Source organism: Calidifontibacter terrae, from assembly GCF_054778835.1.
Window position 1 is genome coordinate 517,202 of sequence record NZ_BAAGZF010000006.1, and the last position, 57,084, is coordinate 574,285.

Consider the following 57,084-nt stretch of genomic DNA (forward strand, 5'->3'; position numbering starts at 1 on the left):
ACCGGGGTCACCGCGCCGAACCGCACCGCGAACCGGCGTACGGCCGGCGTCGTGATGAAGGTGATGGCCGCGGCGACCACACAGACCAGAAGGTATTCGCGCATGCGTGTCCAGCGTTTTCCTCAGCGCGGGTAGGCGGGGAACCGGGTGACCAGTTCGGTGACGCCGGCGCGCACTTCCTGGGCGACCGGGTGCTCCGGGGTGCCGTCGGAAGCGGTGACCGCTTGGTGGATCAGCGAGGCGATCGTCTTCATCTCCTCGACACCCATGCCCTGAGTGGTGACCGAGGGGGTGCCGACCCGGATACCGGAGGCGACGTTCGGCTTCTGCGGGTCAAACGGAATCGCGTTCTTGTTCAATACAATTCCGGCTGCATCGGCGCGCTTCTCGGCGTCGGCACCCGTCACACCAACACCCTGCAGGTCGTGCAGCGAGAGGTGGGTGTCGGTTCCGCCGGTGGTTGGGCGGATGCCCAGCTCACCCAGGGAGGTGGCCAACTGCTGAGCGTTGGCGATGACCTGACGGGTGTACGCGGCGTATTCCGGGGTCGCACACTCCTTGAAGTTCACCGCCTTCGCGGCGATGGTGTGCATCTGGGGGCCGCCCTGCATCATCGGGAAGACGGCCTTGTCGATCTTGGCGGCGTGTTCTTCCTTGCAGACCAGCGCGCCCGAGCGCGGTCCGCGCAGCACCTTGTGGGTGGTGAAGCTGACGACATCGGCGTAGGGCACCGGGCTGGGGATCGCCTTGCCGGCAACCAGCCCGATGAAGTGAGCCGCGTCGACCCAGAAGATCGCGCCGATCTCGTCGGCCAGCTTGCGGAAGAACTCGAAGTCGATCAGCCGCGGGATCGCCGAGCCGCCGGCCAGGATCACCTTCGGCCGGTGTTCCTTGGCGAGGCGTTCCACTTCGGCGTAGTCGATGTTCTCGGTCTCTTTGTCGACGCCGTAGTGGACGGCGTTGAACCACTTGCCCGAGAAGCTGACCTTGGTGCCGTGGGTCAGGTGGCCGCCCATCGGCAGCGCCATCGCCAGGATGGTGTCGCCCGGCTGCATGAACGCGCCGTAGACCGCCTGGTTGGCGCTGGCTCCGGAGTGCGGCTGCACGTTCGCGTGGTCGGCGCCGAACAACTCCTTGGCGCGCTCGATCGCGATCGTCTCGGCCTTGTCGACTTCGGAGCAACCGCCGTAGTAACGGCGGCCCGGGTAGCCCTCGGCGTACTTGTTCGTCAGCGTCGAACCCAGCGCGGTGATGACAGCGGGGCTGGAGAGGTTCTCGCTGGCGATCAGTTGGAGACCGCTGCGAATTCGGTCGACCTCGGACAGCAGAACGCCGGCGATGTCGGGGTCGAACTGCTGCAGGGCGTCGAAGTCGGGGCCGTAGAAGGGTGTGGTCATCGGATCACCTTTGCTCGGGGTCGGCTGAGTCAGAGTCTGAATCGGTGGCTGGGACAGGATCGGCTGAATCGGCGTCAGCGGAATCGGCGGGCTCCAGCGCTGCACCGGAGTCGTCATGAGTGGCGGGCAGTTCACTCGGCTTGGTCAGGTCAACCGCAGCCGGACCGACATACGGATCAACCAACTCGACGTCGCCCAGCACCTCCCGCAGGCGGTCGGCGCTGATCGCGCCGTGGCGCAGCACGACCGGGTCGGCTTTGGTGCAGTCGAGCATGGTCGAGGGTTCACCGCCCTCGCGACCACCGGCATCCAGGTAGACCTCAACGGCCGGGCCGAAGGCGAAACCCGCCTCGGTAATGGTGGTGACCGGGGGCTGGCCGGTGCGATTGGCCGAGGTCACCGCCATCGGGCCGACCTCACGCAACAGTTCGAGGGTGAGTTCGTCGGACGGCTGCCGCAGCCCGACTGTGCCGTTGGTATCGCCGAGGTCCCAGGCCAGCGTCGGCTGGGACCGGAAGACCAGGGTCAGGCCACCCGGCCAGAACGCGTCCATCAACCTGCGGGCGTACGACGGCACCGCGGTCGCGAGACCGTCCACTGCCGCGCGGTCGGCGATCAAGACGGCGGACGGGCGCTCGCGTCCTCGGCCCTTGGCAGTCAGCATCGCCTCGACCCCGGAAACGCTGAACGCGTCGGTTCCGATGCCATAGACGGTGTCGGTCGGCATGATCACGCACTGCCCGGCTCGCGCGGCGGCGGCCGCGGCCGCGATGCCTTCTTGACGCCCCTGCTCGGTGGCGCAGTCGAAGACAGGACTCACGCGTCACTCCTCGGTTGGATGGATGTTCCGCAAGAGTCTCCCGCATTCGCACCGGCCGGCGCGAGGCGGTCGTCCCACTCACCGTGATCCCACGCCCGTTCCAGGAGCGGCCGGTAGCTGTCGGGGTCCATTCCGCTGTCGCGCAACCAGCCCCGGTCGTAGTAGGTCTGGGCGTAACGCTCACCCCCGTCGCAGAGCAGGGTCACGATGCTGCCGCGCTCCCCCGCCGCTCGCAGTTCGCAGGCAAGGCGCAGCACGCCATAAAGATTCGTACCGGTGGAGCCCCCGGCGAACAGGCCGGTGCGCTCACGCAGCAGGTGGACCGCGGCGATGGACGCCGCATCGGGCACCTTGATCATCCGGTCGACGACATCAGGGGCGAACGACGGTTCCGTACGGGGTCGGCCGATCCCTTCGATCCGTGATCCGCCGGTGATGGTGCGGGCGGGATCCCGGTCGACCCAGCCATCGAAGAAGGCCGACCGCTCCGGGTCGACAACACACAGGCGGGTGTCGTGGCCCTGATAGCGCAGGTAGCGGCCGATGGTGGCGGAGGTTCCACCGGTTCCCGCACCGACCACAACCCAGCGGGGGACGGGATGCGGTTCGTGGGACATCTGGCCGAAGATCGACTCGGCGATGTTGTTGTTCCCGCGCCAGTCGGTGGCCCGCTCGGCATAGGTGAACTGGTCCAGATAGTGACCACCGGACTTGTCGGCGATCTCCTGCGCGCGGGCGTAGACCAATGAGCCGTCATCGACGAAGTCGCACTCGCCGCCGTAGCGCTGAATGAGATCGACCTTCTGTCGACTGGTCGTCCGCGGCATGACCGCGATGAACTTCAGACCGAGCAACCGCGCGAAGTAGGCCTCGCTGACCGCGGTGGAGCCACTGCTGGCCTCGACGACCACGCTGTCGCGGCAGATCCGGCCGTTGCACAACGCGTACAGAAACAGGCTGCGGGCCAACCGGTGCTTCAGGCTGCCGGTCGGGTGGGTCGATTCGTCCTTGAGGTAGAGGTCGATACCCGCGGGGCCGTCGTGCAATGGCAGCAGGTGGGTGTCGGCGCTGCGATTCGCATCGGCGCCGACAGTTCGTACGGCCCAGGAGACCCAGGTTCGATCCTCGTCACAGCAGCGGGTCACATCGAGGTGGGGCATGGGCTCGATCGTAGGTGTTGGGGCTGGTGCCGCCGCGGCGGTTGCCGACCCGCGAGTATGACGCCATGGAGATCACTGGTCAGACCCTTGATCGCGCCGTCCTGGAAGAGGCCTTGCGCGGGGCAACCACCGCGGTCACCTTGCTGCGCTGCGACCTGCGCGATGCGAACCTGCGCGACCTTGATCTGACGGAGGTCAGCTTCGAGGAATGCGCCCTGGATGGCGCGGTCCTCGACGGCGCCCTGCTCGGCGACGCGGTGTTCACCGGTTGCCGGATGACCGGCGTGTCCATGCAACGGACCCGTGGCCTCGGTTTCGCGATGCGACGCTCGAATCTGTTCGCGGCGAACCTCATCGGGGCGGCGCTGGCGAATGTCGACCTCACCGGTTGCCGGTTCACCGAGGCAACCCTGCGCGCGGTCGACTTCCACGGGTCCATTTTCGACGAGTGCGACCTGACTGAGGCCGACCTGTTCGACGCGAACCTGAAGGACGCCGACCTGCGCGGCGCTCGGCTCGGGCCATGCGATCTCGATCGGCTGCGCGCGTTCAAGGGCGCGATCCTCAGCCCTCAGCAAGCGACCGACATCGTCGTCGACCTGACCGGCTGCAGCGTGATCCCGATCGAGCATTAGCCGATCGACTCAGGGCTTTCGGCCCACCACAAACCGCGGCCGGCCGGCGAGGTCGGACTCGTCGTGAACCTCGGTCCAGCCACGGCGACGCAGCGCCGCGGGCAGCGACTCCCCCTGGGTCTCTGCGTGTTCCATCACCAGCAAGCCGCCCGGCTTGAGCAAAACGAGCGCCCGATCGGCGACCGCAACTGGAATCAGCAGACCATCGGGACTGCCGCCGTACAACGCAATGTCGGGGTCGTGATCGCGCACCTCCGGGTCGACCGGCACCATCCCGACCGGGATGTAGGGCGGGTTGCTGACCACGACATCGACCTCGCCTTCCAACTCCGGGAAGGCATTAGTCGCGTCGCCAAGTTTCAAGGTCACGTCAAGGTCGAGGCGCTGCCGGTTGCCCACTGCCCAGGCATAGGCATGCGGATCCAGCTCGACGGCGTGGACGGCGGCGTCCGGCCGTTCATCCTTGAGCGACAACGGGATACAGCCCGACCCAGAGCAGAGGTCAACCACGGTTCCGCCCATCGGCAGCGCGTTCAGGGCGAGATCGACGATCGATTCGGTTTCCGGCCGGGGAACGAAAACACCCGGTCCGACGTGGAGCTCCAACCGGCGAAAGGGCGCTCGCCCGGTGAGGTGTTGCAGCGGAATGCGGCGGGCGCGTTCGTCGACGAGGTCCTGGAACCGGCTCAGCTCCGGCGTCGTGAGGTCCGGGCCGAGAATGATTCTCCGGTCGAGATCAGCCGCATCAATGCGCAGCACCGACTCGAGCAGGCGACGAGCATCGACCGCACCGCCCGGGATGCCAGCGGCAACCAACCGAGCGGCGGCGGCCCGAAGGGCTGCCCTCGGGTTCACTCGCCGCCGGCGGCCACAGCCGCCATCCTCGCGGCTTCGTCGGCCTGCAGCGCGGAATCGATCACCGGAGCAAGGTCACCATCGAGCACGGCGTCGAGGTTGTGGGCCTTGTAGCCGGTGCGGTGGTCGGCGATCCGGTTCTCCGGGTAGTTGTAGGTCCGGATGCGCTCGGACCGGTCCATCGACCGAACCTGCGATCGGCGAGCGGCCGATGCCTCGGCGTCACGCTTCTCCTGCTCGATCTGTCGCAGCCGCGCCTTGAGCACTCGCAACGCCGACTCCTTGTTCTGCAGCTGCGACTTCTCGTTCTGACAGGAGACGACTGTGCCGGTCGGGAGGTGAGTGATACGCACCGCGGAGTCGGTGGTGTTGACCGACTGCCCACCCGGCCCGGAGCTGCGGTAGACGTCGATCTTGAGGTCGTTGGGCCCGAAAGTGATCTCGGCGTCGTCGCCGTCGTCCAGGTCGGGCATCACCAGCACGCCGACTGCGGAGGTGTGGATTCGTCCTTGCGACTCGGTGACCGGGACCCGCTGCACGCGGTGCACCCCGCCTTCGTACTTCAGCCGAGCCCAGGGCGCGGCGCCCGGTTCGGGGGTGCCCTTGGCAACGATCTGCAGGCGTACGTCGGTGTAGCCACCAAGGTCGGACTCGGTGGCGTCGGTGATCTGGGCCCGCCAACCGGCACGCTCGGCGAAACGCAGATACATCCGCACCAGGTCTCCGGCGAACAGCGCGGCTTCTTCGCCGCCAGCCCCCGCCTTGACCTCGAGAATCACGTCACGGTCGTCATCTTCGTCGCGCGGCAGCAGCAGGCTGCGCAGCTTTTCCTCGGCGCGGGCAAGGACGGCTTCAAGTTCGGGGACCTCCGCGGCGAAGGAGGCATCGTCGACGGCCAGTTCCCGGGCCGCTTCGAGGTCATCCTGCGCGGTATGCCACGCGTGGTAGGCCGCGACAGTCGGGCCGAGCGCCGCGTATCGCTTGTTCACCCGGCGCAGGGTCGTGGGGTCGCCGAGCACCGCAGGGTCGGACAACTGCTGCTCCAGCTCGTGATGCTCAGCAACAACCGTTGATGCTGATTCGAGCACGGTGTCCTCCTGGGTGGAAACGGATCGGGTGGCTCCCCCGCTGGGGAAGCCACCCGAGGTGTCCAGTGCTGCCTACCGGTGGTGGCAAACGCTGGAGTAGAGCGAAGGGCTCACGCGGGAGCCACAGATCTTGCGATCAGGCGTTCTTCTTGCCGTAGCGCTGCTCGAAGCGCGCGACGCGGCCACCGGTGTCGAGGATCTTCTGCTTGCCGGTGTAGAACGGGTGGCAGTTGGAGCAGACTTCGGCGCTGATCTTGCCGGACTCGGCGGTGCTGCGGGTGGTGAACGTGTTGCCGCAGGTGCAGGTGACCACGGTCTCGGCGTAGTTCGGGTGAAGGTTCTTCTTCACGGTATCTCCTCGATTTCAGGCGTATTCCCGGGTCGCAACGATGGATTCGGTGCGTGAACCGGGGCCGACGGTCCAGTCTGCCAGAGCAGCGGACCTCCTTCCAAACCGCGAGCCGGCGGTGGATATTCCGAACCGGTGCATCTTGACCGTCTCTTTAACCACGACCGGGCAGCGCGATGACAGATTGGCTTGGTTGGTCGATCTGCCCCTGCGTCGGAAGATTCCCATGACTCCCCCCTCACGCCGCGCATTCCTGTTCACCGTCGTCGCCGGATCGACGCTTGCCGCCGCACCGTCGGCGCTCGCCGTCGACCGGGCTGGCGTGTTCCGGCAGGCCGGGGCGAAGTACGGCGTCCCGCCGGCTCTGCTCGCTGCCATCAGTTACGGCCAGTCCCGCTGGACCGATCACGGCTCCGCGCCGAGCCGGAGCCACGGCTACGGTCCGATGAACCTGATCGACGGCGCCGGCGTTGCGCAGCAGCGTTCGGCCGAAGGTCGACCCGCTGTCCGCACGATCGACACTCTCGGCGACGCGGCGGCGGCCGCCGAAGTCTCGCCGGCGACGCTGCGTACGAACGCCGTGGAGAACGTACGCGCGGCCGCGGCCCTGCTGGCGAAGTTGCAGCGCTCCCTCGGTGGTCCGGTCGGCGCAACGAGCAATCCGGCTGCCTGGTTCGAGGCGATCAGCGTGATCAGCGGTCTCACCAACCCCGCGGCGCAGTTGCAGTTCGCCGATGACGTCCTGGCCGACCTGGCCAGCGGCCTCACGGTCACCGACAACGGCACCAAGTTCAGCGTTGCGCCGCAGAAGATGGCCGATCCCGGCGCCGGGCGGACCAAGGTGAAGGGTCGCGTGGCGACGGTGCGCCGTTCACGCAGCGATACGCCACCCGGGCTGGGAGTGGAGTCACTCCCGGCGCCCTACGCGCAATATGGGCCCGATCCCGGCGACTACGGCAACCACGACCTGGCGAATCGGCCGATCTCGCCGCGCCTGACCCACCTGGTCATTCATGACACGGAGTGCAGCTACGAAACGGCGTTGCAACTGGTCAACGACCCGACCTACCTGGCGTGGAACTACACGGTTCGCTCCAGCGACGGCCACATTGCCCAGCACCTCGACCCCAAGGACGTCGGCTGGCACGCCGGCAACTGGTATTTCAACGCCCACTCGATCGGCGTCGAACACGAGGGTTATGCCCCGGAGGGTTACTCCTGGTTCACCGAGGCGATGTATCGCCGCAGTGCCCGGTTGATCAGCGCGCTGGCTCGCGCCTATCGGATCCCGCTGGATCGCGGTCACATCGTGGGTCACGACCAGGTTCCCGGAACCACGACGCCGACGATCGCCGGCATGCACTGGGACCCGGGCCCCTACTGGGACTGGGAGCACTACTTCGAGCTCATGGGCGCGCCGTTGAACGCCGGAACGTCCGGACGGCCCGCTGTTGCCGGCGATGTCGTACGGATCCTGCCGGGCTTCAGCCAGAACGTGCAGCCCGTCGCCGGCGACGGAACCCGTGGCACCAACTTCGTGCCGCTGTACTCCTCCCCCACAGCCGAATCGCCCCTGGTGACCGACCCCGGGATCAAAAGCTCTCCCTCGACCACCACGGTCTCCGATGTCGGCGGCCGCGCTGCGGCCGGAACGGACTACGTCGTGGCGGAGGTCCGCGGTGACTGGACGGCCGTGTGGTTCCTGGGCGCTCTCGCGTGGTTCCACAACCCGGTCTCGAAGCCGACGGCGCGGGTCGTCGTACGCGGCCGGAAGGTGACCGCGAAGGTGCAGGCGCAGACGTTCGGACGGGCCTATCCCGAGGCATCGGCCTATGCCAATCCGGCTGACGCACAACCGATCTCGCCGTTGCTCTACACGCTGGCGCCGGGGCAGTCCTATGCCCTGCTCGACGACACGTTGCCGGCCGACTACTACCGCGCCAAGACCTTCTCGGCGGATACCCCGGGCGACCACATCAATATCGTGGGGACGACGAAGTATCTATTGGTCAGTCTGGGCCACCGGGTCGGATTCGTGCTGGCCGATGAGGTCACCGTCAGCTGATCGGGACATCCACCGGTCGGTGGACAGCAAATGCGGCCCGCGCCAAAGCGCGGGCCGCATTTTCTTGTCTCAGCGCAACTGAGCCAATCAGTTCTCGTCGTCGAGCTTGATCGAAGAGGTCTGCTGGACCTGCATCAGGAAGTCGACGTTGCTCTTGGTCTTCCGCAACCGGTCGAGCAGGAGTTCGATGCTCTGCTGCGAGTCGAGCGCAGCCAGCACCCGACGCAGCTTCCACATGATCTTCAGCTCGTCGGCACCCAACAAGATCTCCTCGCGGCGGGTGCCGGAGTTGTTGACGTCGACCGCCGGGAAGATGCGGCGGTTGGCCAGCTGACGATCGAGCTTGAGCTCCATGTTGCCGGTGCCCTTGAACTCTTCGAAGATGACCTCGTCCATCTTGGAGCCGGTCTCAACGAGCGCGGTGGCCAGGATGGTGAGCGAGCCACCGTTCTCGATGTTGCGCGCCGCACCGAAGAACTTCTTCGGCGGGTAGAGCGCTGCAGAGTCGACACCACCGGACATGATGCGACCGGAGGCTGGCGCCGCAAGGTTGTAGGCGCGTCCCAGCTTGGTGATCGAGTCAAGCAGCACCACAACGTCGTGGCCCTTCTCGACCAGGCGCTTGGCGCGCTCAATCGCCAGTTCGGCAACGGTGGTGTGGTCGTCGGCCGGACGGTCGAAGGTGGAGGCGATGACCTCACCCTTCACCGCACGCTGCATGTCGGTGACCTCTTCGGGACGCTCGTCGACCAGAACGACCATCAGGTGGCACTCGGGATTGTTCGTGGTGATCGCGTTGGCGAGCGCCTGCATGACCATCGTCTTACCGGCCTTGGCCGGGGCGACGATGAGGCCACGCTGGCCCTTGCCGATCGGGGCCACCAGGTCGATGATCCGGGTGGTCAGCAGGTTCTGCGCGGTCTCCAGGCGCAGGCGCTCCTGCGGGTAGAGCGGCACGAGCTTGCCGAACTCAACGCGCTGGCCGGACTCCTCCGGCGACATCCCGTTGATCGTGTCCAGACGCACCAACGCGTTGAACTTCTGGCGGGCCGGGATCTGCTCACCCTCGCGCAGTGCACGCACCGCACCGGTGACCGCATCGCCCTTGCGCAGGCCGTTCTTCTTGACGATGTTCAGCGGAACGTAGACGTCGTTCGGCCCCGGCAGGTAGCCGCTGGTCCGCACGAACGCGTAGTTGTCCAGCACGTCCAAGATGCCGGCCACGGGCACCAGCACGTCGTCCTCGCGCACCTGCGTGTCGACGTCGCCATATTCCTCGGCGCGGTTGCGGGTGCCACCGCGCTTGTTGCGGTCACGGCCACGCTGACGGCGACGGCCACGGCCGTCCTGGTCCCAGTCGTCACGGCTGCCGTTGTTGTTGTCGCGGCCGCCTTGGTTCTGGTTGCCGCCCTGGTTGGCCTGGCCCTGCTGGCGGTTGTTCTGCTGGTTGTTCTGACCGCCCTGGCCACCGGCGTTGGTGCGCCGGTTCTGGTTGTTCTGGCGGTCGCCATCCTGCTGACGGTTGCCCTGCTGGCGGTTGCCGTCCTGCTGGTCCGACTGGCGGTTGTCCTGCTGACGGTTCTCCGACTGACGGTCACCGTCCTGCTGGTTCTGCTGGTTCTGCTGACGGTCGCCCTGCTGACGGTCGCCCTGCTGACGGTCGTTCTGCTGGCGGCCCTGGCGCTCGCCCTGCTGACGGTCCTCGGCGGATGCGCCATCGGCGCTGGAGCGCTCGGCGCGAGCCGGCTCGCCGACAGATTTTTCCGCGGCCGGAGTGTCGTTGTCGCGACCCGCATCACGGCGGTCGTCGCGGGCCGCCGGGGCAGCCGAGTTCGTCTGCGGCGCAGTCACCTTGGAGACGCTGCGACGCGACCCGGAGCGACGGGGCTCAGCCTTTTCCGGCTGGGTCTGCTGGGGCTGCGTCTGCGGAGTCTCCTGCGGCGCGCTCTGCTGCGCCTCGGGGGCCGCCGAGTCGGCGGTCTTTGCTGCGTCGCGGGTCGCGCGGCCGGTCGATGAGCCAGCACCGCGGCCCTGGATGGCATCGAGCAGGTCGCTCTTGCGCATCTTGGAGGTGCCGCTGATTCCCATCGTGCCGGCGAGCCGCTTCAGCTCGTCCAGCTTCAGTGAACCAAGCGAACGCGAGGAGTCCGGCACCGTCTGTGCGGGTGCCGTGGACTCGGTGGTTTCAGTCACGAAGGATCCTTCCCCCACGGGGGTTCGATCGGCGATGCCGATCGTGGTCTGCCTCGAAGAACGAGGTCTTGTTATCTACCGATTTCGCATGCGAGGGACATCGCTGGGCGACGTCGCACGAGGCGAGATATGGGGTGCGCCTGGGGCACTCCGACGTCACTTGACGAACATCGGACCTCAACAAGGTGCGGTGTCAATCTACACCTTCCGTCAGAGAATGTGTGAAATGGCCCGCACCCCGGCGCGGGCAATGTCGACGCGAAGACCACGCCATCCCGCGCCCGGGTCGGGAACACGGTCGAGGTCGGCTGCTCCGCCGAGCACCAGCACGGTCGGACCGGCGCCCGAAACGAAGGCTGCCAGCCCATCGGCGCGCAACCTATCGACCACGGCCATACTCCCCGGGTAGGCGGGTCGCCGATTTTCTTGATGAAGCCAGTCGGCAGTCGCCGCGAACAGGAACGCCGGATCGGCGGTCATCGCGTGGGTCATCAACGCGGCGCGGCCGGCGTTGCGAGCAGCGGCCGCAAAGGGGACCGATCCGGGCAAGGCCGAACGGGCCTTGTCGGTCGAGAGGGTGGCGTCGGGAACCAGCGCCAGCGCGCGGATCTCGGGGTGCAACTGCGGGCGTACGGTTTGCCAGGCGGCGCCGTCCCACCACGACACGGTGTAACCGCCGTAGACGCTGGCTGAGGCGTTGTCGGGGTGCCCCTCAAGACTGCTGGCGACGTCATTGATGAGCGCCAGGCCCACCGCGTCGAGGTCGCGCCCGGTGAGTGCATAAGCCGCCGTCACGCCGGCCACGATCGCGGCGGCCGATGAACCGAGCCCGCGCGAGTGGGGCACCGCATTGACGCAGGAGAGGTGCAGCCCTTTCGGGGCCGTGACACCCAACTTCTCCCAGAGGGCGAGCATCGAGCGGTGGATCAGGTGTTCCGGATCGAGCGGCACCTCATCAGCGCCCTCGCCTTCGACTTCGATGCGCAACTCGTCGCCGGTGCAGCGCACCTCAAGGACGTCGCGCAGTTCAAGGCCCAGGCCAAGGGAATCGAACCCCGGGCCGAGGTTCGCCGAGCTCGCAGGAACATCGACCCGTACGGAGGATCCCGCCTGGATCTCGTTGTGTCCCATTAAGATTCGAGGCCGAGCTCGCGTGCAACCGTCACGGTGTCGATCGACACCCGGGTGGGTTGCACGTCGTCACCCGAGGCCGTCTTCAGCGCCCACTGCGGGTCCTTCAGACCGTGGCCGGTGACGGTGCAAACAATCGTTGCGCCACGCGGGATACGGCCGGCTTCGTGCATCTTGAGCAGGCCGGCGATGGAGGCCGCCGAGCCCGGTTCGACGAAGACGCTCTCGGTCGAGGACAACCGTCGGTGCGCGGCGAGGATCTGGTCGTCGGTGACCGAGTCGATCAAGCCACCGGATTCGTCCCGAGCCGCCTCGGCCTGCTTCCACGACGCCGGGTTGCCGATCCGGATCGCGGTGGCGATCGTCTCGGGGTTGGAGATCGGGTGACCCTTCACGATCGGCGCAGCGCCCTCGGCCTGAAAGCCCCACATCTGCGGTCGCTTGGTGGCGATCGGCGCTCCGTGGGCGGCGTCCGCCGCCTCGCGGTAGCCCTTCCAATAAGCCGTGATGTTGCCAGCGTTGCCGACTGGCAGCAGGTGGATGTCCGGAGCGTCACCGAGGGCGTCGATGACCTCGAAAGCGGCGGTCTTCTGACCCTCGATACGCGCCGGGTTCACCGAGTTGACCAGTTCGACCGGGTAGGCGTCGGCGAGCTTGCGGGCGACGCCCAGGCAGTCGTCAAAGTTGCCGTCGACCTGCAGCAGGGTGGCGCCGTGGGCGATCGCCTGGCTGAGCTTGCCCATCGCGATCTTCCCGTCGGGAACCAACACCGCGCAGGTCATCCCGGCCTTGGTCGCATACGCCGCCGCCGACGCACTGGTGTTGCCGGTCGAGGCGCAGACGACTGCTTTGGCCCCAGCCTTCGCCGCCATCGAAATCGCGGCGGTCATCCCGCGGTCCTTGAACGAACCGGTCGGGTTCATCCCCTCGTACTTCACCCACACGTCGGCGCCGGTGAGCTGCGAGAGCCGCTCAGCGTGGATGAGCGGGGTGCCGCCTTCACCGAGGGTGATGACTGGCGCGCCCTCGAGCATCGGGAGACGGTCGACGTATTCGCGGATGACGCCGCGCCACTGGTGAGCCATGGATCAGGACCCTTCGAATCGGAGCACCGACAGGACGTCGGTGACGTCCGGTGATGCCTTGAGCTGGTCGACAACGGCGGCGAGTTCGGCCTCGCCCGCCCGGTGGGTCACGAGGTGCAACGTCGCCTGGCCGTCCTGCGACCGACGTACGCCCTGCCGCATGGACTCGATCGATACCGACTGCTCACCAAAGATGCCGGTGATGGCGGCCAGGACCCCAGAACGGTCGTCGACGTCCATTCGAATGTAGTAACAGGTGGAGGAGCGGCCGATCGGGTCAACGGGCAGATTCGCGTAGGCCGACTCCCCAGGCCCTCGACCACCCTGCGCCTTGTGGCGAGCGGCCTGCACCACATCGCCGAGCACCGCCGACGCCGTCGGGTCGCCGCCGGCGCCCTGGCCGTAGAACATCAGCTCGCCGGCGAGCTCGGTCTCCACGAACACCGCATTGAACGCCTCCCGGACACTGGCCAACGGGTGGCTGCGCGGCAACAGAGTCGGGTGGACTCGTACGTTCACGGCTTCGCCGCCGTCGCGCTCGACACGCTCGGCGATGGCGAGCAGCTTGATGACACAGCCGATCTTGCGCGCGGCGCGGATGTCCTCGGCGGTGACACCCATGATCCCTTCGCAGTGCACCTCAGGCGTGGTCACGCGCGTGTGGAACGCCAACGAGGCCAAGATCGCGGTTTTGGCTTGAGCGTCATGACCCTCGACGTCGGCGGTCGGGTCGGCTTCGGCGTAACCCAGCTCCTGGGCTTCGGCCAGGACGTCCTCGAGGGCCGCGCCGGTGCGGTCCATCTTGTCGAGGATGAAGTTGGTGGTGCCGTTGACGATGCCCATGACGCGGTGCACCTGGTCGCCGGCGAGCGACTCGCGCAACGGGCGGATCAACGGGATTGCTCCCGCAACCGCAGCCTCGAAGGAGAGGTCGACGCCGTGGGCGTCGGCGAGTTCGTAGAGCTCCGGGCCGTGTTGGCCTAGCAGCGCCTTGTTGGCGGTGACGACACTCGCGCCGCCCTCAATCGCCTTCTGCAACAACGACTTCGCCGGCTCGATGCCACCCATCAGCTCGATCACGAGGTCGGCCTTGCCGACCAGTGACTCCGCATCCGTGGTGAACAGTTCAGCGGGCAGGCCGGTGTCGGAGCGGTCCTTGGTGATGTCGCGGACGGCAACCCCGACGATCTGCAACGGCCGACCGACGCGTGCGGTGAATTCGTCAGCGGCGCGGGTGAGGCGGCGGGCGATTGACCCGCCCACGACACCGCAGCCGAGCAGCGCGATCCGTATGGGCTCCGACATGGTCACTCCCCCTCCAAGGCCAACAGGTCCTCAATGGTCTCCCGGCGGATCCAGGTGGTCACACCGGCCGTGCTCACGGCGAGCACAGGCGGACGCGGCATGTGGTTGTAGTTGCTCGACAACGACCGGCAGTAGGCGCCGGTGGCGGCCACGGCGATCAAGTCGCCCGCGGCGACGTCGCCGGGCAGTTGCCCATTGCGTACGACGATGTCGCCGGACTCGCAGTGTTTGCCGACGACGCGAGCGGTCACGGCCGCAGCCTTCGAGTCGCGACCCGCGACCTCGCAGTAATAGTCGGCGTCGTAGAGCACCGGGCGGGCGTTGTCGCTCATTCCGCCATCCACCGCGACGTAGGTGCGGGTCAGGGTGTCGTCGACGACGACCGGTTTGACGGTGCCGACCTGGTAGATGGTCATCCCCGCCGGGCCGATGATCGACCGACCGGGCTCGATGGAGATCGCCGGGATCGGCATGTCCGCCTCGGCGCATGCCCGCTGCACGATGCGGGCCATCTGGTCGGCCATGTCCGCTGGGTCGAGCGGCTCGTCACTCGGCAGGTAGGCGATACCGAAGCCGCCACCCAGATCGAGTTCGGGCAGGGTGATGCCATGGTCGGAGGCCACCTGCAACTGCAGGGCGATCAGCCGTTGCGCGGCCACGGCAAAGCCGTCGGACTCGAAGATCTGGGAACCGATGTGGGAGTGGAAACCCAACAGCCGCAACGACTTCCGCGCCAACACCCGGCGTACGGCTTCAGTCACCTGACCGTCGAGGCTGAAGCCGAACTTCTGGTCCTCGTGAGCCGTAGCGATGAATTCGTGGGTGTGGGCTTCGACGCCGGTCTTGACGCGCAACATGACGTGTGAGGTGACGCCGCCTTGATCGGCGGCATCGGCGACCCGGTCGATCTCTTCGAACGAGTCAACGATGATCCGGCCGACGCCATAGGCCACCGCGGCGTCGATCTCGGCGACCGACTTGTTGTTGCCGTGCAGGCCGATCAGTTCGCCCGGAACGCCAGCGCGCTGGGCGACGGCCAGTTCCCCGCCGCTGCAGACGTCGAGGTGCAGGCCTTCTTCCTGAACCAACCGCGCCATGGCGGTGCAGAGGAAGGCCTTGCCCGCGTAAAACACGTCGCAGGTCGTGCCGATATCGGCGAAAGCGCGCGCGAACTCGTCCCGGAACTGACGCGCTCGAGCGCGGGCGTCGTCGACGTCGATCAGGTAGGCCGGGGTTCCGTGGGTGCGGGCGATCGCGCGCACGTCATGGCCCGCGACCGACAGCGCACCGTCGGTGCGCGTGGTCCCGGCCGAGAAGACAGCGGTCTGGTTGGCGTTCATCGGGACAAACCGTACTGATCGACCGGCTCGGTGGGTGGCGCCACCCACGTCGTGGACCACCAGCGCCCGCCCGGGACGATGTGCTGGTTGGCTCAGCGCGGTGCTATCGTTTCGGGCTGTTGCCCCCTTAGCTCAGGGGATAGAGCACCGCCCTCCGGAGGCGGGAGCGTAGGTTCGAATCCTACAGGGGGCACTCCGCTTGTTTTGCTGATTCCTTCGCGGTCAAGACCCACCCCGAGGAGGACCTGATCCCGACCACGATCGCGCTGATCGTCGGCGCCGTTCTCATCGTCGCGCTGGTCTGGGCCCTGCTGCGCCGACGCTCGCTACACCGCGGTTTTGTCTCCGAACGCGAGCGGGCGACTTACGAAATCCTGCACACCGCGTCACTTGCTGGTCGCGAGCTCGGGGCGGGGCTTGACGCCGAATCGGCGCGCCGCGCGCTGCCTCATCTGCGTGAACTGCTCGGCTCCCCCGCCCTCGCCCTCACTGGCAGCAGCGCCGTTCTCGCGTGGGACGGCCTGGGCGAACACCATCGCGATCAGGTCTGGACCCTCACCGCCGACCACCTCGACGACGGACGGGTGGCGGTTGAGAGCGGCCTCGATTGCAATGACCCCGACTGCCCGTTGCGGCATCTGGTCATCGCACCGATCACGGTGCGCGACAACGTTATTGGCGGTCTCGTCGCCGCAGGACCCGCGCCCAGCGCCGGCCTGACCCGCGCCGCCGAGCAGGTCGCGGAGTGGCTTGCCGCTCAAGTTGAACTCACCGAGTTATCCCAGGATCGAACCCGCGCGATGGAGGCCGAGCTGCGCGCCCTGCGGGCGCAAATCAGCCCGCACTTCGTCTACAACAGCCTCGGCGCGATCGCCTCGTTCGTGCGCACCGACCCCGACCGGGCGCGAGAACTGCTACTCGAGTTCGCCGACTTCACCCGCTACTCGCTGCGCTCCAGCGGCACCTACACAACCGTCGCCGACGAGCTGCGCAACGTGGAGCGCTACCTCGTGCTCGAACAGGCGCGGTTCGGTGAGCGGCTGCAGCTGCGGATGAAGATCGCGCCGGAGGTGTTGCCGGTTCGGGTTCCCTATCTGGCGATACAACCGCTGGTGGAGAACGCCGTACGACATGGGCTCGCCCCCAAATCCGGAACCGGAACCGTAGTCCTGATTGCCCGCGACCTGGGTGCCTCCGCCGAGATCAGCGTCGAGGATGACGGAGTGGGCGCCGATCCGGTGCGCGTGCAGGAAGTCCTCAACGGCGAGGCGACCTCGGACTCCATCGGCCTGGGAAACGTCGACGCCCGCCTGCGCCAGGTCTATGGCGACGACCATGGCCTGGTCGTCGAGACCGCGCCGGGCGCCGGCATGCGGGTCAGCTTCTCCATCCCGAAATTCAGTCCCGGCGCGTAGGTAGGTTGTGCTCATGCGCCCGCTGACCGTTCTCGTCGTCGACGACGAACCGCCCGCCCGCTCCGAACTCGCCTTCCTCTTGGGCCGCGACGACCACATCGGCGAGGTCCATCAGGCCGCCAGCGGTGGCGAGGCCCTCGACCTGTTGCACCAGCGCGACATCGACGTCGTCTTCAGCGACATCAACATGCCCGGTCTCGACGGTCTGCAGTTGGCCCGGGTGATCGCCCGCTTTGAACGACGCCCGCAACTGGTCTTCGTGACCGCCTACGACGACTATGCGGTCGATGCTTTCGAGGTCGACGTTGTCGACTACGTGATGAAACCGGTGCGTCCGGAGCGTCTGGCCCAGGCCGTACGCCGCTGCCTCGGCCCCGCCAGCGAACCCGCCACTGCGGTGGAAGACGAACGGATAGCTGTCGACATCGCTGGAGTCACCACGTTCGTGCAGCGTTCCGACGTTCGCTTCGTGCAAGCCCAAGGCGACTACGCCCAGCTACACACCGCCACCAGCACCCACCTGCTCCGGATCCCGCTGGCAACGCTCGAAGAGCGCTGGGCGGCAGCGGGATTCGTACGCATTCATCGCTCGACGCTGGTGAACACCGGCTATGTCGAAGCAGTCCACACCGACGACGGGCGGTGCAGCGTTCGGATCGGCGCCGTCACCCTCCCGGTGAGCCGGCGGCACACTCGCGACCTGCGCGCCAGGCTGCTGCGCCGGGATGCGAAGTGACCCAGCCACCGGAGCGGGTTCGCATCACCCGGTCCCACCGGCCAGCGCCCAGCGGACAACCTGACCTGCGCCGCGAGATCGAGTCACAGACCGCGCTCGGTTCGGTCTACCTCGACGGTCTGATCCGCGCCCAACTGCGCCTGGCCCTCCGCGTCCTGGCAGCTGGCGCCATCGCTCTCGGCGGCCTTCCCCTGTTGTTCTTCCTGCTGCCAGCGACCCACCACGCCACCGTGTTCGGCCTGCCGTTCAGCTATTTGGTGCTCGGCATCCTGGTTTACCCTGCCGCGGTATTGATGGCCCGCCAATACGTGCGAGCCGCCGAGCGCATCGAGGACGAGTTCACCCGCGAGGTGCATCGCTCGTGACCTCCCCGTGGGCCGTCACCGCTGTGTTCCTCGTCTGCGCGCTCACCTCGGCGGTGGGGCTGCTGAGCCTGCGCTTCAGCCGTGGAACGAGCGACTTCTATGTCGCCGGACGGACCGTTACCCCCTGGCGTAACGCGAGCGCCATCGGCGGTGAATACATCTCTGCCGCAAGCTTTCTCGGCATCGGTGGCCTCATTTACGAACGCGGCGCCGAGACGCTGTGGCTGCCGGTGGGATACACCGTCGGCTACCTCGTCCTGCTGGTTCTGGTGGCTGCCCCACTGCGTCGGTCCGGGGCGTACACATTGCCCGACTTCGCCCAGTTCCGGCTCGGTTCGCTGGCCGCCCGACGGATCAGTTCCGTCCTCGTTCTCGCGATCGGCGGCCTCTATCTGGTGCCGCAACTGCAGGGCGCGGGCCTGGTGTTCGCCTACACCACCGGCCTGCCGCGCTGGATCGGAACCCTGGTCGTCGCCCTCATCGTCACCGTCAATGTCGCCCTCGCCGGAATGCGCTCGATCACCTTGGTTCAAGCCGTGCAGTACTGGCTGAAGCTCACCGCAATTTTCGTCCCGGTCGCGGTATTGCTCGTCGTGCGCTTCCGGGCAGATCCACACATTGGCAGCTTGACCGGGCAGTGGTGGGATCCGTTGCGCGGCGGGTCGACTGGCACCGGCCTCTACGCGACGTACAGCCTGCTGATCGCCCTTTGTCTGGGCAGCATCGGCCTGCCCCACGTCGTCGTCCGCTTCTACACCAACCCCACAGGCCGCGACGCCCGTCGTACGACAACGGCGGTGCTTGCGCTGCTCGGCGCCTTCTACCTCTGGCCGCCGGTGTTGGGATGGCTCTCTCGCACCTACCTGCCCGCCGCGACCGCGGCGGACCGCGACACCGCACTGCTGCGCCTTCCCGCCGCGATGACCCAGGGAACGACCGCAGAATTGCTCGGCGCGCTACTGGCGGCCGGAGCGTTCGCCGCCTTCCTGTCCACCTCCAGCGGGCTGTTGATGGCGGTCGCCGGAGTTCTCGACCAGGACGTCGTACGCCCCCTCTGGCCCAGGTCGGCTCCTGCGAGTCGCACCTTCCGCGCCGCGACCGTGGTCGCGATGACGGTTCCGCTGGCGGTCGCCCTGAGCAGTCACACGTTCGGGCTGTCGATGGTGGTCGAATACGCCTTCGCGCTGGCCGCATCGACGTTCACCCCCCTGGTTGTTCTGGGCGTGTGGTGGCGCGGGTTGTCAACGATCGGCGCGATCGCCGGCATGGTCGTCGGTGGCGCGGCGACCGCGAGCGCCGCCCTGATGATGCTGTATGCCCCGAATGCGACGAGCGGTTTGTTGAACGCGGCGATCGCCGCCCCGGCGGCCTGCACGATGCCGCTGGCGACGGCGGTCATGGTCCTCGCCTCGCTCGCGAGCCCCCATCGCATCCCGCCGGGCACCGCTCGGGCCATCGCCCAGCTGCACCTGCCGGAATCGGTTGCGGCGGACTGACCGCTCGTCGCGCGAAACCGACCGTTCGCCGTACGCCCCACTGCCGCACGGCGATTCATCCGCCACCTTGACCGCAAACGCGCGACGAACGCTGTCGCCCATCCGATCCGACCGCGCACCCTGTGTGATGCCAGTCACATCCGTGACGGCTCCCGCCCGCTCTTCGGAGGTGCCCGTGAGCATGGACGCTCCACAGGTCGAGGACCGCTACATCGCGGTTCAGCAGTCCCCCGAATTCGCCGATCTGCGCAAGCGCTTCCGCGGCTTCGTCTTCCCCATCACGGCCTTCTTCCTGGCCTGGTATGCCCTCTACGTCCTGCTGTCGATCTACGCGCCCGGCTTCATGGGCACCCAAGTGGTCGGCAAGATCAACATCGGCCTGATCATGGGCCTCGGGCAGTTCGTCACGACGTTCGCCATCACGATTTGGTACAGCCGCTGGGCCAACCGCGTGTTCGACCCGCGAGCTGAAGCCATCGTCACCTCTCTCAAGAAGGACGGAGTGCTCTGATGCCCGCCCTCGCCATGGCGTCGAAATCGGTTGGCAGCCCGACGCTCAACATCGCCATCTTCGCCGTCTTCGTTCTGGTCACCCTCGCGATCGTGATCAAGGTCGCTGCGGGCAAGAAGACCGCCGAGCAGATGTACACCGGCGGCGCCTCGTTCACCGGCCCGCAGAATGGGCTCGCCATCGCCGGTGACTACCTCTCCGCCGCGTCCTTCCTGGGCATCGCCGGCGCGATCGCGCTGCAGGGCTACGACGGCTTCCTCTACTCGATCGGCTTCCTGGTGGCGTGGCTCGTCGCGCTGCTGTTGGTCGCCGAACTGATGCGCAACACAGGGCGATTCACGATGGCGGACGTGCTGTCCTACCGCCTCAAGCAACGGCCCGTACGAATGGCCGCCGCCAGCTCCGCTCTCTGTGTGTCGTTCTTCTACCTGCTGGCCCAGATGGCCGGCGCCGGTGGTCTGGTCTCCCTGCTGCTCGGCGTGAGCGGCAACACGGCGCAGAACCTGGTGATCGCCGTCGTCGGCGTGATCATGGTGATGTACGTGATGATCGGCGGCATGAAGGGCACCACCTGGGTGCAGATGATCAAGGCGGTGCTGCTGATCATTGCGGTGTTCGTGATGACCGTCTGGGTGCTTGGAAAGTACGGCTTCAACCTCAGCCACCTGTTCGACGCGGCGGTCAAGGAGAACCCGAAGGCCGGCGAGAACCTGCTGTCGCCGGGACTGAAATACGGCAAGAACTCCACGACGAAGCTCGACTTCCTGTCGCTGGCCCTCGCGCTGGTGCTCGGAACGGCAGGACTGCCCCACGTGTTGCAGCGGTTCTACACCGTTCCCACCAGCAAGCAGGCCCGCAAGTCGGTCGAGTGGGCCATTTGGCTGATCGGTGGGTTCTACCTGCTGACTCTGGTCATCGGCTTCGGCGCCGGCGCACTGGTTGGTCCCGACAAGATCAACGCAGCTCCTGGCAAGGCGAATGCGGCGGCCCCGTTGCTCGCCTTCGAACTCGGCGGATCACCGCTGCTCGGCATCGTGTCGGGCATCGCGTTCGCCACGATCCTTGCCGTGGTCGCCGGTCTGACGATTACGACCAGCGCTACCTTCGCCCACGACATCTACAACCAGGTCATCAAGCGCGGAAAGGCCGACCAGGAGTCCGAGGTGAAGGTCGCTCGGATCGCCGCGATCGTCGGCGGCATCGTGGCCATCGGGGGCGGCATGCTGGCCAAGGACCAGAACGTCGCCTTCCTCGTGGCCCTGGCCTTCGCCGTCGCGGCCAGCGCAAACCTGCCGACGATTCTCTACTCGCTGTTCTGGAAGCGGTTCAACACCCGCGGAGCAGTGTGGAGCATTTACGGCGGCCTGCTCACCGCCGTCGGTCTGATCGTGTTCAGCCCGGTCGTCAGTGGCAAGGGCGCCGACCCGAAGACCGGCAAGACCTTGTCGATGCTGCCGGCCGACATCGACTTCCACTGGTTCCCGCTGGACAACCCGGGCATCGTCTCGATTCCGATCGGGTTCTTCCTGGGTTGGCTCGGCAGCGTGACCAGCAAGGAGTTCAACGCAGCCAAATACGCCGAGATGGAGGTCCGTTCCCTCACCGGACACGGGGTTGCCGAAGCGATCGAACACTAGGAAGGTTGACTGTGGGGTGGGTAACGCCACCCCACAGTCGGCCTTTCGTCCGTTTTCGAGAACACCGAAGGAAGTAATAGGCAGTGAGCGACCAGACGTACGCACCCGATCCCGCTTTCGCGCAGCAGGCGAATGGCACCTCGGATCTCTTCGACCGGGCCGACGCCGATCTCGAAGGTTTCTGGGCCGACCAAGCCCGGGAACGCATCACGTGGAGCAAAGACTTCACCCAGACCCTCGACTGGAGCAACGCACCGTTCGCGAAGTGGTTCGCCGATGGCGAGTTGAACGTCGCATACAACTGCGTTGACCGACACGTCGAGGCCGGCAACGGCGACCGGGTCGCGATCCACTTCGAAGGCGATCCAGGCGACACCCGAACCATCACGTACGCAGACCTACAGCGTGAGGTTTCCAAGGCAGCAAACGCGTTGCAGGAGTTGGGGATTGGCAAGGGTGACCGCGTTGCGGTCTACATGCCGATGATCCCGGAGACGATCTTCACGATGCTGGCCTGCGCGCGTCTCGGCGCTCCCCACTCGGTGGTGTTCGGCGGTTTTTCCGCCGATGCTCTATACACCCGCATCGTCGACGCCGACGCACGCGTCGTGGTGACCACCGACGGACAATGGCGCCGCGGCAAGGCGGTTGCGCTGAAGGGCGCGGTCGACGAGGCGCTGACCAAGGGTGAACACCCGGTCGAGCACGTCCTGGTCGTGCAGCGTACGAAGGGCGAGGTCGCCTGGAACGACGTCGACGTGTGGTGGCATGACGTGGTCGACAAGCAGTCTGACCAACACACCGCCGAACCGATGGGCGCCGAGCACCCACTGTTCATCCTCTACACCTCGGGCACCACCGGGAAGCCGAAGGGGATCCTGCACACCACCGGCGGCTACCTCACCCAGGCGGCCTACACGAACTCAATCATTCACGACGTTCACCCCGAGACCGATGTCTACTGGTGCACCGCTGACGTCGGCTGGGTGACCGGCCACTCGTACATCGTCTACGGGCCGCTGGCCAACGGCGCGACCCAGGTCCTTTACGAAGGAACTCCGGACACTCCCCACCAAGGTCGCTGGTGGGAGATCGTGGCGAAGTACGGCGTGACGGTTCTCTACACCGCGCCGACCGCGATCCGTACGTTCATGAAGTGGGGCGCTGACATCCCGGCGAAGTTCGATCTGAGCTCACTGCGCCTGCTCGGTTCGGTCGGCGAGCCGATCAACCCCGAGGCATGGCGCTGGTATCGCGACATCATCGGCGATGGCAAGACCCCGATCGTCGACACCTGGTGGCAGACCGAGACCGGCGCCATCATGATCTCGCCACTGCCGGGCGTCACCACGCTCGAGCCGGGTTCGGCGCAGCGTCCGATCCCGGGCATCAGCGCCGAGATCCTCGACGACGAGGGCAATCCGCTCACCGAACCCGAGCAGGTCGGCTATCTCGTTCTGACCAAGCCGTGGCCGGCCATGCTGCGCACCATCTGGGGCGATGACCAGCGCTACCAGGACACCTATTGGAGTCGCTTCGGCCCGAAGTATTACTTTGCCGGGGACGGCGCGAAGTACGACGCCGACGGCAACATCTGGTTGCTCGGCCGAGTCGACGATGTGATGAACGTGTCGGGTCACCGGCTGTCCACCGCGGAGATCGAGTCGGCACTGGTTTCCCACGAGTCCGTGGCCGAGGCCGCAGTCGTGGGGGCATCCGATGAGACCACCGGCCAGGCGGTCTGCGCATTCGTCATCCTGCGCGAGGGATTCACCGATCACGGTGACGACACGGTGCAGGAGTTGCGCAACCACGTCGCCAAGGAGATCGGCCCCATCGCGAAGCCTCGGCAGATCATGGTGGTTCCCGAATTGCCCAAGACTCGCTCGGGCAAGATCATGCGGCGCCTGCTGAAGGACGTCGCCGAGAACCGCGAGGTTGGTGACGTCACCACCCTGGCCGATTCGACGGTGATGAACCTGATCAAGGACGGCCTCAAGAAAGACTGAGACCCCGCTCCCAAACGCTGCACTTACGCGCGAATCCTGCCGGGTTTGCGGGTAAGTGCAGCGTTTCGTCAGGCGACGGACTCGACCGAGGATCTGGCTGCGCCCGACGACGACGGCGTTGCGGCCCTCGAGCCGAACGTCGTACGCATCGAGCAAACGGACGATCCCACCGGGCGGGCACGACCAATGGCCGGGCTCCCCCAGGGCCAGGTCAGCGAAGGCGGCCGCTCGACGAGCAATGACCCGCCCGACCGCAAATGCTGTCGGGCGGCGCAGTCAGCGCTGAGTCGAGTCGGTGACTTCCCCGACGAGTTCCTCGAGCACGTCCTCCAGGAAAACCACGCCGAGCGGAGCGCCCGCGTCGTCCACCACGCGCGCGAGGTGGGCGCCGGTGCGCTGCATGGTCAGCAGCACGTCCTCGACTTCGTCCTGCGGTCGTACGGTCGCCAGGGGCCGGATCCGCTTGGGCGGCACCGGCTCGTCGTACAACTCATCACGCGCATAAAGCACGTCCTTGAGGTGCACGTAGCCCGCCAGGTCGCCGTGGGTGTCAATGATCGGGAAGCGCGAAAAGCCCCGCTTGGAGACCAACTTCTCCACATCAGCCGGGGTCGCTCCGACCTGGAGCGTGACCAGTTGATCAACCGGAACCGCCACATCGGAGGCGAGCTTGTCGGTGAACTCCAGCGCTCCGCGCACCCGCTCCTGCTGCTGCGCCTCGAGCAGGCCCTCGCGGTGTGACTCCTGGACGATGAACTGCATGTCCTCCGCTGAAACGGTTGACCCGAGCTCGTCGCGCGGTTCGATGCCCAGCCGTTTCACTGCAGCCTTGGCGATGAACTCCAGCAACCGAATGACCGGGCCGAGGATCTTGGTGATGCGCAGCAACGCGGGCGCCAGCAGCAAGGCCGAACGCTCCGGGCCGGCGATCGCCAGGTTCTTCGGGACCATCTCACCGAGCACGACGTGCAGGTAGACCACCATCAGCAGCGCCAGAACCAACGCCGTGATGTCGGCCGCCCCCTCGGGTAGCCCGAGGGAGTGCATGGGTCCGGCGAGCAGGTGGTGCAGCGCGTCTTCGGCCACCGCACCCAGCAACACCGAACAGACGGTGATGCCCAACTGGGCACACGCCAGCAGCGACGACACTTTCTCCAGCGCCTCAAGGCTGGCGCGAGCGCGTTTCGAGCCCTGCTCCGCGAGAGGTTCCAAACCGGATCGACGCGCCGCCATGACGGCGAACTCGGCGCCCACGAAGAAGGCGTTGCCGAGCAACAGCACGAGGGAGAACAACAGGGTCATGACGGCTCCTGCGTCTCAACAGCCGCGGCCGGCGTCAGCCGAACCCGATCAACACGGCGCTTGTCCATCGACAGCACCCGCAGCCGCCAACCGGCCAACTCGATCTCGTCACCGACCTGCGGAACGCGGCCCATTCGGGCCATCACGAAACCGCCCAACGTTTCGTACGAGGACCCCTCGGGGATCGTCGCACCGATCCGGTCGTGCACCTCGTCGGGGCGCCACATCCCCGAAAGCGTCCAACTTCCGTCGGGTAGCAACCGGCTCGGATCGAGCAACTTGTCGTGTTCGTCGCTGACCTCGCCGACGATCTCCTCGATCACGTCTTCGAGGGTGACGACACCACTGGTGCCGGCGTATTCGTCGATGACCACGGCGAGTTGGAGGCCGCCGCCGCGCAACTGCAAAAGCAACGGATCCAGCCGTACGGTCTCGGGCACGAACACCGGCGGCACCATCAACGCCGTGACCGGCACCTCAGCGCGCCGTTCGTGCGGGACGGCAATGGCCTTCTTGACGTGGACCATGCCGAGCACGTCGTCCCAGCCGCCCTCAAGGACCGGGAAGCGGGAGTGGCCCGACTCTCGGGCGAGGTCGACGACGTCGGCAGCGGTCGCGTCGCGTTCGACGTAGGAACAGCGTCCGCGCGGTGTCATCACGTCAGCGGCGACGCGTTCACCGAAGTCGAGGCTGCGGGCGACCAACCGGGCGGTGCCCTCTTGCATCGTTCCGGCTTCGGCGGAATGGCGCACCATCGACGCCAGCTCCTGCGGGGTGCGAGCCGCGCTCAGCTCCTCCTGCGGCTCGATGCCGAAGGCGCGCAGTAGCCCATTCGCCGATCCGTTCAACACCACGATCAACGGACGGAACAGCGCGGCGAACATGCGCACCGGCGCCGCGACGACCATCGCGACGCGCAGAGGTGCGGAGATGCCGAGGAATTGCGGAACGAGTTCCCCGACGATCATCGAGAAGATCGACGCGATCACCAGCGCCAGTACGGTCGCGGCGCCGGTCGCTACCGACTCCCCCACACCAATGGCGGCCAGCGGCGTTTCCAGCAACTTTCCCAATGACGGCTCGACCAGCCAGCCGAGCACCAAGGTGGTCAGGGTGATCCCGACTTGGGCTGCGGAGAGCTGGGTCGACAGCGATCGCAGCGAGGCCATGACGGTGCGGGCACCGCCCTGACCGTCGTCAATCGCCCGCTGCACGGTCGGCCGGTCGAGAGCGACCAGCGAGAACTCCGCGGCAACGAACATCGCCGTACCGAGGGTGAGCAAGACACCGACACCGATTAACAACCACTCCATAGCGGCGACATCGTCCCACGGCATCCGACCCGCGGCTGCATCCTCGGTCCGCGGCAACCGCGCGGAACGTGTGGTCAATTCCCAGACCCGCTTCTCACTGGCTTCACCGGGGAGTGGTCGAATAGGTCAGTCAGCTCACGTCCACGAGGGGTCCAGCACGTGTCCGCACCGCATATGACAAAGCCACCTATGACCAGACCGCCTGATGAAGCCGGTCGCATTCAGTTCGAAGGATTGAGCAAGACCTTCGGCAACTTTCAAGCCGTCCAGAATCTGTCGTTCACCGTTGAGCCCGGCAGGGTCACCGGCTTCCTCGGCCCGAACGGCGCCGGCAAGACGACGTCCCTGCGGATGCTGCTCGGTCTTATCCGTCCGACGTCGGGACGCGCGACCATCGGTGGTCGGGTCTATGCCGACATCCCCGAACCGCTGACCCACGTCGGCTCGGCCCTGGAAGCCACTGGGTTTCACCCCGGCCGCACCGGCCGTGACCACCTGCGCGTCCTGGCCGCCACCGCCAACATCCCTGACCGCCGCGTCGATGAACTCCTCGAGCTCGTCGGAATCCCGGCCGCCGCCAACAAGCGTGCCGGCGGCTACTCGATGGGTATGCGCCAACGCCTCGGCCTAGCCGCCGCGCTGCTCGGCGACCCCCGCGTTCTGATCCTGGACGAGCCGGCCAACGGTCTCGACCCCGAAGGCATCCGCTGGCTGCGCGGTTTCCTGCGCCATCTCGCCAGCGAGGGCAAGACCATCCTGGTCTCCAGCCACATGCTCAGCGAGGTCGAACAGACCGTCGACGACTGCGTGATCATCGCCAACGGGCAGTTCATCCGCCAGGGATCGATCAACCAATTGCGAGGTGAGGAGCGGGTCAGCATCCGCACCCCCCGGGTCCAGGAGCTCGGCAACGCGCTCCATCAGGCCGGTCTCCGGTTCGATCAGCGTGAGCCCGGAGTGCTGTCAGTTCGGTCGGGCGAGGTCGCCCGTATCGGTGACATCGCCTTCCAGGCCGGTGCCCCGGTCCACGAACTGCGCGCCGAACATGCCGACCTGGAAGCACTCTTCTTCCAGCTCACCGAAGGCACCAACCGCAATCTCGGTCCGGAGCACCCCGCGCCGCAAGGCCAGCAGCCGATGGGAGGAGGTCTCTGAAATGGGCGGCGCAATCAAGTCCGAGATCCGCAAGATCTTCACCACCCGCATGTGGTGGGGCATGGCCGCCGGGATGGCCCTCTTGGCATTCCTGCTGTCGATGGGCCTGGCCGCACTAGTCGGTCAGGAACACGGTTTCGCGAAGAACGCGAATGCCGCCCAATTGGTCTACAGCGCCGGCTTGTTCGGCGGCTTCGGCTCACTGAGCGCACTGTTTCCGTTGGCACTCGGGGTCTTGTTGATCACCAACGAGTTCCGCCATAAGACGGTCTCCTCGACCTATCTGTCGACGCCCAGACGGGCCACGGTAGCGATCTCCAAGACCGTCGCCGTGCTGGCGGTGGGCCTGGTTTACGGCATCCTCCACGTCATCGCCTCGGTGGCTGGCGGTGCGCTGATCCTCGGGCCGGTGAAGCACACCTCGTTGTTCCTCGGGAACTCCGATGTGCTGACCACCTTCTTGATGTCGATCGTTGCGGTCGTCGTCTGGACCCTCATCGGCTTCGGCTTCGGGATGCTGGTGCGCAACCAGATCGCCGCGGTGCTCGTTGCGGTTGGCTTCGCATTCTTGGGTCAGATCATCCTCAACATCATCTTCGGCATCCTCGGTTGGGACACCGCCGCGAAGTTCATTCCGGGGAACCTGACGACCGGGATGCTGGTCACCGGCGACCCGTCGCAAACACCCGGAACTGACCAGAACAGCCCCTACTTCGGACCGTGGGCGAGCGTTGGTTTGCTCGTGCTTTACACGGTGGTGATCGCGGGCGTCGGCTCCTGGCTGACGGCCCGTCGCGACATCACCTGACACGCCCCACCCGTACGGACAGACCCCAACCTGCAGGCGTAGGCTGGGGTCTGTCTGCGTGGGGAAGCCGTCTGCGAGTCCCCACGCCTGCGAACCAGGTACGGCGACACGAAACGAAAGAGGCGCATACGGGTGTCCCAGCCATCAGAACCGCTCGCCAGCTTCGGCCCCAACGAGTGGTTGGTCGACGAGTTGTACGAGCAGTACCTCGAGGACAAAAACTCGGTCGACAAGGCCTGGTGGACATTCTTCGCCGACTACAAGCCGGGCACCCCCACGGCCGACGGTGACGCCGCCGACGGCTCCTCGAACGGCACCTCGAACGGGGTCGCAGCCCAGCAGACGCCGGCTGCCTCGTCCGCGGCGCCCGCCGACCCGAAACCGGCCGCCTCATCACCCGCGCAGGGTAAAGAGCAGAACCAGTCGAAGCCCTCGCATCCGGCAGCCAAGAGCGCCACGCAGACAGTGTCGGCTCCGACCATCGACCCCAAGCAGGCCGAGCACTCCTACACCCGGCCCGTCTCCCGTGACGGCGGCGTCGCTCCGGTGAAGGCACCCGAGGTCCAAGACGAAATCGTGCCGTTGCGCGGTGTCGCCTCGCGCATCGTCAGCAACATGAATGACAGCCTGGAGATCCCGACCGCGACCAGCGTTCGCGCGATCCCGGCCAAGTTGCTGATCGACAACCGGATCGTCATCAACAACCACCTCGCCCGCAGCCGCGGCGGCAAGGTGAGCTTCACCCACCTGCTCGGCTACGCGATCGTCAAGGCACTCAAGGTTGTGCCCGACATGAACAACGCGCTGGGCCAGGACGACAAGGGCAAGCCCGCTCTCATCCGCCCGGGCCACATCAACTTCGGCCTCGCGATCGACCTGACCAAGCCCGACGGGAGCCGCACCCTCGTCGTGCCGAGCATCAAGAACGCCGAAGCAATGGACTTCGTGCAGTTCTGGACCGCGTACGAAGACATGGTCCGCAAGGCGCGTACCAACAGCCTCACCCTCGAGGACTACCAGGGCACCTCCATCTCGCTGACCAACCCCGGCGGTATCGGCACCGTCCACTCGGTCCCACGCCTGATGAAGGGCGCGGGCGCGATCATCGGCGCCGGCGCGCTGGAATACCCCGCCGAGTGGCAGGGCGCCTCGGTCGACACCCTCAACCGCAACGCGGTCAGCAAGATCATGACGCTGACCTCGACCTACGACCACCGCGTCATTCAGGGTGCGGTCTCGGGCGAGTTCCTGCGGGTCGTCCACCAGTTGTTGCTGGGCGAGAACGGGTTCTACGACGAGATCTTCGCTGCGCTGCGCATCCCGTACGAGCCGGTCCGTTGGGTCCGCGACATCGACACCTCCCACGACGACGACATCAACAAGGTCGCGCGCGTGCAGGAATTGATCCACGCCTACCGGGTGCGCGGTCACCTGATGGCCGACACCGACCCGCTGGAATACAAGCAGCGTCGCCACCCCGACCTCGACGTCACCAACCACGGCCTGACACTGTGGGACCTGGAGCGCAGCTTCCCCACCGGCGGGTTCGGCGGTGCGCCGTTCCTGAAGCTGCGCAAGATCCTTGGCATCTTGCGTGATTCCTACTGCCGCGGCGTGGGAATCGAGTACATGCACATCCAGGACCCCGACCAGCGCCGCTGGATCCAGTCCAAGGTCGAGGTGCCGTACGAGAAGCAGACCGCCCACGAGCAGCTGCGCATCCTGCGCAAGCTGAACGCGGCGGAAGCCTTCGAGACCTTCCTGCAGACCAAGTTCGTCGGCCAGAAGCGGTTCAGCCTGGAGGGCGGCGAGTCCGTCATCGCCCTGCTCGACCGCATTCTCTGCAACGCGGCCGACGAGGGCATGGCCGAGGTGTGCATCGGCATGCCCCACCGCGGACGCCTCAACGTGTTGGCGAACATCGCCGGCAAGTCCTACGGCCAGATCTTCCGGGAGTTCGAAGGCACCCAGGACCCGAACTCGGTCCAGGGTTCCGGCGACGTGAAGTACCACCTCGGCACCGAAGGTGAGTTCACCTCCGACGCCGGCAACAACACCAAGGTCTACCTCGCAGCGAACCCCTCGCACCTCGAGGCCGTCGACCCGGTGTTGGAAGGCATCGCCCGCGCGAAGCAGGACCGCATCAACCTGGCCGGCACCGCCTTCACCGTGTTGCCGATCCTGCTCCACGGTGACGCCGCTTTCGCTGGACAGGGCGTGGTCGCCGAGACCTTGAACCTGTCGCAGCTGCGCGGCTACCGCACCGGTGGCACCATCCACGTCGTCATCAACAACCAGGTCGGCTTCACCACCGCTCCGTCGCAGTCGCGGTCCTCGACCTACTCCACCGATGTCGCTCGGATGGTCCAGGCCCCGATCTTCCACGTGAACGGTGACGACCCGGAGGCGTGTGTTCGGGTTGCCGAGCTCGCCTACGAGTTCCGTCAGCAGTTCAACAAGGACGTTGTCATCGACATGGTGTGCTACCGCCGCCGTGGCCACAACGAGGGGGACGACCCCTCGATGACCCAGCCGATGATGTACAACCTGATCGAGGCGAAGCGCTCGGTCCGCAAGCTCTACTCCGAGGCGCTCATCGGTCGCGGCGACATCAGCCAGACCGAGGCCGAGGACGCGCTGCGCGACTACCAGCAACAGCTGGAGCGGGTGTTCGTCGAGACCAAGGCCGCCAAGAAGGAAACTGCCGCTGCTCCGGTCGATGCTGCCTCCAGCGGAACCGACGCCGAGGGCCACGGTGGCTTGGAGCGTCCGTCGGCGCAGGCCGCGGATGACGCGACTGTCGACCGCGGTGGTCGCTCGACCGCGATCAGCGAGGGCGACTTCGCCAAGATTGGCCAGACCTGGGTCAACCCGCCGGAAGGCTTCACGGTCCACCCCAAGCTGGCCAAGCTGATGGAACGTCGCGCCGAGATGGTCAACTCCGGTGGCATCGACTGGGCCATGGGTGAACTCACGGCTCTCGGTTCGCTGCTGATGGAAGGCATCCCGGTTCGCCTGGCCGGCCAGGACAGCCGCCGCGGCACCTTCGTGCAGCGCCACGCTGTGTTGATCGACAAGAACAACGGCAACGAGTGGACTCCGCTGCGTTACCTCACGCCCGACCAGGCGTGGCTGTGGATCTACGACTCGCTGCTGTCCGAATACGCCGCCATGGGCTTCGAATACGGCTACTCGGTCGAGCGCCCGGATGCGCTCGTGCTGTGGGAGGCGCAGTTCGGTGACTTCGTCAACGGTGCTCAGACCATCGTCGATGAGTTCATCTCGTCCTCGGAACAGAAGTGGGCGCAGCGCTCCTCCGTGGTGCTGCTGCTGCCGCACGGCTACGAGGGTCAGGGTCCCGACCACAGCTCGGCGCGCATCGAGCGGTTCTTGCAGTTGTTCGCCGAGGACAACATGACGATCGCCTACCCGAGCACCCCCGCGTCCTACTTCCACCTGCTGCGTCGCCAGGCCTACGCCCGGCCGCGCCGCCCGCTGATCGTGTTCACCCCGAAGCAGTTGCTGCGCCTCAAGGCCGCCACCAGCATGCCGACGGACTTCACCAGCGGTGTGTTCCAGCCGGTGCTCGACGACCACACCCAGCCCGACCCGTCCACGGTCGATCGGGTGCTGCTCGCCTCGAGCCGGGTGGTCTACGACCTGGAAGCAGAGCGTGACAAGCGCGGTGACACCCGCACCGCGATCGTCCGAGTCGAGCAACTCGCCCCGATCCCGGCCAAGGAGATCGCCGAGTTGCTGGCGAAATACCCCAACGCCGAACTGATCTGGGTTCAGGACGAGCCGAAGAACCAGGGCGCATGGCCGTTCATGGCTCTCAACCTGCCCGAACAACTCGCCGAGTTTGGCGAGAAGCGCGGCCTCCGCGTCGTCTGCCGCCCCGCCGCTGCATCGCCGGCGACCGGGTCCGGCAAACGTCACCAGGCGCAGCTTGCGGACCTGCTGAGCGGCGCGTTCGACCGCTGAGTTCACTCGAACGGGCCCGGTGGGCAACGGTTCGACCGTTGTGCACCGGGCCTACAGTGTCCGATGAACAAAACCCGTCATTCACATATCCATGGGGAGATCATGAAGACCACCACCTACCGCGCTGGCGCCGTTGCTGCCTTTGCCGCACTCACGCTCAGCGCGTGTGGCGGAACGACAGTGAAGACCGCTGACAGCGCTTCCGTCTCGACCACGAGCTCGCCCTCCTCGTCGTCCTCGTCGATGAGTTCGACCGAGTCGACGACCTCGAGCAGCAGCACGACCAGCGAGTCCAGCACCCCCACCACCTCGACGGACTCCACCACCTCCACGTCGGACTCGGGCGGCAGCAAGGACAACGGCGCGACCGATAGCAAGCAGACCGTGCCGAGCTACTACCTCGCGCTGTCCAAGAACGACCCGGAGGCTGCCTGCGGCACCATGGCCGGCACCGACGGCAAGCCGTTCTTCAGCAACTCCGTCAAGTTCAACGCCTGCGTCAGTTCGATCCGCACCAACCTGGCGAAGATGGACTCCAGCACCCGCTCGGCAATGTCCCTGGTCTCCGACTCCGAGGTGCACTCGACCGGTGCCACCACGGCCTACGCCTACCCGATCGCCTTGGGAAAGACCCAGACGACCGCCAAGTTCGGTCTGGTGCAGTCCGATGGCAAGTGGTACATCAACTCTGCCGGCACCACCTCGGCGGGCTGATCACAGCCCTTCATTCGCCGTACGGGCGTGTCACCCACCCGGGTGCCACGCCCGTACGCATGACGGCACACGCGGAGCCTGCGCGATTCGCGGCATTCCGCCGGATACAGTGACGGGCGTGTACTTCACCGACCGTGGTATCGAGGAACTCGCCACCCGACGCGGCGAGGAGGACGTGAGCCTGGAATGGCTCGCCGACCAGCTGCGCACCTTCGTGGACCTCAACCCTGAGTTCGAAGTGCCGATTGACCGGCTCGCGACCTGGCTCGCGCGCCTTGATGATGACGACGAGTGACGACCCGAGTGAGGCAGCAAGTGACGCAGGACGGATCCCGCCGTACCGGCGAGCCGGAGTTCAATCCGAGCGCCGAGTTTCAGGTCATCGAGGGGCCTCGCAAGGTCGGATTGTGCTTCGTGGGCGATGAATATGTCGCCGGCCTTGGCGACCCTAAGGCGCTGGGTTGGGTTTCCCGAGTGGTGGCCCGCACCCCGCATGCCGGGGTCGACCTGGCGCCGTACAACCTGGGCGTCCGCGGGGAAAGCTCGACCGAGGTTCTCGCCCGGTGGCAGCAGGAGGCCGCCCCGCGGTGGTCCGCCTGCAACGAGCGTCGGCTGGTGCTGGGCTTCGGCAGCGCCGACGTCGAGCAGGGTCTGTCGACGGCCCGCTCCCGGCTGAACCTCGCCAACATTCTCGACGACGCTTCCTCGGCTGCGATCTCGACGTTCGTCGTCGGTCCGCCGCCCAGCCTGGACGCGGAGACCAACGAGCGCCTGCAGGTGCTGGTCGACGCCCAGTCCGACGTCTGCTCACGCCGCGGCGTGATCTATGTCGACTGCTTCCGTCCGTTGCTCGGCCACGACCAGTGGCAGGCCGACCTCGGCGCTGGCCAGGACTCCCTGCCCGGTCAGGCCGGCTATGGCCTCATCGCCTGGCTCGTTCTCCACGCCGGCTGGCAGAACTGGCTGTCCCTGGACAGCTAGAGGGCGAAGGTCAGTAAGCGCCGTCCTTGCGGATGACCGCCTTGACCGTCTTCAGCATGATCAGCAAATCGCCGGTCATCGACCAGTTCTCCACGTAGTAGAGGTCCTTGCGCACGCTCTCATCCCAGGTCAGGTTTGAGCGGCCACCCACCTGCCACGGGCCGGTCATGCCCGGTTTGACGTAGAGCCGGCGGTGAACGTGCTGGTCATAGGACTCGACCTCCCGCGGCAGCGGCGGACGAGGACCGACCAGCGACATGTTGCCACGCAGCACTTCGAACAGCTGGGGAAGTTCGTCGATCGAATAACGCCGAATGACGGTTCCGACCCGGGTGATCCGCGGGTCGTCGTGCAGCTTGAACAACACCGCGTTGCCTTCGTTGGTGGCGGAAAGTTCGCCGACGTGGCGGTCAGCGTCGGGAACCATCGACCGGAACTTGGTCATCGAGAACCGTCGACCGTTCATCCCCACCCGCTCTTGCCGGTAGAACACCGGACCGCCGTCGCCGAACTTGATCAGCACCGCGACCACCAGCATCATCGGCGCTGCCAGCAAGGTGAGCGAAAGGCCGACCGCGAGATCGAACGCTCGCTTGGTGACGTATTTCATCCCCGAGTAGCGCGGCATCTCCACGCTGATCAGCGGCAACCCCTCCATCGGGTGCCAGTGAATGCGCGGACCCGCGATGTCGGTCATTCGACTCGCCAACACCAGCTCGCAACCGGTCTCCTCCAGCCGCCAGCCCAGCCGGCGCAAGAAGGCCGGTCCGGCAAGACTCTGCCCCGCGACGATCACCGTCGTCACCCCCAACGACGCAGCCGCCTCGGCAGCCTCGTCGAGGTCGCCTGTCTGGTCGACGATGGTGCCGTCGGCCAGCTCGAACGAGGGTGCGTCATCACCCGTGGTAACTGCGACGACGTCATATCCGGCCACCGGAAGTTGGCGAATGCTCTCGACCACGTGTCGCACCTCGACCGGCGCGCCGATCACCAACACCTGCTCGGTGAATCTGCCCGCGACCCGACTCCTGATCAGCAATCGCCGCTGCGCCACTCGACCCACGAGCAGAAGCAGGAGCCCCAGCGGGAAAGCCACCGCGAGGAATCCGCGGGCGAGCTGCAACCGGGTCAGCGTGGCGAAGATCGACACGCAGCCGAACATGGTCAAAGTGGCCCGCGCGATGGTGCGGTATTCACCCGACCCCACGAACAGGCTGCGCAGGTTGTAGGCCTGGGCGGCATGCAGACAGAGCAACCACAGAACGGCCAGACCGACGGCGGTCCAGGTGTAGGGGATCCCCAAGAACCCTTGAACGGTCTCGTTGTTCGGGTCACCGAACCGGGTGATCACGGCGACAATCATCGCCACGCTGATGCCAACCGTGTCACCGATCAGAAGCCGAACGCGCAGGCGGCGGCGCCACCGTACGGGGTGGCTGGGGGACGTCAGGCGTCCACTCTGATGGGTGATCTGCATGGTCAGCGAAGATCTGGGAGTGCCGCTGCCAAGCCTGCTTCCCAGCCTCGGATCGCGGCAACATCAACGGCGGCGAATCGGTCGTGGCCCAGGACGCTGTTCGCCGGTCGCGGGGCCGGGCGCGGGAAGTCCGCGGTGGTCACAGGCAACACCCGCTGCGGGTCGAGCCCACTGAGCCGGAAAATCTCCTGGGCGAAGCCATGCCAGGTGGTCGCTCCGGAACTGGTGCCGTGGTAGATCCCGCCGGGCACCTTCGCAGACACCAGCCGAACCACGAGGTCAGCAAGATCACGGGTCCAGGTCGGCTGACCGGCCTGATCGGCGACCACGGTTAGTTGCTCGCGTTCGCCGGCCAGCCGCAGCATCGTCGACACGAAGTTGTTCCCTCCGGCGCCGTAGAGCCACGCCGTACGAACGATGATCGCCTGCGGGTCGGTCTGCAACACCGCCCATTCCCCGGCGGCTTTGGTTCGGCCGTACGCCGATCGGGGCCGCTGCGGAGTGTCCTCTGCGTAGGGACCCTCGTCGGTTCCGGCCATCACATAGTCGGTCGAAATCTGAACGAAGCGGGCGCCGACCGCGACAGCAGCGAGCGCCGCATTGCGGGCGCCGGTGGCATTGAGGTCGAAGGCATCCGCCTCGTGGTCTTGCGCCGCGTCGACCGCGGTGTAAGCGGCGCAGTTCACCACCACGGCTGCGCCCTGTACGGCGGAGCGCACCGCGTCGAGGTCACGAATGTCGCAGTCGGCGCTGCCGAGGGCGCGCACCTCCTGGCCCTGACTCGTCAAGGTCGCGGCGAGGTCTTGACCCAGCATTCCACTACCGCCCAACAGAACCCAGCTCATCGAGCCGCGCTCCCAACCACCTGCTGGGTCTGGGCGTATTTCTGCTCGACCTGCGCCTTCATCGGTCGCCACCACGCCTCGTTGGCGCGATACCACTGGACCGTGTCGGTCAACCCGGACCGGAAGTCGGAGAACCGCGGCGCCCACCCCAACTCGGTGCGCAACAACGTCGAATCAATCGCGTACCGGCGGTCATGGCCCGCTCGATCGGTCACGTGGTCATACGCATCGCGCGACTGCCCCATGAGCTCCAACAGGTCCTGGATGACATCGCGGTTGGTCTGCTCACCATCGGCACCAATCAGATACGTCGCCCCGATCCGCCCACCATCCAGGATCGACCACACCGCCTCGTTGTGATCATCCACATGGATCCAGTCGCGCACGTTCAGACCGTCGCCGTACAACTTCGGCCGCTGTCCATCCAAAATGTTCGTGATCTGTCGTGGAATGAACTTCTCCACATGCTGCCGCGGGCCGAAGTTGTTCGAGCAATTCGAAATCGTCGCTTGCACCCCGAACGAGCGGACCCATGCCCGCACCAACAGGTCCGAAGCGCCCTTGGTCGAGGAATACGGGCTGCTCGGGTTGTACGGCGTCGCCTCGGTGAACCGGGTGGGGTCGTCCAGTTCCAGATCGCCGTAGACCTCGTCGGTGGAAATGTGGTGATAGCGCACGCCGTGGGCGCGGACGGCCTCCAACAGCGTGTAGGTGCCGATCACGTTCGTGTCCAGGAACGGTCGCGGATCAGCCAACGAGTTGTCGTTGTGCGACTCGGCGGCAAAATGCACGACTGCATCCGCGCCGGCGACCAGGGAATCAACCAAGCCGCCGTCGCTCACATCGCCCTCGACGAATTCGATGTCGTCCATCACGCCCGCCAACGAGGCGGTACTGCCGGCATAGGTCAGTGCATCCAACACGGTGATCTGGACATCGGGGCGAGTCCGCCGCGTCAGGTGAACGAAATTACTCCCGATGAAACCTGCCCCACCGGTGACGATGACCCGCACAGAAGAACCTTTCCGTCGCTGCAAATTCGATGACTCAGGCAGACGGCAACGAACGCCCCCCATCCGGCCTTCCCGAGCATAGTGGCGCCCGTAGGATGCGGCCCCATGAAGGGAATTATCCTGGCCGGCGGATCTGGCACCCGCCTGCACCCGATCACCCGCGGCATCAGCAAGCAATTGATGCCGATCTACGACAAACCGATGATCTACTACCCGTTGTCGACGCTGATGATGGCTGGGATCAACGACATCCTGATCATCACCACCCCCACCGATGCCGACCAGTTCCACCGCCTGCTCGGTGACGGCAGCCGCTGGGGCATCCGGTTGAGCTACGCGACGCAGCCCTCTCCCGACGGCCTGGCCCAAGCCTTCATCATCGGCGCCGACTTCATTGGCGACGATTCGGTCGCGCTGGTCCTGGGCGACAACATCTTCCACGGCGCCGGCCTCGGCACCCGCCTGCGTGACAACACCCAAGTCGCCGGCGGCCACATCTTCGCGATCCACGTCGCCAATCCGGCTGCGTACGGTGTCGTGGAGTTCGACGAAGAGATGCACGCCATCTCGATCGAAGAAAAGCCCGCCACCCCGAAATCGAACTTCGCCGTCCCGGGTCTTTACTTCTATGACAACGACGTCGTACGAATTGCTGCCAGTCTCACCCCCAGCGCCCGCGGCGAACTCGAAATCACCGGCATCAACGACGCGTATCTGAGCCGCGGCGACCTCACCGTCACGGTGCTGCCGCGGGGCACCGCTTGGTTCGACACCGGCACCTTCGAGGGCCTGATGTCGGCGTCGCAGTTCGTGCACGTCGTCGAACAACAGCAAGCGCTCAAGATCGGCTGCGTCGAAGAGATCGCCTGGCGGGCCGGGTGGATTGACCACGACCACCTGCAGACGCTGGCCGACGAGCTTTCCAAGAGCGGCTACGGCTCGTATCTGCAGCGCATCCTGGACGAACAACCTCAGGGCAACGGATGAACATCGAACCGTTGCGGATCGAGGGCTCGTGGGTCATCACCCCGCGCCAATTCCCCGATGACCGCGGAGTCTTCATGGAAGGCTTCCGAGCCGACAAACTCACCGACGCCATCGGCCACCAGATGCAGGTCGTCCAGACCAACATCTCCGTCTCCTCCGCCGGCACCGTCCGCGGCATCCACTTCGCCGATGTCCCGCCCTCCCAAGCCAAATACATCACCGCCACCTCCGGCTCCCTCATCGACTACATCGTCGACCTGCGCGTCGGGTCCCCCACCTTCGGCCAATGGGACAGCGTCCTACTCGACGGCACCGACCGCAAAGCCGTCTACCTCTCCGAAGGCCTCGGCCACGCCTTCTGCGCCCTCGAAGGGGGCACCACCGCCGTCTACCTCTGCTCCGCCGTCTACAACCCCGAACGTGAACACGGCATCCACCCCCTCGATCCCGCCATCGGCCTCGAACTACCCCCCGGCAGCAAACCGGTCCTGTCCCCCAAGGACGCCGCCGCGCCAACCCTCGCCGACGCGGAGGCGGCCGGGCTCCTGCCCTCGTACGACGCCTGTCGCCAATACCGGCAGACCCTGCGCCGCTGAGCGCGTCACAGCAGGATCACGCTTGGGCGATTTTGCGGCACGCTCGCAGGATGCGGTGCAAAGATGTGCCGATCTGGCGCCCAACCGTGGGCACCTGTTGCACAAGGAGTTTCCATGCCCTCCCCCCTCCTGCGCACGCGTGTGGCGCTGGCCGGCGCCGTTGCGCTGACCTTCGGTCTGACCGCGTGTGGTTCTGACAGCTTGGGCGGCGCGTCCGACTCGGCGACCTCCTCCATCAAGACCGCTACGAAAGACACCTCGCTGGCCGACAAGGTCCCTGCTGCCATCAAGGCCAAGGGCACCCTGACGATCGGCACCGACGCGTCCTACCCGCCCAACGAGTACTTCGGCACCGACGGCAAGACCGTCGTCGGGATGGATGTCGACATGCTCAACGCGGTGCTCGGCAAGCTGGGCCTCAAGGGGAATTACGTCAACGGCGGATTCGACTCCCTGATCCTGGGTGTTGGCTCCGGCAAGTACGACATGAGCGTCTCCTCGTTCACCATCAACCCCGACCGGATGAAGTCGGTCACGATGATCAGCTACTTCAAGGCTGGCAGCCAGTGGGTCGTGCCGAAGGGCAACCCGAAGAAGGTCGCTGTTGACGGCGCGTGTGGTCTGACCGTGACGGTCCAGAAGGGCACGGTGCAGGTCACCGACATGACGGCCCGCAGCAAGAAGTGCACGACCGACGGCAAGAAGGCCATCAACTTGCTCATTGAGCAGGACCAGAGCAAGGCCACCCTCGACCTGTCGAGCGGGAAGGCCGACGCCATGGTTGCCGACCTGCCCGTGTCGATCGACGCCGTGAACAAGAGCGGCGGCAAGCTCGAGGCGCTCGGTTCGAACTACGACACCGCGCCGTACGGCTTCGTGGTCAAGAAGGACCAGACCGCGTTCGCGGAAGCGCTTGTCGGCGCGCTGAAGGCCATCAAGGCTGACGGCACCTACACATCCATCCTCAAGAAGTGGAAGGTCGACGCCGGGTCGATCGACGACTTCCAGGTCAACCCGAGCGCCTGATGACCTCAGACACCACCGACCGGCCGGGCGAAATCAGCGCCCGGCCGGTGCCCCACCCATGGCGTTGGGTCGCCGTGCTGGCAATCGCGGTGCTGGTGGCCATGTTCATCAGTTCGTTGGTCACCAACGATCGCTGGGATCTCTCGTTCGTCCCGACGGTGATGAACTTCTCGCCGGTGTTGCAGGGCATGATCCGAGGCACCCTGATCGGCACCGCTGGGGCCATGGTGATCGGCGCCGTCGGCGGCGTGCTGCTGGCTGTCATGCGGTTGTCGGACAACCCGGTGCTGCGCGGCGTCGCGTTCGTCTACACCTGGATCTTCCGGGCCATCCCCCGGTTGGTGCTCCTGGTGATCCTCGGCACCGGCGTGGGCTACCTCTACCCGAAGCTCGACGTCGGCATCCCGTTCGCCCAGCAGGTCTTCGGCGTCGACAACGGGCTGATGATCGGCTCGATCAACGTGAACTCCCTGTCCAACGGGATCATGGTCGGCATCCTGGGCCTCGGTCTGTCCGAGGCGGCCTACATGGCCGAGATCGCGCGCGCCGGCATTCTGTCGGTCGACAGCGGTCAGGCGGAGGCCGCGCAAGCGCTCGGCATGCCGCCCGGCAAGACCATGCGCCGCATCGTGCTGCCCCAGGCAATGCGGGTGATCGTTCCGCCGACCGGCAACGAGACCATCGCGATGGTCAAGGACACCTCGCTGTTGTCCGCGGTGCCGATCTCGATGGAGATGTGGTTCCAGATCACCCAGGTCAGCAACAACACCGGCCGAGTGATGGGCGCTTACGTCGCCGGGTTCCTGTGGTACCTCGTGATCTGCACCGTTCTGATGATCGGCCAGTACTTCCTGGAGCGTCACTTCGGTCGCGGCTTCGGCACCCAGGGAGCCTCCAAGCGCAAGCTCACGATGATCGGCAAGGGGTCGGCATGAGCCAGACGACAGCTCCGGACACCCTGGCGGTGCAGCGGCCACTGGTCCAGGCACTCAATGTCACCAAGAGCTTCCACGGCAACGAGGTGCTCAAGGGCATTGACCTCGATGTCGCGGCCGGTGAGGTGGTCTGCCTGCTCGGACCTTCGGGGTCGGGCAAGACCACCTTCCTACGCTGCATCAACCAGCTCGAATCGATCAACGGTGGCCGCATCTGGGTCGATGGTGACCTGATGGGCTACGAGGATCGTGGTGGCGTCCTGCACCGGCTGCACGACAAGAAGATCTCCGCGCAACGTCGCGAGATCGGCATGGTGTTCCAGCGCTTCAACCTGTTCCCCCACAAGACGGCGCTGGAGAACGTGATGGAAGCGCCGGTTCACGTGCGCGGTGCATCAAAGGCCAAGGCGCGCGAGCAGGGCCTGGCCCTGTTGGAGCGGGTTGGCCTGAGCGAGCGCTGCGATCACTACCCGTCGCAGTTGTCCGGTGGTCAGCAACAGCGTGTTGCCATCGCCCGCGCGCTGGCGATGGAACCGAAGCTCATGCTCTTCGACGAGCCGACATCCGCGCTCGACCCCGAGCTGGTGGGCGAGGTGCTGGAGGTGATGCGTGAGCTCGCCGAGGGCGGCATGACGATGATCGTGGTCACCCACGAGATCGCGTTCGCCCGTGACGTCGCCGACCGGGTCGTCTTCATGGACGGTGGCGTGGTGGTCGAGCAAGGCCCGCCGCGCGAGGTCATTGCGCGGCCACAGCACGAACGTACGAAGTCGTTCTTGCGGCGCATTCTGGCCGAGCAGCACGAGTCGCCCACCCCACCGCCGGACGCTCCGAACCTCACCCAGGACTGAGCAATCCGGTTGCAGCAGTTAAGGATCGGCCTCGCCATCGTGCGAGGCCGATCCATGCTGCCCAGCTTGTGTGAGGGCGATCGACTGCTGGTGTTGTACGGCGCCCGCCCCCGCCCGGGGCGACTTCACCTGGTGGCGTTGGGCGGCGGGCGGCCGCTGGCGGTCAAGCGGATTCACCACCCAACCGCCGACGGATGGTGGGTCAGCAGCGACAACCCGGACGAGGGCACCGACTCACGCACGGTCGGTGCCATCCCACCCGCGGGGATGATTGGTCGCGTTCTCGGCGGCCGCCCCCTGCCCCGGCTGCCGCGGCGCAGCGCAGCGGAGTAAGTTCGCAGATGACCGGGTCCGCCTGTGTATTTGGTGGACTACCGCAGACCACGGAAAGGACTCCTATGTTCCGCCGTTTCATCGCCCCCACCGTCGAGGTCAGCGCCCACTGCGACCTGCCCTGCGGCGTCTACGACCCCGCCCAGGCCCGCATCGAGGCTGAGTCCGTCAAGGCCATCATCAAGAAGGTCGCCGACAACAACGACCCCGACTTCCGGGTCCGCGCCGTCCTCATCAAGGAGCAGCGCTCCCAGCTGGTCAAGGAGCACCTCTGGGTGTTGTGGACCGACTACTTCAAGCCGCCGCACTTTGAGAAGTACCCCCAGCTGCACACGCTGATCAACGAGGCCACCAAGTTGGCCGGCGCGAGCGGCACCAAGGGTGAGTTCGACGAGGCGAAGGCCGACGAACTGCTGGCCAAGATTGACGAGATCGACAAGATCTTCAAGGAGACCAAGCAGGCCTGAGCCTGATTTCTCCTGCAAGAGGCGCCGAGCAATCGGCGCCTCTTGTTCTTTTGTCATCACAAATTGGCGAACATCCCCCGAATGTCGTTGTGATGCAGGTCACCCGGTCGTAGCCTGCCGCGCGGGCCGAAACCACTCGACCCGCACTCATGGAAGGACCGTCGTGACATCTATCGACGATGCCGACCAGGCACCACCTGCCAATAAGGGCCTGCTGGTCCTGGCCGGGGTGTTGCTGGTCATCCCCTGTCTCGCCCTTGTCCCCGTCGGCTGGTACGCCAGCGCCGACGCCCCTCACGCTCATGACATCGCGGGTTGGCCGCTGTTCATCTGGTATCAGATGTTGATGGTGCCCGTCACCGCCATCTTCACCGTGGCTGCCTACATCGTGATGAAAAAGGCGCGACCCCACGTTCCCGTAGGGGTTTCCCCGGCTGGCCGTCACTCAGCCCACCAAGACCTCGACCCGAAAGCCGGTGATGAGGCATGAACAGCCTGGCCTACGCAGCAAATCCGTCGACCCCGAACACCGGTGTCAACGGCGTCGCGCTGACCATCCTTATCGTCATCTTCCTGGCCGTCGCCGTGATGGGCTTCCTGGCCACCGGCTGGCGCAAGGCCGAGTCGATGGACTCCCTGGACGAATGGGGCCTGGGTGGTCGCAGCTTCGGCACGTGGATCACCTGGTTCCTGCTCGGCGGTGACCTTTACACCGCCTACACCTTCATCGCGGTGCCTGCCGCGATGTTCTCGCTCGGCGCGGTCAGCGGCTTCTTCGCGGTGCCGTACACGATCGTGGCCTACCCGATCATCTTCTTCTTCATGTCTCGCTTGTGGTCCGTCAGCCACCGCCACGGCTACGTCACCTCGGCAGACTTCGTACGCGGTCGCTACGGCTCGCGCGGCTTGTCGCTGGCGATCGCGGTGACCGGATTCGTCGCGACGATGCCCTACATCGCCTTGCAGCTGGTCGGCATCCAGGCAGTGTTGGAGGTGGCCGGTGTCGGCGGTTCGGGCAACTGGTTGTCGCGCGACCTGCCGCTGCTGATCGCGTTCGCTGTGCTCGCGGCCTACACCTACACCAGCGGTCTGCGCGCGCCCGCGATCATCGCGTTCGTCAAGGACCTGCTGATCTACCTGGTGATCATCGTGGCGATCATCTACCTGCCCAGCAAGGTCGGCGGCTGGACCCACATCTTCGATGCGGCCCAGCAAAAGATGTCCAGCCCGAACCCGAAGACGGGCAAGCCGACCGGCGCGTTCGTGCCCGGGCCGAAGCAGCAGTGGGCCTACGTCACGCTCGCGTTCGGTTCGGCCATGGCGCTGTTCATGTATCCGCACTCGATCACCGCAGTGCTCTCCTCGAAGAGCCGCACCACGATTCGGCGCAACGCGGCGATCCTGCCGGCGTATTCGTTCGTGCTCGCCCTGCTGGCCCTGCTCGGATGGGTCGCGATCGCGGCTGGCACCAAGCCGGTCGGCCTCGACGGCAAACCGAACCCGCAGCTGGTCGTTCCGCAGCTGATTGAGGACCAGTTCCCCAGCTGGTTCACCGGCGTCGCCTTCGCGGCGATCGCGGTGGGCGCGTTGGTTCCCGCAGCGATCATGTCGATCGCGGCGGCCAACACGTTCACTCGCAACATTTACAAGGAGTGGATCAAGCCCGACGCAACGGTCGAGCAGGAGGCCAAGGTCTCCAAGGTGGTGTCGCTGCTGGTGAAGCTGTTCGCGCTGATCTTCGTCTTCTCGATGGACAAGCAGAACGCGATCAACCTGCAGTTGCTGGGTGGTATCTGGATCCTGCAGACCTTCCCAGCGATTGTCATCGGGCTCTACACCCGCTGGCTGCACCGCTGGGCGGTGCTCGCCGGTTGGGCCGCAGGCATGATCTACGGCACCTGGAAGGCCTACGGCGTGGTCAGCCCGGCCACCAAGCACTTCGGTGGTTCGCTCGCTGCCATTCCGGGGATCAAGGACATGGGCTACATCGCCTTCACCGCGTTCGTACTCAACGTGGTGGTTTCGGTGGTGCTCACCGTGATCCTGCGGGCGGCGAAGGTGCCGGCGGGACGCGACGAAACAGTCACGATGGACTATTTCGCCGACGAGGACGACCCGCGCGTGCAGGCGTACGACCCGGATCCGTTCGATCCGATCGAAGGCGGGGACAACCCACCTACGGGACGCCACGCGGCCGGACACGCGTAGTCAGCATCCGTACGGCATGACAAAAGGGGCGGTGCCAATTGGCACCGCCCCTTTTTGGTCTCACGCTGGCTCAGGCGTTCGGCTTCTTGCCGTGGTTCGCACCCTTGCCCTTGCGCGAGCGACGCTTGCGTGCGCGCTTGCTCATGGCTGTCTCCTCACTGACGCTCCACCGAATCTGGTCCGGCAAACTGCGCCATCATCCCACACCCGCGCGACCAGTCGCGACTCGTGGTGTTCGCTCACCACGTGCGGGACCCACGTGATGGCATACTGCGAGTGTTCACACGCCCCGTGTGTGGACCATTTCTCAGAAAGTGACCAACATGGACGTGCTTGAGGAGTTGATGGCCGCTCTGTTGAGCGGCTCCGGTTCCGGCGTCACGTCGGCGTCGCAAATCGGTGGCTGGCGGCCGCCGGGCGGAGGCTGACAGACCGGATGTCCGAGCCGGGAGATGCCCCGACTTTGACCGGCGCCGTTCCGACAACCGTGGTTGTCGGAACGGCGTTGGTCATTGCTGTGGCTATGTGCGGCGCAAACGGCATCGGACTGCACCGGCCGATGGAGCTCGCCGCCCTCGCCCTTCTTGGGTGGGCGTCGGAGTCAGGCTCCTCGCTAGTACAACGGCTTTCTTCGTTCAGTCTGACGTCTACGATCGTCGGCGTCGCGGTGGTCTTGTGTGGCCCACTGGGGGCGTGCGTCGTCGGGGTCGTTGCTGCCGCGTTCAATCTGTCCAGCTTCACCTGGGTCGCACGAATCTTCAACACCGTGATGTCAGGGTGGATTGGCCTTGCCGGGGGTTTGGCGTTCCACTGGCTAACGCCACACAGTCCGTTAGCCGCGAGCGCTGGTCAGATGCGTACCTTTGCAGCGCCGTTCGTGGTCGCTTGCTTGTCGATGTTCCTCACGAACGCCCTGCTCCTCGGGTTGATCATTCACGCGACGACAGCCGTTTCCGTTCAGCGCACGATGCGCGACTTCACCCGCCACTCCGCCCCCCTCTACTCCATCGGGGCGCTGATCGCCTACCTCACCGTCGTCCTCTGGCTCGGCGCCGACCTGAGCTACTTCACCATCCTGGTGATGGCTCCCCCGCTGCTGCTGGCCCAGCGCACCTTCGCCGCGATCGCCGCAGAGGCCTCGACTGAGGACGAGATCGTCGACGCACTCGTTGCGGCGATGACGCTCAACCGCCCGGGTGCTTCGGCCCACAGCGCGTTGGTGCGGATCATCGCCCAAGAACTCGGCAACGTCGCCGGTCTCGCCGAGGGGCGGGCGCGCGCGGTTGACCGGGCCGCCTCCCTGCACCACCTCGGCCTGGTCACGGCCGAAGCTCACGAATCCTCGACCATGTCACCCGCGGCCGCATCCCGCGGCGCTCGGGTCGTTGACCAGGTGGCCTTCCTCTCCTCGGCCCGTGACCTGATCGCGGCGCAATCCGGCGCCGCTGCAATTCATGACCAAGCCGCTCTGGGGGTGCTCGCCACCGCCGACGCACTGGCTGACGAACTCGAGCGGATTGCCGCCGACCACCCGCTGGAACTGCGGGACTTCCAAGCAGCCGTACGCCGGGTCGGCACCAACGATTCGCTTGATCCGGCCGCCCGTGTCGCCCTCGGACACGCCTCCCGCAGCCCGTGGGCTCGCTGGCTGCTTGCCTGGACCGGCGAGCACAGCCTCAGCCGGCAACACGCGGAGATGTCGCCGTGAGCGCCACCCGCGACCGACGTTGGGCGACCACCGCGGGGATCTGGGCGCTGGTATCGATTGCCGTCGCCGGCTCTCTGGTTGCGGTGTTGCATTCCGGGTCCATCACCGAGGCGCTCGACTGGCGCCTGGGCCTCCTGATTTTGAGCATCGCGGGAGCAGTGCCGTTGCGGATGCTCACCCCCGCTGGGCGCGAGCTTGCCCCCGTTGCCCAATCGATCATGCTGGCCACCGCAGCGACCCCGGTGGCCACCTCACACTCCGTCACGTTCGGCACCGCACTCATCGTCTTGGCTGTCGTCGGCGGCAGCATCGGCGGGCTTGGCTTGTCGGCGTTGCTGCGGCGCCCATGGCGTGACGCCAGCATCCTGGGGAGCCATATCCTCGGAGCCCTGGTCACGGCAGTCATCTTTCGGTTCGTCCCGTTGATCGACGGTGCCACCGGGTTGCAAGCCACCGCCGACTGGCACCATGCCGGGTGGCGCACTGGCGCGGTGATCACGGCATGCTGCGCCGTCGGTTTGGTGATCGACCTGGTGCTCCAGATCCTGATGACGGCCCCACCGCACCTCGTGCGCGCCGCGGGCGAGAATCTGGTGCTCCGTACGGCTCCGTTCTGGACCGCGGTGCTCGGCACCTCAGCCGCGATCACCCTCGGGTTCGTGCCTCTCGACCTGTGGTCGGTGCCGATCATGGCGTCACCGCTGGTGTTGCTACGCACCGCCGTACACCGTCGGATCGTTGTCGCGGAGACCCGCGATCAGGGCGTACGCGCGCTGTCCCGCATGCCGGAGATCAGCGACTACGTGCCGACCGGCCACGCGCAACGGGTCCGCGAGCTGTGCGATCTCGTCGGTGAGCAACTGCTCAGCAGCGAGAGCGAACGCAAGAACCTGCTCGACGCGGCCCTGCTGCACGACCTCGGACAACTGGGTCTTCCCCATCCGCTGCCCGGCGGCGCGACGTTGGAAGCGGCCCCGGTTGATCAAGGCGCCATTGCCGCTGCCGGCGCCTCGGTCGTGGCCGGCATCGGTCCGCTGACTGGCGCTGCCAGGGTCGTCGCGGCGCAGTCAACGCCGTTCCGCAACGTGCGCGAATTGGGCCATCAGGTTCCGATCACGGCCCGCATCCTGAAGGTCTGCAATGCCTACGACGAACTGACCGGCGGTCGCCCAGAACGGCGGGCAGCGGCGCTGGAGCGACTGCAACTCGGGATGGGCTACGAGTACGACCCCGATGTGGTGGACCTGCTGACCCACCTCACCGAACGACTCAGCGGTCGGGTTGGATCTCGATGGTCGTGACCTGGATGCTGATGCGCGCCATGATCTGTGTGCGCAGCGCAACCGGCGCGCTCTCGCACTGACACGAGCGTCGGATCAACGCCTTCATCAGCGCGTCGCGCTGGTAGGCGTCGAGGCAAGGCGGGCAGTCGGCAAGGTGTTCCTTGAGCTGCTCGCACTGCTGCACGGAAAGCTCACCGTCGAGGTATTCCTCGAGGTGCGCCAGATAGCTGTTGCAGTCGGCGTCTTTGTCGAACATCATGCGTCGTCACCACCGGTGATGAAACCGCGGTCACGGGCGTAGTCGGTCAGCCGCTCGCGCAGCATCCGACGGCCGCGGTGCAGGCGGGACATGACGGTGCCGATCGGGGTGTCCATGATTTCCGCGATCTCCTTGTAGGAGAAGCCCTCGACGTCTGCGAAGTAGACCGCGAGGCGGAAGTCCTCCGGGATGTCCTGCAGGGCGCGCTTGACGTCGCTGTCGGGCAGGTGGTCAAGAGCCTCCGCCTCGGCCGACTTCAGCCCGGTGGAGCTGTGGGCCTCCGCGCGGGCGAGCTGGTAGTCCTCGATCTCCGCAGCATCGGACTGCAACGGCTGCCGCTGCTTCTTGCGGTAGTCGTTGATGTAGGTGTTGGTCAGGATGCGGTAGAGCCACGCCTTGAGGTTGGTGCCGGGCTTGTATTGGTGGAACGCGGCATACGCCTTGGCGAAGGTCTCCTGAACAAGGTCCTCAGCGTCGGAAGGGTTGCGTGTGGTGCGCAACGCGGCGCTGTAGAGCTGGTCGAGGTAGGGCATCGCGTCTCGCTCGAAGCGGGAGAGGCGGTCCTGAGTGGTCTCGGTGGCGACATCAACGGCATTGCCGGTGGCGTCGCGCGTCTCGAAGCTGCGGTCCTCGTCGCCGGCGGGGGCCGTGGTGGTTACGGAGCGATCCTGAGTCATCACCTTCCAGCCTAGACCGGATGACTGACGTTCCGCCTCCCGCGGGTAGGCGGGACCGGTTTCAGGGGTGTGCTCGGGTGCATACGGTGCAGCCAACAATTGCCTCTCCTTCAGCGCTCGTCGATGCAGTTCAACAGGCGCGCCGGTCACTTCATTCCGGACAACCACTCGCGTACGGCGGTGACTACCTCGAGCGGATGCGCCGGGAAGGAATGGGTGCCACGACAGCCCACGACACGAGCCCGCGGACCCAACTGCGCGCGTACGGCGGCCGGACTCCCGAACGGATCGCTCTCCCCCTGCACCACCAACAGCGGCCGACCCGCGTCGAGCACCAGCATCGCCTCCGGCGCACGGGTTTTCTCCGGCGGTTTGCCGGGCGGACGTAACGGGAACGACAGCGCCAGCACCGCATCGGCACCAACTGCGGCAGCGGTACGACAAGCCACTCGCGCGCCCGCCGATCGGCCACCGACGACCAGCGGGCCCACCACCACGTCGGCCAAGTCGGCCAGGATCGGCAGCCACGCTTTGTCCAGGCTCGCCGGTGGTGACGCGACTCGTTTGCCGGCGACCCGCCAGGGCATCTCTACCCGCACATAACGCCAGCCGTCGTCGACCATCGCCGCGAGCGCCACCAGGTCGGAGGCCTCGATGCCGCCACCGGCGCCGTGGGTAAGAACGAGGGTGCCGATGGGCTGATCTGGCCCGACGATGTGGGCCCGCGCCGGACCTCCGGGGGTGTCGATCTCGCGGATCTCTGCGTGTTGCTCCTTGGCGTCGATCATTCGCCGATCACCTCGCCGGTGCTCGGATCGACGACGCCGCGCAACTGCGCGGGGTCGATCGGCAAGGTCAACTGCTCGCCGTTGTTGCGGCCAGCACCCACCGCCGCGGAGACCGGCCACCCGACAAAGCGGCCGTCACCCGGCGGCGCGAGCAGGGCCCGTACCTCGTCTGGGTCTTGCATCCGCGGGTCGAGCCAGGCGGCGAAGTCGGCACGCTCCAGCACCACCGGCTGCCGATCGTGGATGCGGTCAAGCCCCGGTTCGGCGGCCGTGGTGATGATGGCGTACGTCGTGAGCCACGCATCGGGATCGTCGTCGGCCCGGCTGCGATCCCGCCAGAACTCGTAGACGCCGGCGAACGCGCAGAGCCCGCCGTCATCGCGGCGGATGAAGAAATGCTGCTTGCGTGGCTTTCCCTTCGCGTCGCGGACGGTCGGACTCTGCTGCCACTCGTACCATCCATCGGCCGGAACAAGGCACCGCCGACTCACCGCCGCCTTCGCGAACGCCCCCTTGTCGAGCAGCGTCTCCGCGCGGGCATTGATCATCCGCAGCCCCACCTTGGTGTCCTTCGACCACGACGGAACGAGCCCCCAGGTGAGCAGTCGCAGCTGGCGGGTTGGCTCGGCGTCCGGTTGATCGCGCGGCGCCCGGCTGAGCACCACCGGCGCTTGCTTGGTCGGCGCGACATTCCAATCGGGCGCTCCGGCCGGCGGATCTTGCGGGTTCACCAGCACTGACCGGGCGTGTTCGGCCAGCCGGTCCTCCTCGACCTCGAACTCGTCGCGGAGATCATCCGGACTGAAACTCGCCGCGTAACGACCACACATGCTCTGACCCTAGGAGGCTACGCACCGCGGTGGTCGGCGTCGACCACTACCGTAGGCATCGATGGAATCTCACAGTCCGACCGGCGACTGGCCGGCGCCCACAGCCCAGAGCCCGCTCGACGCCACCGTGCTGGTGCCCGGGTCCAAGAGCCTGACCAACCGCTATGCGGTGCTGGCGGCTCTTGCCAGCGACACCTCCCGGCTGACCCGTCCACTGGTGTCACGCGACACCACCCTGATGGCGGGTGCGCTGCGGTCGTTGGGGACAGTGGTTGAGCAGGAGCAGGTCGATGGCGAGCCGAGTTGGCTGGTCGAACCTGCCGCGCTGCGCGGACCGGCTGACGTCGACTGCGGACTGGCAGGCACCGTCATGCGCTTTGTCCCGCCAGTTGCTGCCCTGGCCACCGGTGACGTCCGGTTCGACGGCGACGCCCACGCCCGCAACCGCCCGATGGCTCCTGTGCTGCAGGGATTGCGCGACCTAGGGGCCGACATCAGCAGCGACGGCAGCGACGCGCTCCCCTTCACCGTTCACGGCAAGGGCGGCATTCGCGGCGGCAAGGTGCTCCTGGATGCATCAAGCTCCTCGCAGTTCGTGTCTGCCCTGCTGTTGGCCGGCGCTCGATTCGAGCAGGGTGTCACCGTCGTTCACGACGGCAAGCCGCTCCCGTCACTGCCCCATATCGCGATGACCGTCGAGGTCCTGCGCGACTCCGGCGTGGTGGTCGACGACGGCGACGTGAACACCTGGCGGGTCGAACCGTCGGAAATCTCTGCCCTTGAAGTTGAGGTCGAACCCGACCTTTCGAATGCGGCGCCCTTCCTGGCTGCGGCGCTGGTGGTGGGTGGCAGCACCCGCGTCCCGGGATGGCCGCAGACCACCACCCAGCCGGGCGATGCGCTGCGCGACATTCTCGACATGGTCGGCGCCGACGTACGCCTCGATCGCGGAGGGCTCACCGTGAGCGGAACCGGCGAACTCGGTGGCGTCGACCTTGACCTGCACGACGTTGGCGAGCTGACCCCGGTGGTGGCGGCATTGGCGGCGTTGGCCGACTCCCCGAGCCGGCTGCGCGGCATCGCCCACCTGCGCTTCCACGAAACTGATCGCCTCGCGGCGCTCGCCACCGAGCTCAACGCGCTGGGCGGCAACGTCGTTGAGACCGAGGACGGGCTGCGCATCACCCCCGCGCCGCTGCATGCCGGAACCTTCCACACCTACGGCGACCACCGGATGGTGATGGCGGCTGCCGTCATCGGTCTCCGCGTTCCTGGCGTCATTGTCGAGGATGTCGCCACCGTCGCCAAGACCCTGCCCGAGTTCACCGCGCTGTGGCGCCGGATGCTCGACAACGGGTGATTGAGACATGGGCGGCAGCAAATATGAGGACGATGACTCCCGGATCGGGGTACGCCCGAACAAGCGCGGCTCCCGTCCCCGCACCAAGGATCGCCCCAGTCACAACGACGCGGTGATCGGTCAGGTCACCGGGGTCGACCGCGGCCGCTGGACCTGCTTGGTGGGCGAACAGCCGGTGATCGCGATGCGGGCGCGCGAACTGCGCCGCAGTCCGGTGGTCGTCGGCGACCGCGTCGGCCTGGTGGGCGACACCTCCGGCGTGGCGGGCAGCCTGGCCCGGATCGTACGCATCGAGCCGCGCACCACTTTCCTACGCCGAACAGCCGACGACACCGACCCGGTGGAGCGGGTCCTGGTGGCCAATGCCGATCGGCTCGCCATCGTGACGGCCCTGGCCGACCCGCAGCCGCGCACCCGGATGGTCGATCGTTGTCTGGTGGCCTGCTACGACGCGGGCATGAGTCCCCTCTTGGTGCTCACCAAGGCCGACCTGGCCGACCCGGCGCCCTTCCTGGCCAACTACGCCGGTCTGGATCTCGATCACGTCGTCACCTTCGTACGACCCGACGGCAGCATCGAGGGTCTCGACGACCTCGCCGCGGCGATCACCGACCACAGCACGGTCTTGGTCGGTCACTCCGGTGTCGGCAAATCGACGCTGGTGAACCAATTGGTGCCGGGCACCACGCGCAGCGTCGGCCACGTCAACGCGGTCACCGGTCGAGGTCGCCACACCTCCACTTCTGCGGTGGCCCTCGAACTTCCCGACGGTGGATGGGTGATCGACACCCCTGGCGTGCGCTCCTTCGGGCTGGCCCACGTCGACCCGAACTCGTTCATCGGTCACTTCCCCGACCTCGCCGCCGGCACCGACGACTGCCCCCGTGGTTGCACGCACGACGAACCCGAATGCGCCCTCGATGCTTGGGTCGCCGACGGTCACGCAGGCCCGTCGGGCGCCGCCCGATTGGAGTCCCTGCGTCGGCTGCTGCGATCCCGCGCCGGGGTCATCGACGAGGACTGACCGTGGATCTGGGCAGATCCGCCATTGGCGACCAGCTGACGACCTTCACCGAGATCAAGTCGTCCCCGGGCCGGTGGAAAGCTGCCCTGCGCGCCACGATCATGACCGCGATCACCGTGGTGGTCGTGGGGCTCATCTTCGGCAAAAGCCTTGCACTGCTAGGCATCACCGGCTCGTTCATCGGCAACTCCGTGCCCAACCGGCCCTGGCGTTCCCGGCTGCAGATCCTGGCCTGGATGGACGCCGTCTACCTGGTTGGGTGTGGGCTGGCAGTGCTCGTCGGCAACGAGCCGGTTCTGCTGTCGTTGCTGCTGACGACGATCGCCATAGTCACGGTTCTCGGCTACAACGCGGTCGTCGCCGACCCGCCCGGCCCCATCTTCCTGATCATCGGCCCGGCGATCGCCTCCTATCTGTCGACGCGCGGGGTGGCGCGGTGGGACGTGCTCGGGGTCTCGGCCTTGGGCTGCATCGTCGGCTGCACGATAAGCCTGCTGCTCCATCCCCGAACCAAGGAGACGGCCGAGGAAAAGGCGGTCGAGACTGCGGCCGAGAAGGTCAAGGAACTCGACCGGATCTACGCCGACGACCACTCCCCGTTGATCGACCGGGCCACGCAACGCGACGCCGCCTACGCCGCAGTGCTGAGCGCGAGCATGACGCTGGAGAACGCAGCGGGCCGCAATCCGCGACGCCGCGAGTGGCGCAGCCTGCTGCTCGAACTACGCCGACTGCACTTCTCGATCATTTCCCGTATCGCCTCGGACTCGATGCCTGGCGCGGTGGTCGAGGTCGAGTCCATGGCGCAGCGCCGCTACCTCGGCACTCCCCCCGTTTCTTATCTGGTGCGCTGGGGGCTGTCGCCGCGATCCCTGCCCTGGCTGGCGGCCCGACGGATCGGGATCGCGATCGCGCTGACCTGCATCACGTCGTACGGCCTGCGCCTGCACCACCCGTTCTGGGCGGTGATGACCACCGCGCTAGTGATGTCGATGGGCGCCGATCGGCTCTCGCTGACCCACCGAGCTCTCCACCGCATGATCGGCACACTCGCTGGTGTCGTCGCCTTCGCAGGTCTGCACGCGCTCGATCCATCGCTCAACGCGGTGTTCGTCATCGCGATCGCGCTGGTGTTCATGGTGCAGTGGACGGTGGTGCGCAACTACGCGCTTGGCGCCTTCTTCGTCACGCCGATGGCGCTGCTGGTCACCAGCAGCAACGGCTCCGCCTTGTCGCTGGGCCAATTGGTGCAGGAACGCGTGGTCGACACGCTGATCGGCGTCGCGGTGTCGGTGATCGTGATGTGGGTGACGGACCGGCGGGCCCCCATTGCCCTCGTACGCAGGCAGTTTCGGCGCACGCTCCGGGCCAACGCTCGCGTGCTGGAACTGATCGCGCGCGACGAACACACGGGACCGGAGGGTTTCCGGGCGCGGCGCGACCTGGCCTACGAACAACTGCAGGCCGGCCACATTCTGCGGATCGCCCAGCAGGACAAGAACCGGCTGCTGGGCAATTGGTCGGCCGTCGAGGCGGTCGTGAACGCGATGTCCTACACGGTTCTTGCGGCGTGTTGGATCCGCAACCCGAACAAACATGTCAACGCCGCCGCGATGGCCACCGCGCTGCGCGGGTTGATCACCGATCTTCCGCCGGTCAGCACCTCGTTGGTCGATGCGTCGCAGCTCGCCGCCGATCTGGAACAGGTGTTGATCGTCGGTGTCCCCCGCATTCCGCTGCCTCCGTTGGAACCGGACCCCCTGATCGAGCGAGCGCCAGCCACGGACTGAGACGGCTACCACCTCGCCGCCAATCCTGCAGGGGCGAACCTGCGGGGCCCTTCCCCCCTCTGCCGCTACGGTGCGGGAGTGACTTACGCCGACGACGTCCGAATCGCCCATGTCATCGCCGACGCTGTCGAGCCGACCACGATGGGCCGGTTTCAGGCCGCCGATCTGGTGGTGGAGACCAAACCCGACCTCACTCCGGTCAGCGACGCCGACTTCACCGCGGAAGACATCATCCGTGGCCAGTTGAAGCGGGCGCGCCCCCGCGACGCGGTGCAGGGTGAGGAACGCGGTTTAGAGGGCAGCAGCCCACGCCGCTGGATCGTCGATCCGATCGATGGAACCAAGAATTTCGTACGCGGGTTGCCAGTCTGGGCGACCCTCATCGCGCTGGTCGACGACGGGGTCCCGGTCGTCGGCCTGGTCGCCGCGCCCGCCCTCGGTCGCCGCTGGTGGGCCGGTCAGGGCACCGGCGCGTGGACCGGACGAAACTTGTCCGGCGCCCGACGGATCTCGGTGTCGAAGGTGTCTCGCATTGAAGACGCCTCGCTGTCCTACGCGAATGTGCGCGACTGGGACGCGCGCGGCAAGCGCGCCGAAATGGTGCAACTGATGGACGACGTGTGGCGCAGCCGCGCCTATGGCGACTTCTGGTCCCACGTGCTGGTCGCGGAGGGCGCCGTCGACATCGCGCCCGAACCGGAGCTCGCGGTGCACGACATGGCTGCGCTCGCCCCGATCGTGACCGAGGCCGGCGGCAGGTTCACCGGCCTCGACGGCCAACCCGGTTGCTGGAGCGGAAACGCGTTGAGCAGCAACGGACTTCTGCACGACGAGGTTCTCGCCCGACTGGGCGAGGTGACGTCACAGGACGGTCAGGTCGCCCAACCCCAGCGCCGCGACTGAGTCCGCGTGGGCGGACGCGTCGCCGACCAACACGATCGTGCGCGGCTCGCTCGACCACTGACGCCACGCCTCGTCAACCTGCTCGACTTCGACCGTACGAAGGGCCGCGAGGTAGTCGGTGACGAAGCCGGTGTCGAGCCCGGCGAACTGCAGGGCTGCGGCCTCGTCGGCCACCTGATCGGCGGTCGCATAGCGGGCCGGCGCGGTCATCGACAGGAAGTCGACGCCTTCCTTGACCTCCTGGGCGGTGAAGCCCTCGTTGGCCTTCGCGAAGATCTCGGTCAGGTCTGACAGGGCCGCCGCGGTGGCGTCGCCGCGCACCGAACCGGAGACCACGAACTGCCCGAACTCCGAGCGCGGGCGGAAGCTGCCCCGCATTCCGTAGGTGTAGCCCTTCTCCTCACGCAGGACCCGGTCGATACGGGCGTGCGGCGTTCCACCGACGACGTAGGACAACACCGGTTGGGGAGCCCACTGGGCGCCATCGACTCGCGCCGGGCCGACCCAGCCCAGATGCAGTTCGGTCTGCACCGAACCGGGGCGGTCGACGAACACGACCCGGCCGCGTTCGGCGGACGGGACGTCCTGGCCCGCGGTGGTGGGAACCGGTCGCGGACTTTCGACCTTCCAGCTGCCGAAGTTGCTCTCGAGCGCCTCGATCGTGCGCTGGGCGTCAACGTCGCCGGCCACGACCAGGTAGGCGCCATCGGGACGGATCCACTGGCGGTGGAACTCGACCAGATCCTCCCGGGTCAGGGCAGCGACGTTCTCACGCGATCCGCTCAGCGGCCGGGCGGATCGGGATTCCGGCGTGTAGAACGTGCGGACGAACTCCAGCGTTGCTCGATACCCAGGGTCCGCCAGATCGTGATCGATCTGCGAAAGCCGTTGCGCCCGATGGCGATTGACCTCCGACTCCGGGAATGCTGGCTCCGCGAGACATTCGCGGGCGAGCTCCCAGGCCCGGTCAGCGTTGCGCGCCGTGGCTTCCAGATCGACCCAGATGCCGTGCACCGAGACTCCGGCCTGCAGACCGATACCGCCGCGCTCGAAGAGCTCGGCCATCTCATCGGCGGTGTGGGTGCTGGTGCCTTCGTCCATCGTTCGCGAGACCAGCGTCGCCACGCCCTCGCGGCCGGCCGGCTCCGCCGACATCGGCACCGGCAGGTTCAACCGGGTGGACGTGACGTGTTGCCCCGGCAGTTCGAAGATCGCGACCCGGAGCCCGTTGCTGAGTGTGTGGTCGTGGTGGGCCGGGAACGACCAGGCGGGGGCAGGTCGTACGGAGGGGCGGGTCAAGGTTGCGTCGCTCATGCGGGGTCTCCGTTCCGGTGGACCACGGCCACGCGGGACCGCGGGTCGAGCCACTGCCCGGCGAACGCCGAGATCTCCTGGGGGCTGATGTCGCGGGCTTCGTCGAGGTAGCGGTTGAGGTAGTCCGGGTCGTCGTAGAGGCAGGCGTAGTGGGCGATGGTGTCGGCCCGCTCGTCATGGTTGGCCAGCGCCTGCAGCCATCCGCGCTCGAGATCGGCGAACATCGCTTCCATTTCAGCCTCGTCCGGCGGCTCCTGAGCGAGGCGCTGCAACTCTTCGCAGATCACCGCCTCGACCTCGGCGATGTCGTGTTCTTCCGCCGGTTCGGCGATCAGCATCCCGAGCGAGACGCCGTCTGCCAGACCCATCACCGACCGGGAGATCGACGTCGCGATCTCCTCGACCCGGACGGCCCGGCGATAGAGACGCGAGATCGCTAGTCCGGCCAATACGTCAAAGGCGGCCTCGGCGACCATGAAGTCACGGGTGTGGTCCGGCGGCAGCCGGAAGGCGATGTAGAGCCGGTCGTCGGGCACATCGCCGGTGCGTTCGAAGCGGACC

General features: G+C 66.5%; 55 protein-coding genes, 1 tRNA gene and 1 pseudogene (2 of these 57 only partly in view). 31 read left to right on the forward strand and 26 right to left on the reverse strand.

Going from position 1 to position 57,084, the window contains the following annotated elements; translation table 11 throughout:
• The 4 genes in view from ACYU98_RS10615 to ACYU98_RS10630 are tightly spaced (at most 18 nt apart) and all read right to left on the reverse strand, a layout consistent with a single transcriptional unit that may run on beyond the window.
• Positions 1–104, reverse strand: the beginning of a protein-coding gene (locus ACYU98_RS10615; RefSeq protein WP_460468176.1) for a glycosyltransferase family 4 protein. Its footprint begins 997 nt before the window's first position; only the first 104 of its 1,101 coding nucleotides appear in the window; the start codon lies at positions 102–104; the stop codon falls past the left edge of the window.
• Positions 105–122: 18 nt separating this feature from the next.
• On the reverse strand, positions 123–1,397 hold the full coding sequence (locus ACYU98_RS10620) for a serine hydroxymethyltransferase (RefSeq protein ID WP_460468177.1): 1,275 nt from the start codon (positions 1,395–1,397) through the stop codon (positions 123–125).
• A 4-nt stretch (positions 1,398–1,401) separates the two neighbouring features.
• Entirely contained in the window at positions 1,402–2,217 is an 816-nt protein-coding gene (locus ACYU98_RS10625) for an L-threonylcarbamoyladenylate synthase (protein ID WP_460468178.1), read from the reverse strand.
• A complete protein-coding gene (locus ACYU98_RS10630; RefSeq protein WP_460468179.1) occupies positions 2,214–3,377 on the reverse strand; it encodes a PLP-dependent cysteine synthase family protein in 1,164 nt (387 codons plus the stop codon). Before ACYU98_RS10630 ends, ACYU98_RS10625 begins: the two co-directional genes overlap by 4 nt.
• 65 nt (positions 3,378–3,442) lie before the next feature.
• On the opposite strand from ACYU98_RS10630, the gene ACYU98_RS10635 reads away from it, so the two are divergent.
• Entirely contained in the window at positions 3,443–4,012 is a 570-nt protein-coding gene (locus ACYU98_RS10635; protein ID WP_460468180.1) for a pentapeptide repeat-containing protein, read from the forward strand.
• 9 nt (positions 4,013–4,021) lie between these two features.
• Here ACYU98_RS10635 and prmC read toward each other — a convergent pair whose 3' ends face one another.
• The 3 genes from prmC to rpmE form a co-directional block, all read right to left on the reverse strand.
• Positions 4,022–4,867 (reverse strand): peptide chain release factor N(5)-glutamine methyltransferase, encoded by an 846-nt coding sequence (gene prmC, locus ACYU98_RS10640; protein WP_460468181.1) that lies wholly within the window; start codon positions 4,865–4,867, stop codon positions 4,022–4,024.
• On the reverse strand, positions 4,864–5,955 hold the full coding sequence (gene prfA, locus ACYU98_RS10645) for a peptide chain release factor 1 (RefSeq protein ID WP_460468182.1): 1,092 nt from the start codon (positions 5,953–5,955) through the stop codon (positions 4,864–4,866). Before prfA ends, prmC begins: the two co-directional genes overlap by 4 nt.
• Positions 5,956–6,091: 136 nt before the next feature.
• A complete protein-coding gene (rpmE, locus tag ACYU98_RS10650; RefSeq protein ID WP_460468183.1) occupies positions 6,092–6,304 on the reverse strand; it encodes a 50S ribosomal protein L31 in 213 nt (70 codons plus the stop codon).
• Positions 6,305–6,530: 226 nt separating this feature from the next.
• On the opposite strand from rpmE, the gene ACYU98_RS10655 reads away from it, so the two are divergent.
• Positions 6,531–8,369, forward strand: coding sequence for an N-acetylmuramoyl-L-alanine amidase (locus ACYU98_RS10655; RefSeq protein ID WP_460468184.1), 1,839 nt, complete (start codon positions 6,531–6,533; stop codon positions 8,367–8,369).
• 87 nt (positions 8,370–8,456) lie between these two features.
• Here the strand turns inward: ACYU98_RS10655 and rho are convergent, their stop codons facing one another.
• The 5 genes from rho to lysA all read right to left on the reverse strand — a co-directional run bounded on the left by rho (position 8,457) and on the right by lysA (position 15,423).
• The gene (gene rho / locus ACYU98_RS10660; protein WP_460468185.1) at positions 8,457–10,562 is read right to left on the reverse strand and encodes a transcription termination factor Rho; all 2,106 of its coding nucleotides are present in this window, start codon (positions 10,560–10,562) and stop codon (positions 8,457–8,459) included.
• A gap of 210 nt (positions 10,563–10,772) precedes the next feature.
• Entirely contained in the window at positions 10,773–11,693 is a 921-nt protein-coding gene (gene thrB / locus ACYU98_RS10665; RefSeq protein ID WP_460468186.1) for a homoserine kinase, read from the reverse strand.
• Positions 11,693–12,778 carry a threonine synthase gene (gene thrC / locus ACYU98_RS10670; protein WP_460468187.1) on the reverse strand — a complete coding sequence of 362 codons (1,086 nt, stop codon included), beginning with the start codon at positions 12,776–12,778 and terminating at the stop codon, positions 11,693–11,695. Before thrC ends, thrB begins: the two co-directional genes overlap by 1 nt.
• A gap of 3 nt (positions 12,779–12,781) precedes the next feature.
• Positions 12,782–14,083 carry a homoserine dehydrogenase gene (locus ACYU98_RS10675; RefSeq protein ID WP_460468188.1) on the reverse strand — a complete coding sequence of 434 codons (1,302 nt, stop codon included), beginning with the start codon at positions 14,081–14,083 and terminating at the stop codon, positions 12,782–12,784.
• Positions 14,084–14,085: 2 nt separating this feature from the next.
• A complete protein-coding gene (gene lysA / locus ACYU98_RS10680; protein WP_460468189.1) occupies positions 14,086–15,423 on the reverse strand; it encodes a diaminopimelate decarboxylase in 1,338 nt (445 codons plus the stop codon).
• 121 nt (positions 15,424–15,544) lie between these two features.
• On the opposite strand from lysA, the gene ACYU98_RS10685 reads away from it, so the two are divergent.
• Positions 15,545–15,616 (forward strand) — tRNA-Arg (locus ACYU98_RS10685).
• Between the two features lie 193 nt (positions 15,617–15,809).
• Here the strand turns inward: ACYU98_RS10685 and ACYU98_RS10690 are convergent.
• Positions 15,810–16,061: a hypothetical protein gene (locus ACYU98_RS10690; RefSeq protein WP_460468190.1), complete on the reverse strand. Its 252-nt coding sequence runs from the start codon at positions 16,059–16,061 to the stop codon at positions 15,810–15,812.
• A 21-nt stretch (positions 16,062–16,082) separates the two neighbouring features.
• Between ACYU98_RS10690 and ACYU98_RS10695 the strand changes: the two genes are divergently transcribed.
• The 7 genes from ACYU98_RS10695 (at position 16,083) to acs (ending at position 23,592) form a co-directional block, all read left to right on the forward strand.
• Positions 16,083–16,838: a sensor histidine kinase gene (locus ACYU98_RS10695; RefSeq protein ID WP_460468191.1), complete on the forward strand. Its 756-nt coding sequence runs from the start codon at positions 16,083–16,085 to the stop codon at positions 16,836–16,838.
• Positions 16,839–16,851: 13 nt separating this feature from the next.
• Positions 16,852–17,574 carry a LytR/AlgR family response regulator transcription factor gene (locus ACYU98_RS10700; protein WP_460468192.1) on the forward strand — a complete coding sequence of 241 codons (723 nt, stop codon included), beginning with the start codon at positions 16,852–16,854 and terminating at the stop codon, positions 17,572–17,574.
• Positions 17,571–17,939 carry a hypothetical protein gene (locus ACYU98_RS10705; RefSeq protein ID WP_460468193.1) on the forward strand — a complete coding sequence of 123 codons (369 nt, stop codon included), beginning with the start codon at positions 17,571–17,573 and terminating at the stop codon, positions 17,937–17,939. Before ACYU98_RS10700 ends, ACYU98_RS10705 begins: the two co-directional genes overlap by 4 nt.
• Positions 17,936–19,435, forward strand: a complete 1,500-nt coding sequence (locus ACYU98_RS10710; RefSeq protein ID WP_460468194.1) for a sodium/solute symporter — start codon at positions 17,936–17,938, stop codon at positions 19,433–19,435. The genes ACYU98_RS10705 and ACYU98_RS10710 overlap by 4 nt, the downstream gene beginning before the upstream one ends.
• A gap of 181 nt (positions 19,436–19,616) precedes the next feature.
• On the forward strand, positions 19,617–19,946 hold the full coding sequence (locus ACYU98_RS10715) for a DUF485 domain-containing protein (protein ID WP_460468195.1): 330 nt from the start codon (positions 19,617–19,619) through the stop codon (positions 19,944–19,946).
• On the forward strand, positions 19,946–21,583 hold the full coding sequence (locus ACYU98_RS10720) for a solute symporter family protein (protein ID WP_460468196.1): 1,638 nt from the start codon (positions 19,946–19,948) through the stop codon (positions 21,581–21,583). Before ACYU98_RS10715 ends, ACYU98_RS10720 begins: the two co-directional genes overlap by 1 nt.
• 83 nt (positions 21,584–21,666) lie before the next feature.
• Positions 21,667–23,592, forward strand: coding sequence for an acetate--CoA ligase (acs, locus tag ACYU98_RS10725; protein ID WP_460468197.1), 1,926 nt, complete (start codon positions 21,667–21,669; stop codon positions 23,590–23,592).
• 93 nt (positions 23,593–23,685) lie between these two features.
• Here the strand turns inward: acs and ACYU98_RS10730 are convergent.
• From ACYU98_RS10730 to ACYU98_RS10740, 3 genes and pseudogenes are all read right to left on the reverse strand, one after another.
• A pseudogene (locus ACYU98_RS10730) lies at positions 23,686–23,868 on the reverse strand (hypothetical protein); the annotation flags it as partial.
• Positions 23,869–24,894 (reverse strand): hemolysin family protein, encoded by a 1,026-nt coding sequence (locus ACYU98_RS10735; protein ID WP_460468198.1) that lies wholly within the window; start codon positions 24,892–24,894, stop codon positions 23,869–23,871.
• Positions 24,891–26,207: a hemolysin family protein gene (locus tag ACYU98_RS10740; RefSeq protein WP_460468363.1), complete on the reverse strand. Its 1,317-nt coding sequence runs from the start codon at positions 26,205–26,207 to the stop codon at positions 24,891–24,893. Before ACYU98_RS10740 ends, ACYU98_RS10735 begins: the two co-directional genes overlap by 4 nt.
• Before the next feature lie 189 nt (positions 26,208–26,396).
• Here ACYU98_RS10740 and ACYU98_RS10745 point away from each other — a divergent pair, with 189 nt between their 5' ends.
• From ACYU98_RS10745 to ACYU98_RS10770, 6 genes are all read left to right on the forward strand, one after another.
• On the forward strand, positions 26,397–27,362 hold the full coding sequence (locus tag ACYU98_RS10745; protein ID WP_460468199.1) for an ABC transporter ATP-binding protein: 966 nt from the start codon (positions 26,397–26,399) through the stop codon (positions 27,360–27,362).
• A gap of 1 nt (position 27,363) precedes the next feature.
• Positions 27,364–28,170, forward strand: coding sequence for an ABC transporter permease (locus ACYU98_RS10750; RefSeq protein ID WP_460468200.1), 807 nt, complete (start codon positions 27,364–27,366; stop codon positions 28,168–28,170).
• Positions 28,171–28,302: 132 nt separating this feature from the next.
• The gene (locus ACYU98_RS10755) at positions 28,303–32,154 is read left to right on the forward strand and encodes a multifunctional oxoglutarate decarboxylase/oxoglutarate dehydrogenase thiamine pyrophosphate-binding subunit/dihydrolipoyllysine-residue succinyltransferase subunit (protein ID WP_460468201.1); all 3,852 of its coding nucleotides are present in this window, start codon (positions 28,303–28,305) and stop codon (positions 32,152–32,154) included.
• 102 nt (positions 32,155–32,256) lie between these two features.
• Positions 32,257–32,868, forward strand: a complete 612-nt coding sequence (locus ACYU98_RS10760) for a hypothetical protein (protein WP_460468202.1) — start codon at positions 32,257–32,259, stop codon at positions 32,866–32,868.
• Positions 32,869–32,986: 118 nt separating this feature from the next.
• Positions 32,987–33,163 carry a DUF6104 family protein gene (locus ACYU98_RS10765; protein ID WP_460468203.1) on the forward strand — a complete coding sequence of 59 codons (177 nt, stop codon included), beginning with the start codon at positions 32,987–32,989 and terminating at the stop codon, positions 33,161–33,163.
• 20 nt (positions 33,164–33,183) lie between these two features.
• Positions 33,184–33,849 (forward strand): GDSL-type esterase/lipase family protein, encoded by a 666-nt coding sequence (locus ACYU98_RS10770; RefSeq protein ID WP_460468204.1) that lies wholly within the window; start codon positions 33,184–33,186, stop codon positions 33,847–33,849.
• Positions 33,850–33,859: 10 nt separating this feature from the next.
• Here the strand turns inward: ACYU98_RS10770 and ACYU98_RS10775 are convergent, their stop codons facing one another.
• The 3 genes from ACYU98_RS10775 to rfbB are packed head-to-tail and all read right to left on the reverse strand — an operon-like array spanning position 33,860 to position 37,184.
• On the reverse strand, positions 33,860–35,326 hold the full coding sequence (locus tag ACYU98_RS10775) for a sugar transferase (protein WP_460468205.1): 1,467 nt from the start codon (positions 35,324–35,326) through the stop codon (positions 33,860–33,862).
• 2 nt (positions 35,327–35,328) lie between these two features.
• On the reverse strand, positions 35,329–36,171 hold the full coding sequence (gene rfbD, locus ACYU98_RS10780) for a dTDP-4-dehydrorhamnose reductase (RefSeq protein WP_460468206.1): 843 nt from the start codon (positions 36,169–36,171) through the stop codon (positions 35,329–35,331).
• Entirely contained in the window at positions 36,168–37,184 is a 1,017-nt protein-coding gene (gene rfbB, locus ACYU98_RS10785) for a dTDP-glucose 4,6-dehydratase (RefSeq protein WP_460468207.1), read from the reverse strand. The genes rfbD and rfbB overlap by 4 nt, the downstream gene beginning before the upstream one ends.
• Positions 37,185–37,289: 105 nt before the next feature.
• Between rfbB and rfbA the strand changes: the two genes are divergently transcribed.
• The 9 genes from rfbA to mctP all read left to right on the forward strand — a co-directional run bounded on the left by rfbA (position 37,290) and on the right by mctP (position 44,587).
• Positions 37,290–38,171 carry a glucose-1-phosphate thymidylyltransferase RfbA gene (gene rfbA, locus ACYU98_RS10790; protein WP_460468208.1) on the forward strand — a complete coding sequence of 294 codons (882 nt, stop codon included), beginning with the start codon at positions 37,290–37,292 and terminating at the stop codon, positions 38,169–38,171.
• Positions 38,168–38,767 carry a dTDP-4-dehydrorhamnose 3,5-epimerase family protein gene (locus ACYU98_RS10795; RefSeq protein ID WP_460468209.1) on the forward strand — a complete coding sequence of 200 codons (600 nt, stop codon included), beginning with the start codon at positions 38,168–38,170 and terminating at the stop codon, positions 38,765–38,767. Before rfbA ends, ACYU98_RS10795 begins: the two co-directional genes overlap by 4 nt.
• A 114-nt stretch (positions 38,768–38,881) precedes the next feature.
• On the forward strand, positions 38,882–39,793 hold the full coding sequence (locus ACYU98_RS10800; RefSeq protein ID WP_460468210.1) for an ABC transporter substrate-binding protein: 912 nt from the start codon (positions 38,882–38,884) through the stop codon (positions 39,791–39,793).
• Entirely contained in the window at positions 39,793–40,728 is a 936-nt protein-coding gene (locus ACYU98_RS10805) for an amino acid ABC transporter permease (RefSeq protein WP_460468211.1), read from the forward strand. The genes ACYU98_RS10800 and ACYU98_RS10805 overlap by 1 nt, the downstream gene beginning before the upstream one ends.
• Complete coding sequence (locus ACYU98_RS10810; protein ID WP_460468212.1) at positions 40,725–41,579, forward strand: amino acid ABC transporter ATP-binding protein; 855 nt, start codon at positions 40,725–40,727, stop codon at positions 41,577–41,579. Before ACYU98_RS10805 ends, ACYU98_RS10810 begins: the two co-directional genes overlap by 4 nt.
• A gap of 39 nt (positions 41,580–41,618) precedes the next feature.
• A complete protein-coding gene (locus ACYU98_RS10815; RefSeq protein ID WP_460468213.1) occupies positions 41,619–41,912 on the forward strand; it encodes a S24 family peptidase in 294 nt (97 codons plus the stop codon).
• A gap of 65 nt (positions 41,913–41,977) precedes the next feature.
• Positions 41,978–42,379 (forward strand): superoxide dismutase, Ni, encoded by a 402-nt coding sequence (gene sodN / locus ACYU98_RS10820; protein WP_460468214.1) that lies wholly within the window; start codon positions 41,978–41,980, stop codon positions 42,377–42,379.
• A gap of 163 nt (positions 42,380–42,542) precedes the next feature.
• Entirely contained in the window at positions 42,543–42,869 is a 327-nt protein-coding gene (locus ACYU98_RS10825; RefSeq protein WP_460468215.1) for a DUF3311 domain-containing protein, read from the forward strand.
• Positions 42,866–44,587: a monocarboxylate uptake permease MctP gene (gene mctP, locus ACYU98_RS10830; RefSeq protein WP_460468216.1), complete on the forward strand. Its 1,722-nt coding sequence runs from the start codon at positions 42,866–42,868 to the stop codon at positions 44,585–44,587. Before ACYU98_RS10825 ends, mctP begins: the two co-directional genes overlap by 4 nt.
• A 70-nt stretch (positions 44,588–44,657) precedes the next feature.
• Here mctP and ACYU98_RS10835 read toward each other — a convergent pair whose 3' ends face one another.
• On the reverse strand, positions 44,658–44,732 hold the full coding sequence (locus tag ACYU98_RS10835) for a 50S ribosomal protein bL37 (RefSeq protein WP_369798754.1): 75 nt from the start codon (positions 44,730–44,732) through the stop codon (positions 44,658–44,660).
• A gap of 291 nt (positions 44,733–45,023) precedes the next feature.
• On the opposite strand from ACYU98_RS10835, the gene ACYU98_RS10840 reads away from it, so the two are divergent.
• Together ACYU98_RS10840 and ACYU98_RS10845 are read left to right on the forward strand one after the other, a co-directional pair.
• Complete coding sequence (locus ACYU98_RS10840) at positions 45,024–46,295, forward strand: hypothetical protein (protein ID WP_460468217.1); 1,272 nt, start codon at positions 45,024–45,026, stop codon at positions 46,293–46,295.
• Positions 46,292–47,596, forward strand: coding sequence for an HD domain-containing phosphohydrolase (locus ACYU98_RS10845; RefSeq protein ID WP_460468218.1), 1,305 nt, complete (start codon positions 46,292–46,294; stop codon positions 47,594–47,596). Before ACYU98_RS10840 ends, ACYU98_RS10845 begins: the two co-directional genes overlap by 4 nt.
• Here the strand turns inward: ACYU98_RS10845 and rsrA are convergent.
• The 4 genes from rsrA to ACYU98_RS10865 form a co-directional block, all read right to left on the reverse strand.
• Positions 47,565–47,837, reverse strand: coding sequence for a mycothiol system anti-sigma-R factor (gene rsrA / locus ACYU98_RS10850; RefSeq protein ID WP_460468219.1), 273 nt, complete (start codon positions 47,835–47,837; stop codon positions 47,565–47,567). The genes ACYU98_RS10845 and rsrA overlap by 32 nt on opposite strands.
• The gene (locus ACYU98_RS10855; RefSeq protein ID WP_460468220.1) at positions 47,834–48,514 is read right to left on the reverse strand and encodes a sigma-70 family RNA polymerase sigma factor; all 681 of its coding nucleotides are present in this window, start codon (positions 48,512–48,514) and stop codon (positions 47,834–47,836) included. The genes rsrA and ACYU98_RS10855 overlap by 4 nt, the downstream gene beginning before the upstream one ends.
• A gap of 146 nt (positions 48,515–48,660) precedes the next feature.
• Entirely contained in the window at positions 48,661–49,302 is a 642-nt protein-coding gene (locus ACYU98_RS10860) for an alpha/beta hydrolase family protein (protein WP_460468221.1), read from the reverse strand.
• A complete protein-coding gene (locus tag ACYU98_RS10865; protein ID WP_460468222.1) occupies positions 49,299–50,132 on the reverse strand; it encodes an SOS response-associated peptidase in 834 nt (277 codons plus the stop codon). Before ACYU98_RS10865 ends, ACYU98_RS10860 begins: the two co-directional genes overlap by 4 nt.
• A 61-nt stretch (positions 50,133–50,193) precedes the next feature.
• Here ACYU98_RS10865 and aroA point away from each other — a divergent pair, with 61 nt between their 5' ends.
• From aroA to ACYU98_RS10885, 4 genes are all read left to right on the forward strand, one after another.
• Entirely contained in the window at positions 50,194–51,492 is a 1,299-nt protein-coding gene (gene aroA / locus ACYU98_RS10870) for a 3-phosphoshikimate 1-carboxyvinyltransferase (protein ID WP_460468223.1), read from the forward strand.
• Positions 51,493–51,499: 7 nt separating this feature from the next.
• A complete protein-coding gene (gene rsgA / locus ACYU98_RS10875) occupies positions 51,500–52,516 on the forward strand; it encodes a ribosome small subunit-dependent GTPase A (RefSeq protein ID WP_460468224.1) in 1,017 nt (338 codons plus the stop codon).
• Positions 52,517–52,518: 2 nt separating this feature from the next.
• The gene (locus ACYU98_RS10880; RefSeq protein WP_460468225.1) at positions 52,519–54,306 is read left to right on the forward strand and encodes an FUSC family protein; all 1,788 of its coding nucleotides are present in this window, start codon (positions 52,519–52,521) and stop codon (positions 54,304–54,306) included.
• Positions 54,307–54,384: 78 nt separating this feature from the next.
• A complete protein-coding gene (locus ACYU98_RS10885) occupies positions 54,385–55,209 on the forward strand; it encodes an inositol monophosphatase family protein (RefSeq protein WP_460468226.1) in 825 nt (274 codons plus the stop codon).
• Here ACYU98_RS10885 and ACYU98_RS10890 read toward each other — a convergent pair.
• Positions 55,168–56,523, reverse strand: a complete 1,356-nt coding sequence (locus tag ACYU98_RS10890; RefSeq protein ID WP_460468227.1) for a M16 family metallopeptidase — start codon at positions 56,521–56,523, stop codon at positions 55,168–55,170. The genes ACYU98_RS10885 and ACYU98_RS10890 overlap by 42 nt on opposite strands.
• Positions 56,520–57,084 carry the 3' portion of a M16 family metallopeptidase gene (locus tag ACYU98_RS10895; RefSeq protein WP_460468228.1) on the reverse strand. The gene runs 710 nt beyond the window's last position, so the window shows 565 of its 1,275 coding nt (coding positions 711–1,275); the start codon falls outside the window, past its right edge — the gene reads right to left on this strand; its stop codon occupies positions 56,520–56,522. The genes ACYU98_RS10890 and ACYU98_RS10895 overlap by 4 nt, the downstream gene beginning before the upstream one ends.

Bases quoted from the DNA above. Each gene is read 5' to 3' on its own strand.
- ACYU98_RS10805 (WP_460468211.1), top strand. From the start codon at position 39,793: ATGACCTCAGACACCACCGACCGGCCGGGCGAAATCAGCGCCCGGCCG.
- ACYU98_RS10700 (WP_460468192.1), top strand. From the start codon at position 16,852: ATGCGCCCGCTGACCGTTCTCGTCGTCGACGACGAACCGCCCGCCCGC.
- ACYU98_RS10750 (WP_460468200.1), top strand. From the start codon at position 27,364: ATGGGCGGCGCAATCAAGTCCGAGATCCGCAAGATCTTCACCACCCGC.
- mctP (WP_460468216.1), top strand. From the start codon at position 42,866: ATGAACAGCCTGGCCTACGCAGCAAATCCGTCGACCCCGAACACCGGT.
- rfbD (WP_460468206.1), bottom strand. From the start codon at position 36,171: ATGAGCTGGGTTCTGTTGGGCGGTAGTGGAATGCTGGGTCAAGACCTC.
- ACYU98_RS10795 (WP_460468209.1), top strand. From the start codon at position 38,168: ATGAACATCGAACCGTTGCGGATCGAGGGCTCGTGGGTCATCACCCCG.
- ACYU98_RS10775 (WP_460468205.1), bottom strand. From the start codon at position 35,326: ATGCAGATCACCCATCAGAGTGGACGCCTGACGTCCCCCAGCCACCCC.
- aroA (WP_460468223.1), top strand. From the start codon at position 50,194: ATGGAATCTCACAGTCCGACCGGCGACTGGCCGGCGCCCACAGCCCAG.
- ACYU98_RS10855 (WP_460468220.1), bottom strand. From the start codon at position 48,514: ATGACTCAGGATCGCTCCGTAACCACCACGGCCCCCGCCGGCGACGAG.
- lysA (WP_460468189.1), bottom strand. From the start codon at position 15,423: ATGAACGCCAACCAGACCGCTGTCTTCTCGGCCGGGACCACGCGCACC.
- ACYU98_RS10655 (WP_460468184.1), top strand. From the start codon at position 6,531: ATGACTCCCCCCTCACGCCGCGCATTCCTGTTCACCGTCGTCGCCGGA.
- ACYU98_RS10760 (WP_460468202.1), top strand. From the start codon at position 32,257: ATGAAGACCACCACCTACCGCGCTGGCGCCGTTGCTGCCTTTGCCGCA.
- rsrA (WP_460468219.1), bottom strand. From the start codon at position 47,837: ATGATGTTCGACAAAGACGCCGACTGCAACAGCTATCTGGCGCACCTC.
- ACYU98_RS10735 (WP_460468198.1), bottom strand. From the start codon at position 24,894: ATGACCCTGTTGTTCTCCCTCGTGCTGTTGCTCGGCAACGCCTTCTTC.
- ACYU98_RS10740 (WP_460468363.1), bottom strand. From the start codon at position 26,207: ATGGAGTGGTTGTTAATCGGTGTCGGTGTCTTGCTCACCCTCGGTACG.
- ACYU98_RS10620 (WP_460468177.1), bottom strand. From the start codon at position 1,397: ATGACCACACCCTTCTACGGCCCCGACTTCGACGCCCTGCAGCAGTTC.
- ACYU98_RS10860 (WP_460468221.1), bottom strand. From the start codon at position 49,302: ATGATCGACGCCAAGGAGCAACACGCAGAGATCCGCGAGATCGACACC.
- ACYU98_RS10890 (WP_460468227.1), bottom strand. From the start codon at position 56,523: ATGAGCGACGCAACCTTGACCCGCCCCTCCGTACGACCTGCCCCCGCC.
- ACYU98_RS10720 (WP_460468196.1), top strand. From the start codon at position 19,946: ATGCCCGCCCTCGCCATGGCGTCGAAATCGGTTGGCAGCCCGACGCTC.
- ACYU98_RS10745 (WP_460468199.1), top strand. From the start codon at position 26,397: ATGACCAGACCGCCTGATGAAGCCGGTCGCATTCAGTTCGAAGGATTG.
- ACYU98_RS10690 (WP_460468190.1), bottom strand. From the start codon at position 16,061: ATGCCGCAACGGGCAGTCGGGGTCATTGCAATCGAGGCCGCTCTCAAC.
- rsgA (WP_460468224.1), top strand. From the start codon at position 51,500: ATGGGCGGCAGCAAATATGAGGACGATGACTCCCGGATCGGGGTACGC.
- ACYU98_RS10715 (WP_460468195.1), top strand. From the start codon at position 19,617: ATGGACGCTCCACAGGTCGAGGACCGCTACATCGCGGTTCAGCAGTCC.
- ACYU98_RS10635 (WP_460468180.1), top strand. From the start codon at position 3,443: ATGGAGATCACTGGTCAGACCCTTGATCGCGCCGTCCTGGAAGAGGCC.
- thrC (WP_460468187.1), bottom strand. From the start codon at position 12,778: ATGGCTCACCAGTGGCGCGGCGTCATCCGCGAATACGTCGACCGTCTC.
- thrB (WP_460468186.1), bottom strand. From the start codon at position 11,693: ATGGGACACAACGAGATCCAGGCGGGATCCTCCGTACGGGTCGATGTT.
- ACYU98_RS10630 (WP_460468179.1), bottom strand. From the start codon at position 3,377: ATGCCCCACCTCGATGTGACCCGCTGCTGTGACGAGGATCGAACCTGG.
- ACYU98_RS10675 (WP_460468188.1), bottom strand. From the start codon at position 14,083: ATGTCGGAGCCCATACGGATCGCGCTGCTCGGCTGCGGTGTCGTGGGC.
- ACYU98_RS10810 (WP_460468212.1), top strand. From the start codon at position 40,725: ATGAGCCAGACGACAGCTCCGGACACCCTGGCGGTGCAGCGGCCACTG.
- ACYU98_RS10840 (WP_460468217.1), top strand. From the start codon at position 45,024: ATGTCCGAGCCGGGAGATGCCCCGACTTTGACCGGCGCCGTTCCGACA.
- ACYU98_RS10800 (WP_460468210.1), top strand. From the start codon at position 38,882: ATGCCCTCCCCCCTCCTGCGCACGCGTGTGGCGCTGGCCGGCGCCGTT.
- rfbA (WP_460468208.1), top strand. From the start codon at position 37,290: ATGAAGGGAATTATCCTGGCCGGCGGATCTGGCACCCGCCTGCACCCG.
- ACYU98_RS10865 (WP_460468222.1), bottom strand. From the start codon at position 50,132: ATGTGTGGTCGTTACGCGGCGAGTTTCAGTCCGGATGATCTCCGCGAC.
- sodN (WP_460468214.1), top strand. From the start codon at position 41,978: ATGTTCCGCCGTTTCATCGCCCCCACCGTCGAGGTCAGCGCCCACTGC.